This is a genomic window from Massilia arenae, assembly GCF_008014745.1.
Lineage (GTDB): Bacteria > Pseudomonadota > Gammaproteobacteria > Burkholderiales > Burkholderiaceae_D > Telluria > Telluria arenae.
In genome coordinates this window covers 226155-283604 of record NZ_VPFD01000001.1, presented here as the reverse complement: position 1 = coordinate 283604, position 57450 = coordinate 226155, and the positions used below count along the sequence as shown (strand labels likewise).

The 57450-nt window shown below is 66.6% G+C and carries 50 protein-coding genes (2 of these 50 running past the window's edge); 17 read left to right on the top strand and 33 right to left on the bottom strand.

Annotated elements, in window-relative coordinates; all coding sequences use genetic code 11:
- Positions 1-593, bottom strand: the 5' portion of a protein-coding gene (locus FVD38_RS01345) for an HDOD domain-containing protein (RefSeq protein WP_147933179.1). It extends 376 nt beyond the left edge of the window; only the first 593 of its 969 coding nucleotides appear in the window; it begins with the start codon at positions 591-593; the stop codon falls past the left edge of the window.
- Positions 594-824: 231 nt separating this feature from the next.
- Here FVD38_RS01345 and FVD38_RS01340 point away from each other — a divergent pair, with 231 nt between their 5' ends.
- The gene (locus FVD38_RS01340) at positions 825-1964 is read left to right on the top strand and encodes a hemin-degrading factor (RefSeq protein WP_147933178.1); all 1140 of its coding nucleotides are present in this window, start codon (positions 825-827) and stop codon (positions 1962-1964) included.
- Positions 1965-1967: 3 nt separating this feature from the next.
- Here the strand turns inward: FVD38_RS01340 and FVD38_RS01335 are convergent, their stop codons facing one another.
- From FVD38_RS01335 to FVD38_RS01325, 3 genes are all read right to left on the bottom strand, one after another.
- A complete protein-coding gene (locus tag FVD38_RS01335; protein ID WP_147933177.1) occupies positions 1968-2486 on the bottom strand; it encodes an AAA family ATPase in 519 nt (172 codons plus the stop codon).
- Entirely contained in the window at positions 2483-3076 is a 594-nt protein-coding gene (gene pnuC / locus FVD38_RS01330; RefSeq protein WP_147933176.1) for a nicotinamide riboside transporter PnuC, read from the bottom strand. Before pnuC ends, FVD38_RS01335 begins: the two co-directional genes overlap by 4 nt.
- Before the next feature lie 158 nt (positions 3077-3234).
- Positions 3235-5373 (bottom strand): S46 family peptidase, encoded by a 2139-nt coding sequence (locus tag FVD38_RS01325; RefSeq protein ID WP_147933175.1) that lies wholly within the window; start codon positions 5371-5373, stop codon positions 3235-3237.
- 157 nt (positions 5374-5530) lie between these two features.
- Here FVD38_RS01325 and FVD38_RS01320 point away from each other — a divergent pair, with 157 nt between their 5' ends.
- Positions 5531-6832 (top strand): GGDEF domain-containing protein, encoded by a 1302-nt coding sequence (locus FVD38_RS01320; protein ID WP_147933174.1) that lies wholly within the window; start codon positions 5531-5533, stop codon positions 6830-6832.
- Here FVD38_RS01320 and FVD38_RS01315 read toward each other — a convergent pair.
- The 11 genes from FVD38_RS01315 to FVD38_RS01265 form a co-directional block, all read right to left on the bottom strand.
- Positions 6825-7637 (bottom strand): EcsC family protein, encoded by an 813-nt coding sequence (locus tag FVD38_RS01315; protein WP_147933173.1) that lies wholly within the window; start codon positions 7635-7637, stop codon positions 6825-6827. The two genes, FVD38_RS01320 and FVD38_RS01315, sit on opposite strands and share 8 nt — an antisense overlap.
- A 39-nt stretch (positions 7638-7676) precedes the next feature.
- The gene (locus FVD38_RS01310; RefSeq protein WP_147933172.1) at positions 7677-8645 is read right to left on the bottom strand and encodes an HDOD domain-containing protein; all 969 of its coding nucleotides are present in this window, start codon (positions 8643-8645) and stop codon (positions 7677-7679) included.
- A gap of 209 nt (positions 8646-8854) precedes the next feature.
- Positions 8855-10306: an efflux transporter outer membrane subunit gene (locus FVD38_RS01305; protein ID WP_147933171.1), complete on the bottom strand. Its 1452-nt coding sequence runs from the start codon at positions 10304-10306 to the stop codon at positions 8855-8857.
- Complete coding sequence (locus FVD38_RS01300; RefSeq protein WP_147933170.1) at positions 10303-13569, bottom strand: efflux RND transporter permease subunit; 3267 nt, start codon at positions 13567-13569, stop codon at positions 10303-10305. The genes FVD38_RS01305 and FVD38_RS01300 overlap by 4 nt, the downstream gene beginning before the upstream one ends.
- Positions 13566-16661, bottom strand: coding sequence for an efflux RND transporter permease subunit (locus FVD38_RS01295; protein ID WP_147933169.1), 3096 nt, complete (start codon positions 16659-16661; stop codon positions 13566-13568). Before FVD38_RS01295 ends, FVD38_RS01300 begins: the two co-directional genes overlap by 4 nt.
- A gap of 148 nt (positions 16662-16809) precedes the next feature.
- Complete coding sequence (locus FVD38_RS01290; protein ID WP_147933168.1) at positions 16810-18138, bottom strand: efflux RND transporter periplasmic adaptor subunit; 1329 nt, start codon at positions 18136-18138, stop codon at positions 16810-16812.
- A gap of 250 nt (positions 18139-18388) precedes the next feature.
- On the bottom strand, positions 18389-20245 hold the full coding sequence (gene sppA, locus FVD38_RS01285) for a signal peptide peptidase SppA (RefSeq protein WP_147933167.1): 1857 nt from the start codon (positions 20243-20245) through the stop codon (positions 18389-18391).
- A gap of 34 nt (positions 20246-20279) precedes the next feature.
- Positions 20280-21752 carry a sodium:solute symporter gene (locus FVD38_RS01280; protein ID WP_147933166.1) on the bottom strand — a complete coding sequence of 491 codons (1473 nt, stop codon included), beginning with the start codon at positions 21750-21752 and terminating at the stop codon, positions 20280-20282.
- A gap of 80 nt (positions 21753-21832) precedes the next feature.
- Positions 21833-22264, bottom strand: a complete 432-nt coding sequence (locus FVD38_RS01275; protein ID WP_147933165.1) for a hypothetical protein — start codon at positions 22262-22264, stop codon at positions 21833-21835.
- Between the two features lie 99 nt (positions 22265-22363).
- Entirely contained in the window at positions 22364-23857 is a 1494-nt protein-coding gene (locus FVD38_RS01270) for an NYN domain-containing protein (RefSeq protein WP_147933164.1), read from the bottom strand.
- 32 nt (positions 23858-23889) lie between these two features.
- Positions 23890-24813 carry a LysR family transcriptional regulator gene (locus tag FVD38_RS01265; RefSeq protein ID WP_147933163.1) on the bottom strand — a complete coding sequence of 308 codons (924 nt, stop codon included), beginning with the start codon at positions 24811-24813 and terminating at the stop codon, positions 23890-23892.
- A gap of 108 nt (positions 24814-24921) precedes the next feature.
- Here FVD38_RS01265 and curA point away from each other — a divergent pair, with 108 nt between their 5' ends.
- A complete protein-coding gene (gene curA / locus FVD38_RS01260) occupies positions 24922-25935 on the top strand; it encodes an NADPH-dependent curcumin/dihydrocurcumin reductase (RefSeq protein WP_147933162.1) in 1014 nt (337 codons plus the stop codon).
- 17 nt (positions 25936-25952) lie between these two features.
- Here the strand turns inward: curA and FVD38_RS01255 are convergent, their stop codons facing one another.
- Entirely contained in the window at positions 25953-26792 is an 840-nt protein-coding gene (locus FVD38_RS01255) for a restriction endonuclease (RefSeq protein WP_187271446.1), read from the bottom strand.
- 202 nt (positions 26793-26994) lie between these two features.
- On the opposite strand from FVD38_RS01255, the gene FVD38_RS01250 reads away from it, so the two are divergent.
- Both FVD38_RS01250 and FVD38_RS01245 read left to right on the top strand, forming a co-directional pair.
- Complete coding sequence (locus tag FVD38_RS01250) at positions 26995-28938, top strand: PAS domain-containing hybrid sensor histidine kinase/response regulator (protein WP_147933160.1); 1944 nt, start codon at positions 26995-26997, stop codon at positions 28936-28938.
- Between the two features lie 61 nt (positions 28939-28999).
- Complete coding sequence (locus FVD38_RS01245; protein ID WP_147933159.1) at positions 29000-29425, top strand: DUF7684 family protein; 426 nt, start codon at positions 29000-29002, stop codon at positions 29423-29425.
- Positions 29426-29443: 18 nt separating this feature from the next.
- Here the strand turns inward: FVD38_RS01245 and FVD38_RS01240 are convergent, their stop codons facing one another.
- Positions 29444-29860 carry a DUF1810 domain-containing protein gene (locus tag FVD38_RS01240; RefSeq protein WP_147933158.1) on the bottom strand — a complete coding sequence of 139 codons (417 nt, stop codon included), beginning with the start codon at positions 29858-29860 and terminating at the stop codon, positions 29444-29446.
- 65 nt (positions 29861-29925) lie between these two features.
- On the opposite strand from FVD38_RS01240, the gene FVD38_RS01235 reads away from it, so the two are divergent.
- The 3 genes from FVD38_RS01235 (at position 29926) to FVD38_RS01225 (ending at position 31998) form a co-directional block, all read left to right on the top strand.
- Entirely contained in the window at positions 29926-30138 is a 213-nt protein-coding gene (locus tag FVD38_RS01235; RefSeq protein ID WP_147933157.1) for a DUF3820 family protein, read from the top strand.
- An 82-nt stretch (positions 30139-30220) separates the two neighbouring features.
- Complete coding sequence (locus FVD38_RS01230) at positions 30221-30619, top strand: response regulator transcription factor (RefSeq protein WP_123071992.1); 399 nt, start codon at positions 30221-30223, stop codon at positions 30617-30619.
- A 110-nt stretch (positions 30620-30729) separates the two neighbouring features.
- Positions 30730-31998 (top strand): hypothetical protein, encoded by a 1269-nt coding sequence (locus FVD38_RS01225; RefSeq protein WP_147933156.1) that lies wholly within the window; start codon positions 30730-30732, stop codon positions 31996-31998.
- A gap of 21 nt (positions 31999-32019) precedes the next feature.
- Here FVD38_RS01225 and FVD38_RS01220 read toward each other — a convergent pair whose 3' ends face one another.
- On the bottom strand, positions 32020-34302 hold the full coding sequence (locus FVD38_RS01220; protein ID WP_147933155.1) for an ATP-binding protein: 2283 nt from the start codon (positions 34300-34302) through the stop codon (positions 32020-32022).
- 237 nt (positions 34303-34539) lie between these two features.
- Between FVD38_RS01220 and ribA the strand changes: the two genes are divergently transcribed.
- The 3 genes from ribA to FVD38_RS01205 all read left to right on the top strand — a co-directional run bounded on the left by ribA (position 34540) and on the right by FVD38_RS01205 (position 37807).
- On the top strand, positions 34540-35229 hold the full coding sequence (gene ribA / locus FVD38_RS01215) for a GTP cyclohydrolase II (RefSeq protein ID WP_147933154.1): 690 nt from the start codon (positions 34540-34542) through the stop codon (positions 35227-35229).
- An 83-nt stretch (positions 35230-35312) separates the two neighbouring features.
- A complete protein-coding gene (locus tag FVD38_RS01210; protein WP_147933153.1) occupies positions 35313-36788 on the top strand; it encodes a S1 family peptidase in 1476 nt (491 codons plus the stop codon).
- Positions 36785-37807, top strand: coding sequence for an FHA domain-containing protein (locus FVD38_RS01205; protein WP_147933152.1), 1023 nt, complete (start codon positions 36785-36787; stop codon positions 37805-37807). The genes FVD38_RS01210 and FVD38_RS01205 overlap by 4 nt, the downstream gene beginning before the upstream one ends.
- 5 nt (positions 37808-37812) lie before the next feature.
- On the opposite strand, the gene FVD38_RS01200 is transcribed toward FVD38_RS01205, so the two are convergent.
- The gene (locus FVD38_RS01200) at positions 37813-40239 is read right to left on the bottom strand and encodes a hybrid sensor histidine kinase/response regulator (RefSeq protein ID WP_187271444.1); all 2427 of its coding nucleotides are present in this window, start codon (positions 40237-40239) and stop codon (positions 37813-37815) included.
- Between the two features lie 131 nt (positions 40240-40370).
- Here FVD38_RS01200 and FVD38_RS01195 point away from each other — a divergent pair, with 131 nt between their 5' ends.
- From FVD38_RS01195 to FVD38_RS01180, 4 genes are all read left to right on the top strand, one after another.
- Positions 40371-41441: a sensor histidine kinase gene (locus FVD38_RS01195; RefSeq protein ID WP_229493331.1), complete on the top strand. Its 1071-nt coding sequence runs from the start codon at positions 40371-40373 to the stop codon at positions 41439-41441.
- Complete coding sequence (locus FVD38_RS01190) at positions 41429-42154, top strand: LytR/AlgR family response regulator transcription factor (RefSeq protein WP_147933149.1); 726 nt, start codon at positions 41429-41431, stop codon at positions 42152-42154. Before FVD38_RS01195 ends, FVD38_RS01190 begins: the two co-directional genes overlap by 13 nt.
- Before the next feature lie 79 nt (positions 42155-42233).
- On the top strand, positions 42234-43496 hold the full coding sequence (locus FVD38_RS01185) for an acyltransferase family protein (protein ID WP_229493329.1): 1263 nt from the start codon (positions 42234-42236) through the stop codon (positions 43494-43496).
- A gap of 115 nt (positions 43497-43611) precedes the next feature.
- Positions 43612-44424 carry a hypothetical protein gene (locus tag FVD38_RS01180; RefSeq protein ID WP_147933148.1) on the top strand — a complete coding sequence of 271 codons (813 nt, stop codon included), beginning with the start codon at positions 43612-43614 and terminating at the stop codon, positions 44422-44424.
- Positions 44425-44476: 52 nt separating this feature from the next.
- Here the strand turns inward: FVD38_RS01180 and FVD38_RS01175 are convergent, their stop codons facing one another.
- Positions 44477-45388 carry an ion transporter gene (locus FVD38_RS01175; protein ID WP_147933147.1) on the bottom strand — a complete coding sequence of 304 codons (912 nt, stop codon included), beginning with the start codon at positions 45386-45388 and terminating at the stop codon, positions 44477-44479.
- A 33-nt stretch (positions 45389-45421) separates the two neighbouring features.
- Complete coding sequence (locus FVD38_RS01170) at positions 45422-45976, bottom strand: NADPH-dependent FMN reductase (protein ID WP_147933146.1); 555 nt, start codon at positions 45974-45976, stop codon at positions 45422-45424.
- A 237-nt stretch (positions 45977-46213) separates the two neighbouring features.
- Here FVD38_RS01170 and FVD38_RS01165 point away from each other — a divergent pair, with 237 nt between their 5' ends.
- Together FVD38_RS01165 and FVD38_RS01160 are read left to right on the top strand one after the other, a co-directional pair.
- Complete coding sequence (locus FVD38_RS01165) at positions 46214-46573, top strand: NADH-quinone oxidoreductase subunit A (protein ID WP_147933145.1); 360 nt, start codon at positions 46214-46216, stop codon at positions 46571-46573.
- 6 nt (positions 46574-46579) lie between these two features.
- Complete coding sequence (locus FVD38_RS01160; protein ID WP_123067889.1) at positions 46580-46765, top strand: hypothetical protein; 186 nt, start codon at positions 46580-46582, stop codon at positions 46763-46765.
- 42 nt (positions 46766-46807) lie between these two features.
- Here FVD38_RS01160 and FVD38_RS01155 read toward each other — a convergent pair whose 3' ends face one another.
- From FVD38_RS01155 to FVD38_RS01100, 12 genes are all read right to left on the bottom strand, one after another.
- Positions 46808-47116, bottom strand: coding sequence for a hypothetical protein (locus tag FVD38_RS01155; RefSeq protein WP_147933203.1), 309 nt, complete (start codon positions 47114-47116; stop codon positions 46808-46810).
- 2 nt (positions 47117-47118) lie between these two features.
- Positions 47119-48381 carry an MFS transporter gene (locus FVD38_RS01150; RefSeq protein WP_147933144.1) on the bottom strand — a complete coding sequence of 421 codons (1263 nt, stop codon included), beginning with the start codon at positions 48379-48381 and terminating at the stop codon, positions 47119-47121.
- A gap of 48 nt (positions 48382-48429) precedes the next feature.
- A complete protein-coding gene (gene ispF / locus FVD38_RS01145) occupies positions 48430-48945 on the bottom strand; it encodes a 2-C-methyl-D-erythritol 2,4-cyclodiphosphate synthase (protein ID WP_147933143.1) in 516 nt (171 codons plus the stop codon).
- Between the two features lie 19 nt (positions 48946-48964).
- Positions 48965-49702, bottom strand: a complete 738-nt coding sequence (gene ispD / locus FVD38_RS01140) for a 2-C-methyl-D-erythritol 4-phosphate cytidylyltransferase (protein ID WP_147933142.1) — start codon at positions 49700-49702, stop codon at positions 48965-48967.
- Entirely contained in the window at positions 49699-50412 is a 714-nt protein-coding gene (locus FVD38_RS01135; RefSeq protein WP_229493327.1) for a hypothetical protein, read from the bottom strand. Before FVD38_RS01135 ends, ispD begins: the two co-directional genes overlap by 4 nt.
- A gap of 5 nt (positions 50413-50417) precedes the next feature.
- On the bottom strand, positions 50418-50972 hold the full coding sequence (locus FVD38_RS01130) for an NUDIX domain-containing protein (RefSeq protein ID WP_147933141.1): 555 nt from the start codon (positions 50970-50972) through the stop codon (positions 50418-50420).
- Between the two features lie 213 nt (positions 50973-51185).
- On the bottom strand, positions 51186-51512 hold the full coding sequence (locus FVD38_RS01125) for a DUF2818 family protein (protein ID WP_147933140.1): 327 nt from the start codon (positions 51510-51512) through the stop codon (positions 51186-51188).
- A 3-nt stretch (positions 51513-51515) separates the two neighbouring features.
- The gene (gene nuoN, locus FVD38_RS01120; protein WP_187271443.1) at positions 51516-53030 is read right to left on the bottom strand and encodes an NADH-quinone oxidoreductase subunit NuoN; all 1515 of its coding nucleotides are present in this window, start codon (positions 53028-53030) and stop codon (positions 51516-51518) included.
- A 6-nt stretch (positions 53031-53036) separates the two neighbouring features.
- On the bottom strand, positions 53037-54539 hold the full coding sequence (locus FVD38_RS01115; RefSeq protein ID WP_147933139.1) for an NADH-quinone oxidoreductase subunit M: 1503 nt from the start codon (positions 54537-54539) through the stop codon (positions 53037-53039).
- Positions 54540-54561: 22 nt separating this feature from the next.
- A complete protein-coding gene (nuoL, locus tag FVD38_RS01110; RefSeq protein ID WP_147933138.1) occupies positions 54562-56670 on the bottom strand; it encodes an NADH-quinone oxidoreductase subunit L in 2109 nt (702 codons plus the stop codon).
- A gap of 39 nt (positions 56671-56709) precedes the next feature.
- Positions 56710-57018 carry an NADH-quinone oxidoreductase subunit NuoK gene (gene nuoK, locus FVD38_RS01105; protein WP_123067878.1) on the bottom strand — a complete coding sequence of 103 codons (309 nt, stop codon included), beginning with the start codon at positions 57016-57018 and terminating at the stop codon, positions 56710-56712.
- A protein-coding gene (locus FVD38_RS01100) for an NADH-quinone oxidoreductase subunit J (RefSeq protein ID WP_147933137.1) crosses the window boundary here: on the bottom strand, positions 57015-57450 show its 3' portion. The gene runs 245 nt beyond the window's last position; only the last 436 of its 681 coding nucleotides appear in the window; its start codon lies off the right edge, out of view; the stop codon is at positions 57015-57017. The genes nuoK and FVD38_RS01100 overlap by 4 nt, the downstream gene beginning before the upstream one ends.

The window sequence follows — 57450 nt, the reverse complement described above, 5'->3', positions numbered from 1 at the left end:
ACGCCGGCCGACAGGCCCGGCGCCATCACGCTGGCGGCAAACGCGCAGCGCTCGGAATGCTTCCATACATTGGGCGCCACCTGGCGCGCCACGCCCTGGACCTTGACCCGCACCAGCGGCCGGAACGCGATGCGCGCCAGCAGCATGCGCAAGCCGTTCAGGCCGAGCATCGTCACCGCGCCTTCCAGGGTTTCGATCGGGGTCACCGGCCGGTAATAGGCGCTATTGGCTTCGCGGATCACTTCGGCCACCAGCACCAGGTCGCGACCGACCTGGGCCGACAGCGCGCCGGTCGAGATGTTTTCGTCGGATAGCGCGGTGAGCAGTTGCGACACCAGCTCCGGGATGCGTGGCACCAGGCCGGACGCGCAGACCGGATCGGCCGCCAGCGAACGCACTTCGGCCAGGATCTGCGCTTCCTGCTCGGGCTGGGCGTTGAAGCCGCTGGACGCGGTAAGCCAGCGATAGAAAGTGGCATGGACGTCGTTCGCCATGTCCTCGTCGTGTTCGATCGTCGCCGTCGTGCCGACGCTGGCCGCGGCTTCTGTCTCTTTATCTGAACCGCCCAAAAAGCGTCCTATCCAGTTTTTCATAGCGTCCCGCCGTACGTTCGAAATCCGATGATTGTAATGCCTTCTAGAAACAAATGGTCATCAGGCTGTAAAGATTTATTGTTTGTAACGACATCCAACACCGATTCGCATCAGCGCCCTGTGCGCCCGGTCAAGAAATCCCTGTCAAAAAGTCGGACGAGCATGTTGCAAATGATAATGATTATCATTTAGTGTGCCTGATCGCATTCGCAAAACAAGGAACACACATCCATGAAACTCACCCGTCACCTCCTGGCCGCCGCCATCGCCCTGGCCCTGTTCCCCGCGCAGGCCGCCCCGCAACTGGCGCAGCAGTGGGCCGAACTGAAGGCCAAGGAGCCGCGCCTGCAGACACGCGACGCCGCGCGCCAGCTGAAGGTGTCCGAAGCCGAGCTGCTTGCCACCGGCATTGGCAGCACCGTGGTGCGCCTGAAGGAAACCGATCATGCGCCGCGCGAGATCATGCGCCGCGCCCTCGACCTGGGCAAGGTGATGGCGCTCACCCGCAATGAGAACGGCGTGATCGAGACCACCGGCACCGCCATGCGTATTCCGAAGCAGGCCGAGAAAGGCAGCGCCGACGAGGCCGAACGCGAAGCGCGCAACCTGAACATCGCCGGCGGCTATCTGGGCGGTCCGATCGACTTGCGCTTCCAGTTCACCAAGTGGAAATACGCCTTCGCCGTGACCCAGCCCGGCCGCGACGGCAAATTCAATCGCAGCCTGCAGTTCTTCGACGCCAGCGGCAACGCCGTGCATAAGCTCTACCTGCGCGACGATGCCAACATCCCGGTCTTCGACAAGCTGGTGGCCGACTTCCGCCATCCGAGCCAGAACGCGCAGCTGGATGTGGTGGCCGCCGCACCGAAGCCTGCCCAAAAGCCCGACAGCGCGGTCGACGTCAAGGAATTCCAGACCGCCTGGCAAGAGATGACCGACGTCCACCAGTTCAACCGCATCGTGTCGGAATTCGGCCTGACGCGTGAACAGGCCCTGCGCCTGGCCCCTGGCGGCGTGGTGCAGAAAGTCGCGCCGCAAGCGGTGCGCAAGCTGCTCGAGGACGCGGCGAAGGACGGGGTCGCGATCATGGCCTTCCTCGGCAACGGGGCGCTGACCCAGATCTACAGCGGCAAGGTGAACAAGGTGACGGCGGCCGATGGCTGGTTCAATGTACTCGATCCGGACTTCAACCTGCACCTGCGCGACAGCGCACTGCGCAGCGGCTATGTGGTGCGCCGCGCCGGCGTTACCTCGGTCGAGTTCTTCGACGACCAGGGCGAGCCGGTGGTGACCTTCTTCGGCGTGCGCGAGCGCGGCAAGCCGCAACCGCAGTCGTGGACCGACCTGGCGGCAGGACTGCCGAAGGCTTAGTTTTCAGCGCTGGCCGAGCAGCCCCTGGACCTGCCGCATCCGGTGCGGCAGGTCGCCGGCCAGCAAGGTGTAGGCGATGCCGCGCGCGGCCAGCGTCTCCACCAGCATCCGGTGCACCATCTGGCGCATCTCTTCCGATTCGCGCTGCAGGCCGTCCGGCTCCCACGGGGTGTCGGGCGCGGTGACGAAGGTCCAGGCGTAGTCGTGGCGCGCATCGAGCCGCGCCAGCTGCGCATCCACCCTGCCCCAGTACACGCGGCTGTACAGCGCCGTCATCAGGGGCGTGGTGTCGCAAAACAGGAAGCTGGCGGCTTTCGCCGCCGCGTCATCCTCCCGTGCGCGCTGGGTCAGCGCGATGCCGTACTGGTCTTCCTCGTGCGGCACCCTTCCCAGCGTATCGACGAACTCGCGCAGGTATTCGGGCACCCACACGGTGCCGTAATGGCGCGCCAGCGCTTCGGACAAGGTCGACTTGCCGGACGACTCGGCGCCGAGGATGGCGATTCTTTGCACGCCGCTCATGCTGCCTTGCGCGCCGCTGCCTGCCAGGTGCGCAGGCCGGCGATCGCCAGCAGCACGAATATGCCGTACAGCACGGCGGTCAGCACCAGCCCCTTGTACAGGTAGAGGCCGACGTACAGGATGTCGACCGCGATCCACACATGCCAGTTCTCGACCTTCTTCTTCGCCAGCAGCAGCTGGCCGACCAGGCTGCCGGCGGTCAGGAAGCCGTCCGCGTGCGGCACGTCGGTGTCGGTGAAGTTGTCGAGGAAGGTCGACAGCAGCACGAAGCCTGCCAGCCAGGCAGCCAGCGACCAGGCACGCCCGCTGGGCTTGAGGAAGCTGGGCACCAGCGGCGCATTGCCGCTGCCGTGCAGCCACTGGTACCAGCCCCAGACCGAGGCCGCGATGAACACGAACTGCAGCCCCATGTCGCCGTACAGGCGCGCATCGTAGAACACCACCGCGTAGGTCGCGGACGAGGCGATCGAGAACAGCCAGGCCCAGTGCTTCTGGCGGATGTTGAGCACCACGGTGGTAACGGCCAGCAGGAAGGAGATCAGTTCCAGCGGCGAGGTCGTGAGGCCGGCGAGGATAAGGGGTTCGTTCATTCGGTCGACAATGATGATGAAACGCGCGCGAATATTTTTTGCTCAAAACCGTCGTTCCCGCGAAGGCGGGAACCCAAGTGCTCTCGGCGCGATCGTAACGCTTGCAAACTTGGGTTCCCGCCTGCGCGGGAACGACGTGCGGAGGATTGTGGCCGAAATTACTTCTTCGGATACTTGATCGTCATTTCCTTGAGCAGGTTGTCGGCATGGTCGACTTCCTTCATCACCCACAGCATGTAGCGGATGTCGACGTGGATCGCGCGCGTGATGGCGGTGTCGAAATACCAGTCCTTGGTGATCGATTCATAAGTCGAATCGAAGTTCAGGCCGATCAATTCGCCACGCTTGTTCATCACGGCCGACCCCGAGTTGCCGCCGGTGGTGTCGGCGCTCGACAGGAAGTTGACCGGCACCGTACCCAGCGCCTGGTCCTTGAACACGCCGTAGCGCTTGGCCTCGATCGCCTGCTTGAGCGGGGCCGGCACGATGAACGGATCCTTGCCGGTCTCCTTCTCCAGGATGCCTTCGACCGTGGTGAACGGACCCTTGACCAGGCCATCGCGCGGCGAGAACGGCGACACGGTGCCGTAGGTCACGCGCAGGGTCGAGTTGGCGTCCGGGTAGACCGGCTTGCCCTGCGATTTCTTCCACGCGATCACGGCCGCCATGTATTGCGGGATCACGCGTTCCAGGTTGCCGTCGATCTCGTTGCGGCGCTCTTCCAACGCCATGCCGGAATCGTGCAGGCGCACCGCGAGCGCGATGAACGGATCGTTCGACTTGCGGAAAGCGTCGACGTCCTTGCCCATCCAGGCCAGGCGCGTGGCGGTGTCCGACAGCTGGCTGGCTTTATACATGCCTGCCAGCGCATCCTGCCCCGGCAGCAGCGCGTCCACACCTTGCGGACGCACCTTGGCGTCGATGCCGGCGTAGCGCGCCAGGGCCGCAGCGTAGCGCGCCTGGTCGACGCCCGGCACCAATGACTGCTCCAGGCGCGCCAGGCGCGCCTTGATGAAGCCGAGGTCGCGTTCCTGGTAGCCGCTCTCACGCTCGGCGTCCGGCTTCTGGCGTTCCAGCGCCAGTCGGTACAGGGTACGCGCGCTCTTGAGCAGGTCGCTGTGGGTGGCCTCGAGCCAGGCGGCTTCCTGGCGCTGCAGCGCCATGTCCTCGGCGATCACCGCGTCCAGTTCGGACAGCAGGCCCGCGTTTCCATCCGCATGCGCCTTCTGCCAGGCGCGGAACTCGGCATCCTGCACGTCCTTGATGGCCGCGATGTCCTTGCGCGCGAAGCCATCGAGCAGGCCCTTGGTCTTCTTGAGCACGTTGTTCAGGCCCTTGTCGACGCTCGCATAGGCTACGTTCCAGGCCGGATTGCCCTGGGTCGCGGCGGCGATCACCGACAGGTCGGCGGTGATGGTTGCGGCCTTGGCCGGCAGGTCGACGTCGCGCGCGAAGCGGATCTCGCTCGGCAGCTTGTAGCGGCTGGTGCGGCCCGGGTAGCCGGCCAGCAGGATCGGATCGCCGTTCTTCAGGCCCTCGGCCGAAACGACAAGGAAGTCCTTCGACTTGTAGGGCACGTTGTCTGGCGACGGATCGGCCGGACGGCCATCCTTGCCGACGTAGGCGCGGTAGAAGGCGTAGTCGCCCACGTGGCGCGGCCACTCGTAGTTGTCGATGTCGCCGCCGTAGTTGCCGATGCGGTCGGACGGCGCGTACACCAGGCGCACGTCGCGGATCATCAGCTGCTTGATGCGGTAGTACTCCAGGCCGCGGTGAAAGGCCGGCACCGAGCAGCGCGTCGACTTGTCGGTTTCGCACTCGGCCACCAGGGCCTTGATGCGCGACTGCACCAGCGCATGGCGCTCGCTGCCCGACATGGATGGCTTCAAGCCCTCGAGCACGCGCGCGGTCACGTTCTCGACCTTCTCGGTCACGTACACCAGCGTGTTCGGGCCGCCCGGCAATTCGGCGGCGCGGGTCTTGGCCAGGAAGCCGTCGACGATGTAGTTCTTTTCGGGCGTGGCGTTGCGCTGGATGGCGCCATAGGCGCAGTGGTGGTTGGTCACCACCAGGCCGTCGGGCGACACGAAGGACGCCGAGCAGCCGCCCAGCGAGACGATCGCGCTCATCGGATGCTTGCCCAGGTCGGCCAGCTTCTCGGCCGGCATGGTGATGCCGATGCGTTTCAGTTCGGATTTCAGTTGCGGCAGCTGGTGCGGTTGCCACTGGCCTTCGTCGGCGAAGGCGGCGCTCGCCGCGCCAAGAAGGGCGACGGGCAGGACGATCGATTTGAACAAGACAAGTCCCTGAGATGAAAAAAGCAATGCGCGAGTATATCTCCGTTGGGTGATGGCCGTGTGGTTTATAAGGGATCGACGGCGGTCCCGGTGGCGTCAACATCGCGTCATATTGGCGTGGCAAGATGTCACATTATGCAGAAAAAGGCAGGCAGACATGAGCACCGAGGCCCCCTTGTACCGACACCAGGTCCTCTTCCTCTCCCAGAGCTTCTTCATCAAGGACAACCGCGCCGAACTGCTGCTGCACGCGCACAAATACGATTTTGACATCCGTTTTTTCAGCGAGGTGGCCGAATTCACCGCCGCCGTCGCGGCCGACCGCGGCGCCAGCCTGTTCGTGATCGACCTCGACGCCCTGCACAATATGCAGGCCGACCTGCACGACAGCCGCAAGACCCTGATGCTGGGCGAGCTGCTCGAACGCCTGCCGCGCGAGCACGCGTATGTCTATCTGCAGTCGGGCCGCCAGGGCAGCCGCTTCCTGCTCCAACAGCGCCTGGTGGACAGCAACTGCCTGGCCTATGCCGAGAAGCCGATCGCCAACGACGTCCTGGTCGACAAGCTGTTCAACCTGTTCGTGCGCACCAAACGCGGCGACCTGGTGTCGGTGGTCCACCTCGGCCCGCCCGGGGATCTCGATACGGCGGCGCTGCTGGCGCAGCAGGTCGAAGTTGTCCACCACCCGGACCCGACCACCCTGCACCTGCGCGTAAAGGAGCTGCAACCCGATCTGGTCGTGATTGCCGACGACGAGTACCGGCGCCTGGACGCGCTAGCGCGGGTCATGAAGAAGAACATCGAGGCCGATCCGGTGCGCGAGATCGTGCTGCTCCAGCGCCGCCCCGACGAGGCGCTGGCGCGGCGCGCGCTCGGCGACGGCTTCGATACCGTCCTGCAGGCCACCGCCGGCCTGGTCGAGGCCCAACTGGCCAACCGCGCGGCCAGGATCCGCGTCAGCAAGGACCTGATCGGCAAAGACCGCGCCACTGGCCTCTTAAACAAGGTGGGCTTGCAGCGCAAGACGCAAGACCTGATCCGGCAAGCCACGCTCGAGGACAAGCCGCTCGCCTTCGGCGTGATCGACATCGACAAGTTCAAGACCATCAACGACACCTGGGGCCACCACTTCGGCGACATCGTCATCAAGCGCCTCTGCCTGTGCCTGGCGCCGCAGATGGGCGAACGCGACCTGCTGGCGCGTTTCGGCGGCGAGGAATTCGTGCTCGTGTTCTGGGATTGCACGCCCGATGAGGCGTGGCGCCGGCTCGATGCGCTGCGCCAGGCCTTCGGTGCGATCGAGTTCCAGGTCGCGCGCGGCGACCTGCGGCGTTTTTCGTTCAGCGGCGGCCTGGCCGCCTTCCCCGAGCATCGCAGCGAGAACGCGTTGTTCCTGCGGGCGGATGCGATGTTATATACCGCCAAGGAGAGCGGCCGCAACCGGATTTGCCCTACGTGAGCAACCCAGCCGGCTCGTCGGCCAGGACGATCGCCTCATACTGCTGGCGCACCGCGCCCTCGCCATACAGGCGCTCCAGCCGCCGCACCGCGAAGTGGCCGCGGCTCATGTTCTGGAAATGGTCGACGAACAGCAGGTTGATGGTCGCGCCTCCCACGGCGCCCAGGGCCGGCACCAGCATCGCGGCCGCCTTCTGGGTCACGTGCACCTGGAAGCGCGCCGCCACCGTGGCGATCAGGCGCAGCAAGGCCGGCGTCGTGGCGGCGTTCACCGACTTCGCTGCCAGCGCCTGGGCGGCTTCGCTCACCGCCCGCGCCAGCGCGATGCGCATCGCAAAATAGCCCGAGTCAGCAGCGTCGTCACCGCCGCTCGGCCCACCCATGGCAAGCACGCGCAGGCATTCCAGCCGTGTCTCCACATCCTGCGGACGTTCGCCATTGGCGCGCGCGATCTCGGCGATCGAACGCAGCATGATGACCGTGGACAGCGGCAGATCGACGAGGAGTCCGGGCAGACCGAAGACACCACCCACGCCGCCCGACAGGCTCGCCGCGAACTTGTGCAGGCGTGGGTACGACGCCTCCTTGCCGCCGTCCGGCAAGGTCGACAGCGCCCCCGTCAGCGCATACTGCAGCGCATGCTCGGTGGCGCCGCCCACCTTCTTTTGCCACGGCACCGGCAGGCGTTCGATGGCGGCCTCGATCGGCGAGCCGACCAGGTTGCTGATGCGTGCGGCCAGGCCGGGGTTCTCCAGCAGGCGCTTGGCCTCGTGCAGCTCGGCCAGGTGTTCGGCGTTCATCTTCATAGCAGTCTCCTCTTGAGAAAAGGTGACGCAATACGGCGGTCAGCCCGGCAAATCGGTCAGCTTGCCCAGGCAGCGGCGCTCGAAACTGTTCAGGCCTTCGGTCACGAGCGCATCGTCTTCAAGCAACACGTGGGCGTCGAGCAGCAGCCGCAGCTTGGCGATCCGGTCGCCGCGTTCGAGCGTCTGCGCCAGCGGCGATGCATCCGGCTGGCCGACGCCGGCGATCGCTTCCACCACGTCGGGCGGGAATTCCCAGTGGGCGGCGATGGTCGACGACAGGCCGCGGCTGACGTCGAACAGGCGCCGGCCGAATTCGCTGGAGCCGGGAATCTTGCCACTCTCGACCGCCCGCTCCGCCAGGCGGAAGGCCACGACCAGCCCCAGGTTCTGCATCAGGCCGGCCAGGTAGGCTTCGAACACGCCGGCACCCAGGCCCGGCGCCATCAGGCTCGAGGCCAGCGCGCACTTCTCGGACTGGTTCCAGACCAGCGGCGCCGCCTGGCGCGCGAAGCCCTGGTCGGCCATTTTGATCAGGGGCCGGAAGGCGATCCGGGCCAGCAGCATGCGCAGGCCATTCTGGCCGATCATCATCAGGGCGGAGTCGAGCGACTTCACCGCCTGCAGCGGCCGGTAATAGGCGCTGTTCGCCTCGCGGATCACCTCGGCCACCAGCACCAGGTCCTGCTCGACCTGGCGCGCGAGGTCGCCGGTCGAGACGTCGTCGTCGGCCAGGTCGCGCAGCAGCTTGGGGATCAGCTCGGGGATGCGCGGCACCAGGCCGCTGGCGGCCTGCGGGTCGGCCGCGAGCGTACGCACCAGGTCGAGGATGTGTTCCTCGACGTCCGCTCCCGCCTGGTAGCCGCCGGATGCGGTCAGCCAGCGGTAATAGGCGGCGTCGACCTGGACGCCGTGGTCGTCTCCCAGCTCGTCCGCCTGTGGGGTGGCGCCGGCGGCGGCGTCAGGCGCCTTGTCGGCGCTGCTCAACATGCGATTAATCCAGTTTTTCATGGCGTATGCCTGACTATCGATAATCGCAGCATTGTAATGCCTGACGCATGTTGGAACCTATTCCGGTAGGTGAGAGTCGTTCCTGCCGCGCCTGGCAAACGTGCGCTGCGTTGCTCGTCGTTGCATGGCGCGCCATGCGGCCTCCTCGCGCCTTGCTCACGCTCGCCATGCATCGGCATGAACTTCCCCTCACCTACCGGATTAGGTTCCTACTGCACCGCGTCCGCCAGCCTTTGTTCCTGCCAGCCACCTCCCAGCGCCTGGATCAGCGACACCGCCGCCGTCTGGCGGTCGGCCTGCACCTGCACCAGCGAGCGGCGCGCATTCAGGGCTGTCACCTGGGCCTGCACCACCTCGGTATAACTCACCTGCCCCGCCTTGTAGCGGTTCAGGATCTGCTCTTCGACCAGCCCGGCTGCCTCGGCCGCCTCGGCCCGCAACTGCTGCTGCTGTTCCAGCACGCGGGTGGCGGACAGGCCGTTCTCGACGGTGGCGAAGGCGTCCAGGGCCACCTGGCGGTAGCGCGCCACGGTCGCCTGGTGGCGTGCCTCGGCGCCTTCGACGCTGGCGCGGGTGGCGCCGGCGTTGAAGATGGTCTGGGCCGCCGACAGGCCGAATGACCAGGCCGCGGCGGACGCCGAGAACAGGTCGCCCACGCGGCTCGTATTGTTGCCGTACGAAGCGGACAGGCCGAAATTAGGGAAATAGGCCGAGCGCGCGATGCCGATGTCGGCATTGGCCGCCGCCACGTCGCGTTCGGCGGCGGCGATATCGGGACGGCGCTGCAGCAGGGTCGAAGGCACGCCGACCGGCACGTCCGGCACCGACACATGCCATGGCGCCGGCGGCAGGGAGAAGGCCGACGGGGTCTGGCCGACCAGCACCGCGATCGCGTGTTCGAGCTGGGCGCGCTGGTTCTGCAGGCCGAGCGCTTCGCTGCGCGCATTGGCCAGCTGGGTCTGGGCCTGCAGCACGTCGGAGCGCGCCGCGATGCCGGCCTCGAAACGGTTCGAGGTGATCTGCAGCACGCGCTGGTAGCCTTCGATGGTCGAGGCCAGCATTTCGCGCTGGGCGTCGGTCTGGCGCAGCGAGAAGTAGTTGATCGCCAGCTCGCCCTGGGCCGCGAGGACGGCGCTGGCCAGGTCGGCGGCGGTGGCCTGGGCGCTGGCCTCGGCGCCGGTCACGGCATTCTTCAGGCGGCCGAACACGTCCGGCTCCCAGCTGGCGCCGATCTGCAGGCGATAGGCATTGCTCGCGCCACGGTTGACGCTATCGTCTCCCCCGCCGGCGCGGTCGGCGCCGGCGCCCAGCGTCACCACCGGGAACAGCGAGGCGCGCTGCTGCGCGACCAGGGCGCGCGCCTGGGCATAGTTGGCGACCGCCACCGCCACGTTCTGGTTCGCAGCCTCCACCTGCTTGGCCAGGCGATCGAGCTCGGGGTCTTCGAACAGGGTCCACCAGGGTCCGCGCTCGAGCGCATCGGCCGGCGCGGCCGGGACCCAACCTTCGGCCTCCTTATAGGTTCCCGGCAGCGCCGCACCAGCGGCAAGCGGATCCGGTCGTTCATAAGCGGGGCCGACGGCGCAGCCGGCCAGGGCCAGGGCAAGGGCAAGGGCGAGCAGGGAGATACGGAATGGAAGCTGTTGTCGCATAGTGGTCATGGTTTGGCCAGGGACGGGCCGCCCTCGTCGTGAGGATGGCGGGTCAGATTGTGTTCATCGGGTTTGCGCGTGCGCAGCTTGTCGAGCAGGACGTAGACCACCGGCGTGGTGAGCAGGGTCAGGAGCTGGCTCGCGACCAGGCCGCCGATGATGGCGATGCCAAGCGGGCGGCGCAACTCCGAGCCTTCGCCGAAGCCGATCGCCAGCGGCAGCGCGCCCAGGGCCGCGGCCAGGGTCGTCATCAGGATCGGGCGGAAGCGCAGCATGCAGGCCTCGCGCACCGCCTCCATCGCGGTGAGCCCACGTGCACGCTCGGCCTCCAGTGCGAAGTCGATGATCAGGATCGCATTCTTCTTGACGATGCCGATCAGGAGGAAGACCCCGATCAGGGCGATAATCGAGAACTCCATCTTGAACAGCAGCAGCGCCAGCACCGCGCCGACGCCGGCCGACGGCAGCGTCGACAGCACGGTCACCGGGTGGATCAGGCTTTCGTACAAGATGCCCAGCACGATGTAGATCACGACGATCGCGGCCAGGATCAGCAGCGGCTGCTCCTTGCTCGACTCTTGCGCCGCGGCGGCCGTGCCCTGGAAGCTGCCACGCACATTGCTCGGCATGCCGATGTCGGCCTCGGCCTGGCGCACCGCGGCCTGGCCATCGTCCAGGGTAAAGCCCTGGTTCAGGTTGTAAGACACCGTGGTCGCCAGTTCCCCGTCCTGATGGCTGACCGAGGTCGGCGTGGCGCTTTCGGCAAAACGCGCGATCGCCGACAGCGGCACCATGGTGGCGGCGGCGCTGGCCAGGGCCTGGCCGCCGGACGGGTCGCGCGCCGCGGTCAGGTTCGCGGTGGTCGAGGTCGAGGCCCCGGCGGCGCCCGTGGCGGCGGCCGTGCCGGTGCCGGTGGACGCCGCGCTGGACGCTCCGCCGGTCGGCCGCGCCGGCACATAGACGTCCTTCAGCGCTTCGGGCGACTGCGCGTACTTCTGGGCCACGCCCATCACCACGTGGTACTGGTTCAGCTCATCGTAGATGTTCGCCACCTGGCGCTGGCCGAAGGCGTTGTACAGCGCATTGGTGACGTCGCGCGTGCTGATGCCCATGCGCGCCGCCGACTCCTTGTCGATGGTGACATAGGTCTCGACGCCATTCTCGGCCTGGTCGGTGTCGACGTCGACCAGGGCCGGCTGCGCCTTCATGGACTCGGCCAGGCGCGTGGCCCATACCTTGAGGTCTTCGGCGTTGTCGCTCTTGAGCGTGTACTGGTAGGTCGAGTTGCTGGAGCGCCCGCCCATGCGCAAGTCCTGCACGGGATTGAGGAAGATCGTGATGCCGGTGACCTTCGCCATCTGCGGGCGCAGGCGCGCGATCACGGCCTGGGCCGCGACATCGCGCTCGCCCACCGGTTTCAGGTTGACGAACATGAAGCCGCCGCCGGCGCGCCCGCCGCCGGTGAAGGCAACCACCGTATCGACCGCGGGATCCTTGCGGATGATCTCCACCAGCTGGTAGATCTTCTGCTGCATGGCCTGCGACGAGATGCTCTGGTCGGCGCGGATGCCGCCATTCATCTGGCCCGAGTCCTGCTGCGGGAAGAAGCCCTTCGGGGCGCTGGAGAACAGGTAGACGTTCAGCGCCACCGTGAACAGCAGGATGATCATCACCAGCAGCTTGCTGTCCAGCGCCCAGTCGAGCGCGTGTTCATAGACGCGCAGCACGCGCGCGAAGCCGTTCTCGGACCAGCGCGCGAGGCGCCCCGGCTTCTTGTCCGGGTCTTCCTTGCGCAGCAGCCAGGCGCACATCATCGGCGTCGTGGTCAGCGAGATCACCAGCGAGATCAGCACCGCCGCCGAGAGCGTCACCGCGAATTCGCGGAACAGGCGTCCCACCTGCCCGCCCATGAACAGCAGCGGGATGAACACCGCCACCAGCGACAGCGAAATCGACAGCACGGTGAAGCCGACCTCGCGCGCGCCCAGCAGCGCGGCCTCCATGCGGTCCATGCCGTTCTCGATATGGCGCGCGGTATTTTCCAGCACCACGATGGCGTCGTCGACGACGAAGCCGGCGGCCACCGTCAAGGCCATCAAGGACAGGTTGTTGAGCGAAAAACCGAGCGCGTACATCACGCCGAAAGTGCCCAGCAGCGAGACCACGGTGGCCACCGCCGGCACCACGGTGGCGCGCAAGGACCGCAGGAACACGCTGACCACCCCCACCACCAGCACGATCGACAACACCAGGGTGAACTCGATCTCGTGCAGCGAGGCGCGGATCGAGTTGGTGCGGTCCGAGGCTACCGCCAGGCTGATGTCGCCCGGCAGCTGGGCCTGCAGCGACGGCAGCAGGTCGCGGATGCCGTCCACGGTCTCGATCACATTGGCCTCGGGCTGGCGTGTGACCAGCACAATCACCGCCGGCTGGCCGTTGAACAGGCCCAGCGTGTACACGTTCTCGGGGCCATCGAACACGGTGGCCACGTCCGACAGGCGCACGGCGGCGCCGTCGCGCCAGGCGACGATCAGGTCCTTGTAGTCGCTGGCGCTGCGGCCGTCGCCGCCGGCCGGCTGCGAATAGATCTGAAGGCGATTGCCATTGCCCTCGATCTCGCCCTTGGGGCGGTTCGGATTGCTGGCCTGGATCGCGGCGCGCACGTCCTCGCTCGAGACGCCATAGCGGTTCATCGCATACGGCACCAACTCGACCCGCACCGCCGGCAGCGAGCCGCCGCCGATTTCCACTTCGCCCACGCCCTTTACCTGGGCCAGGCGTTGCTGGACCAGGTTCGACACCGAATCATAGATCTGGGCCGGGGATTTGGTTTTCGAGGTCAGCGCCAGGATGATCACCGGCGCATCCGAAGGATTGGCCTTGCGATAGGTCGGGTTGCTGCGCAGGGTCGCCGGCAGGTCGGCGCGCGAGGCGCTGATCGCGGCCTGCACTTCGCGTGCGGCGGCGTCGATCTGGCGATTCAGCTCGAACTGCAGGTTGATGCGGGTCGAGCCGGTGCTGCTGCTCGAGGTCATCTCGTTGACGCCGGCGATCACGCCCAGCCGCCGCTCCAAAGGCGTGGCCACGCTCGAGGCCATGGTTTCGGGGCTTGCGCCCGGCAGCGAGGCCGACACAGACACGGTCGGATAGTCGACCTGGGGCAGCGGCGCCACCGGCAGCACGAAATAGGCGCCGATGCCGGCCAGCGCCAGGCCGATCGTCAGCAGGACCGTGGCGATCGGGCGTTCGACGAAGGGGCGCGACAGATTCATGCGCCCGCCCCTTCCGTCTTATGGGGGGCCTTGCCGGTCCAGCGCCGCGCGGTGCGGTCGAAGGCCAGGTAGATCACCGGGGTGGTAAAGAGGGTCAGCAGCTGGCTCAGGATCAGGCCGCCGAAGATGGCCAGGCCCAGCGGCCGGCGCAGCTCGGCGCCTTCGCCGGTACCCAGCATCAGCGGGACCGCCGCGAACAGCGCCGCCAGGGTCGTCATCAGGATCGGGCGGAAGCGCAAGAGCGCGGCCTGCCTGATTGCCACCAGCGGAGATTTACCCTCCTCGCGCTCGGCCTCGATCGCGAAGTCGATCATCATGATCGCGTTCTTCTTGACGATGCCGATCAGGAGGATGATGCCGATGATGCCGATCACGCCCAGACCTTGCCCGCTGACCCACAGCGCCAGCAGCGCGCCGACGCCGGCCGACGGCAGGGTCGACAGGATCGTCAACGGGTGGATGTAGCTCTCGTAGAGCACACCCAGCACAATGTAGACGCAGACCACGGCGGCCAGGATCAGCCACAGCTGGTTCGACAGCGAGGCCTCGTAGGCGCCGGATGCGCCGAGGAAGGTCATGCTGACCGAGGCCGGCATGCCGATCTCCTCGGCGGCGGCGCGGATCGCGCTCACCGCCTGGCCGAGCGAAGCGCCGGACGCGGTGTCGAAGCCGACCGTCGCCGCCGGGTATTGGGCCACGTGGATCACCTGCAGCGGCGCCTGGCGCTCGCTGATGGTGGCGATCGCCGACAAGGGCGTCGGCTGGCCGGAACCGGTGCGCAGCTGCAGGCGGCCGAGCGCGGCGATCGACATCGCCTCGTCCTGCTGCGCCTCCAGGATCACGCGGTACTGGTTGGTCTCGGTGAAGATGGTGGACACGATGCGCTGGCCGAAGGCGCTGTACAGCGCGTCGTCGATCGAGGCCGCCGTGATCGAGAGGCGCGATGCGGTGTCGCGGTCGATGTCGATGAAGGCGGCCGCGCCGGTGGCGCCGGCATCGGTGATCGCCGTGCGCAGTTCGGGCAGGCTGCCGATCTTTTGCGTCAGCCGGCGCGCCCACTCGTTGACCGTTTCTTCATCGGAGCCTTCGAGCGACAACCGGTACTGGGTCGGGCCGCTCTCGGCGTCGATGGTGAGATCCTGGGTCGGCTGCAGGAACAGCTGCAGGCCCGCCACATTGGCCACGCGCTGGCGCAGGCGCTGCATGGTCTCAAGCTGGTTGCCGCGATCGGCCTTCAGGTTGATCAGCATGGTCCCGGTATGCAGCATGGTGTTGTTGGCCGCGTCGACGCCGACGTAGGACGCCACCGAGGCGACCTCGGGATCGGCCATGATCTGGCGCGCCGCTTCCTGCTGCAGCTTGGCCATGTCGGCGTACGAGATCGACTGGCGCGCCTGCACCCGGGCCTGCAGCTGGCCGGTGTCCTGGGTCGGGAACAGGCCTTTCGGGATGATCATCCACATCAGCGCCGTCAGCACCAGGGTGCCCAGCGCCACCAGCAGGGTCAGGCCCTGGCGTTTCAGCACCCAACCGAGCATCACGTCGTAGCGCTCGATCACGCGGTCAAAGAAAGCCTGGAATTTGATGGCGAATTTGCTCGGCTTTTCTTCCTCGTGGCTGCGCAGCCAGCGCGCCGACATCATCGGCACCAGCGTCAGGGATACCACGCCCGAGATCAGGATCGTGATCGCCAGCGTCACGGCGAATTCGCGGAACAGGCGGCCGACCACGTCGCCCATGAACAGCAGCGGGATCAGCACCGCGATCAGGGACACGGTGAGCGAGATGATGGTGAAGCCGATCTGGGAAGCACCCTTCAAGGCAGCCGCCATCGGCTTCTCGCCTTTTTCGATATAGCGCGCGATGTTCTCGATCATGACGATCGCATCGTCGACCACGAAGCCGGTGGCGATCGTCAGCGCCATCAGCGAGAGGTTATTGAGGCTGTAGCCGAGCAGGTACATCACGCCGAAGCTGCCGATCAGCGAGATCGGCACGGCGAGACTGGCGATGATCGTCGCGCGCAGGCTGTGGAGGAAGGCGAAGATCACCAGCACCACCAGCACCACGGCCAGCAGCAGCTCGATCTGCACGTGCTTGACCGAGGAGCGGATGCCGGTGGTGCGGTCGCTCAGCACGTCCATGCGCAGGGCCGTCGGCAGGCCGGCCTGCAGCTCGGGCAGGCGCGCCTTGATCGCATCGACGGTGGCGATCACGTTGGCGCCCGGCTGGCGCTGGACGTTGAGGATGATCGCCGGCTTCATATTGGCCCAGGCGCCAAGGCGCACGTTCTCGGCGCTGTCGACCACCTTGGCCACGTCGAGCAATTTGACAGGGGCGCCGTTGCGGTAGGCGACGATCAGGTCCTGGTAATCGGGGACGGTGACCAGCTGGTCGTTGGCATTGATCGCATACGAGCGGGTCGGGCCGTCGAAGCTGCCCTTGGCGCTGTTGGCGTTGGCGGAGGTGATCGCGGTGCGCAGCGTGTCCAGGCCCAGGCCATACGACGCGAGCGCCTCGGTATCGGCCTGGATCCGCACCGCGGGCCGCTGGCCGCCCGACAGCGAAACCTGGCCCACGCCCGAGACCTGACTGATCTTGAGCGCCAGGCGCGTGTTGACCAGGTTCTGCACCTCGGTCAGCGGCATCGTATCCGAGGTGATGGCCAGGGTCAGCACCGGCGCATCGGCCGGGTTGACCTTGGCGTAGACCGGCGGCGCCGGCAAGTCGGTCGGCAGCAGCGAGCCGCCGGCATTGATCGCGGCCTGCACTTCCTGCTCGGCCACGTCGAGCGTCTCGCCCAGCGCGAACTGCAGGGTGACGATCGAGACCCCGGCGGCGCTGGTGGAACTCATGCGGGTCAGGCCGGCCATCTGGCCGAACTGGCGCTCCAGCGGCGCGGTGACGGTGCGCGCCATGACCTCGGGACTGGCGCCCGGGTACAGGGTCTGCACCTGGATCGTCGGGAAGTCGACCTGCGGCAGCGCCGACAGCGGCAGGAAGCGGTAGCCGACCAGGCCCGAGAGCACGATCGCCAGCATCAGCAAGGCGGTGGCGACCGGGCGGTTGATAAAGGGGGTGGAGGGACTCATGCCTTGCCTCCGTCGTCCGCACAGCCACCCCGTCGTTCCCGCGCAGGCGGGAACCCAAGTGCTGCGTGCATCGCGATAGCGCTTGCAAACTTGGGTTCCCGCCTACGCGGGAACGACGTGCGTGGGACGCAGGCCGCCGAAGCCACCATCATTGCTGCGCTCCCTGGGCCGGACGGCCTGCGCCCTGTCCACGTCCCTGCCCCTGGCCTTGTCCCTGGCCGCGCGCGCCCGCCGGGCGATCGCCCGGCAACACCACGCTGGCGCCATCGCGCAGTCGGTCGGCGCCTTCGGTGATCACCTGCTCGCCCACCTTCAGGCCGCTGGCGATCTGCACCTTGTCGACGGTGGCCTGGCCGCGCTTGACGGTGCGCAGCGCCACGGTGCGCGCCTCGGGATCGAGCACGTAGACGAAGTCGCCGTTGGCGCCATGGCGCAGCGCCGTCACCGGCACCACCACCGCGTCCTTCAAGGTATTGACGGTCAGGCGCAGGTTGACGAATTGGCTGGGGAACAGCTTGTTGTCGGTATTGGCGAAGCGGGCCTTGGCGCGCACGGTGCCGGTCTGGGTGTCGACCTGGTTGTCGAGCGCGATGAAGCTGCCGGTGGCCAGCGCCTCGGTGCGGGTGCGGTCCAGCGCGGTGGCCGGCAGCTTGGTCTCTTGCGCGATACGGCCCTGCAGCGCCGGCAGGTGATCTTGCGGTACGGCGAATTCGACGTCGATCGGCGACAGCTGGGTGATGACGGCGATGCCGGCCGCGTCGCCGCTGCCCACCAGGTTGCCGACGTCCACCGTGCGCAGGCCCACCCGGCCGCCGATCGGCGCGCGCACCGTCGCGTAATCCAGGTTGAGCTGGGCCGTGCCTTCGGCCGCCTTGTTCGTCATGCCGGTGCCTTCGAGCTGCTTGACAAGCGCGGCCTGGGTATCGACTTCCTGGCGCGCGATCGAATCCTGCTCGAGCAGGGTGCGGTAGCGCGACAGGATCAGGCGCGCGCTTTCGAGCTGGGCTTCGTCGCGCTGGCGCTGGCCGCGCGCCTGCAGCAGGGCCATCTCGAAGGGGCGCGGGTCGATCGTCGCCAGCACCTGGCCCGGCTTGACCAGCTGGCCCTCGGTGAAGTGGATTTTCTGGACCACACCCGACACTTGCGGACGCACGGTGACGGTGGCCGCGGCGACCACGGTGCCGAGCGCCTCCAGGGTCACCGGGATGTCGGCCTGCTCGGCGCGCGCAACGCCGACCGTGGTGGCAGGGCCTCGTCCACCCGGACCGCGTGCGCCACCGGGTCCACCTGGGCCGCCGGCCGCCATCCCCGGCCCACCCGCCCCACCTGGGCCGCCCGCCGGCTGATGGGTGAGCCACCAGGCGAGGCCGCCCAGCGCCACCATCGACAGCACGGCGATCACGCCGCCGATGAGGCGGGCGCGCCGGGTGCGGGCGGGACGGTCGGTGGTTGAATGGGGCGGGAGGTGCTGGTCCATGCTTGTCCTTGTTCTATATAGTTTTGCTACTTGCAATACGGGTCACAATGACTTTAGCATGGTCGTTTCACTCACAATGTTTCGTAACGTACATTGCTCTACCGTAGATTCGACGCCTGCGCGCCCGCCTTAACGCCGATTTACACAGTTCACCCCTATTTAGGCGACGTAAACGAAAAACGGGCGCGAAATTCCTCTCGCGCCCGTCAATACTCTGTATTAATCAGTTACAAACTGCTTACAAGAGCGATCACCAATTGCCGCAGAAGCAATGGGCCACCGCCGCGAACGGCTTGCGCTCTTGCGTCAGCTCGGACAGGAAGGCCATGTCTTCCGCCACCTGGCCGATCGGGCCGGCCGGAATCGCCTGCTCGACCAGGCCCAGCTTGACCTGGATCGTCATCGCCTGCGCCGCCGAGGCGCCAGCCATCTGCAGGAAGCGCTCCACGCGCGTGACCGGACGCTCGACGTAGACCACGCGGTAATCCTTGGCCAGCTTGGCGCGGCCGGCGGCCGAGGCCAGTGCATCGTTGTAGCTGCCCAGGCGATCGACCAGGCCGCGCTCCTTGGCCTGGGCGCCGGTCCAGACGCGGCCCTGCCCCACTTCGTCGATCTTCGCCTGGGTAGTCTTGCGCGCTGCCGCCGCCTTGCTGGTGAAGTCGGCATACACATTGTTGATGCTTTGCTGGACCAGTTTCTCGAAGCGCGGGTCGAGCGGGCGCAGCGGATTGTAGGCATCGGCCAGCCAGGTGGTGGTCACGCCCTCGGTATGCACACCCAGCTTGCTGGCCACCTTGTCGGCGGTCGGCAGTAGCGCGAACACGCCGATCGAACCGGTGATGGTGGCCGGGTCGGCGATGACTTCGTCGGACGCCATCGAGATCCAGTAGCCGCCCGACGCCGCCACGCTGCCCATCGACACCACCACCGGCTTGCCGGCGGCGCGCGTCAGTTCCAGTTCGCGCCGGATCAACTCGGAACCATAGGCGCTGCCGCCGGGCGAATCGACGCGCAGCACCAGGGCCTTGATCGAATCGTCCTCGCGCGCCTGGCGGATCAGGTTGGCCGTGCTGCGGCCGCCGATCACGCCGGGGCCGCCCGCGCCGTCGGTGATGGTGCCGGAGGCGACGATCACGCCGACCGCGTCGCCAAAGGCTTTCTGCGGATGACGCGCCAGGTATTCATGCAAGCCGATCTGGCGGAACGACTTGATGTCTTCCTCGTAGACGCCGCGCTTGGTCATCAGCGCGCGCAACTCGTCGCGGGTCTTGAGGCCGTCGACCAGTTTCGCCTCCAGGGCGACCTTGGCGGCGCTGCCGCCGGCCGCTTCCATGCGCTCGGGCAGCGTGTCGATCATGCTGGCCAGCGAACCGTCAGGCAGCTTGCGGTTCTTTTCCACCAGGCCGGTGTAGCCGGACCACATCGCGTTGTACAGGAAGGCGTCGGCCTCGCGCGCGGCGTCCGACGGGCCGTTGGCGATATACGGCTCGGCCGCGCTCTTGTAGGTGCCGACCTTGACCAGGTTGACCGTCACGCCGACCTTGTCGAGCGCGTCGCGGTAGTAGTTGCGGCGTCCGCCGAAGCCTTCGATGAGCACCATGCCCATCGGATGCACATAGACCTCGTTGGCATGCGAGGCGACCAGGTAGCGTTTCTGGTCGTATTGGCCGCTCCAGGCCACGACCGTCTTGCCGGCCTTCTTGACGCGGTCCACCGCGGCGCCGAACTCGCGCAGCATGGCCATGCCGCCGCCGTTCATCTCGTCCAGCAGCAGCACGACGCTCGTGATGTCGGGATCGCGCGCGGCATTGTCCAGCACCTGGATCACGTCGCGCAGGCGTACGGTGCGCTTGCTATCGCCGCCCACGTTGTCGAGCACCGTGTCGCGCAAGGTGGTCTCGTACTGCTCGACCAGGTCGCCCTTGACCTCGACCACCAAGGCCGTTTTCTCGGACAACGGCTTGACGCCGCCGCCGAAGAACATCGCGATGATCAGGACGAGGATCAGCAGGAACAGCAGGTTGAAGAAGGTGCGGCGGGTCACGTCGAGCGCGGTCCAGAGGAACACGAAGCCGCGCCGCAAGGCATAGAGGGGCTTGAAGGCCATCGAAACTCCAGTCAAGGTCAATGAAACGTAGCGGTCAGGCGAGCTGCCCGGCCCCGGCAACGCCAGGGGCTCGGCGCGAGATCGCATACAAACCGGCAAACACCAGTATGCCGTTAATCAACAGCAATTCCAGCCCGAGGCGGTAAGCGCCGAGCAGGTAAGCCTGATTGTACTCAAGGATCGCGCACAGGACGGGGGCGCCGATCGTCACCAGCGGGACAAGCCTGTCGTTCGGCGTGCGCGCGGTCAGCATGCCGAAGGCGAACAGGCCGAGCAAGGGGCCGTAGGTGTACGCCGCCAGCTTGAGGATCACGCCGATCATGCTCGGATTGTCGGCCGCCTTGAAGCCCAGTACCAGCAGCAGGAACAGGAAGGCGAAGCCCAGGTGCACGCGGCGGCGCAGGCTTTCGGCCTGGGCCTGGGTCAGGTCGGTGCGGCGCTTGATGCCCAGCAGGTCGATGCAGGTCGACGAGGTCAGCGCCGTGATCGCCCCGTCGGCGCTGGGGAACAGGGCCGAGATCAGGGCGATCAGGAAGATGATCTGCAAGGCCGCCGGCAGGTGGCCCATCACCACCGCCGGAAAGATCTTGTCGCCCGTGGCCGTCACGCCCACCGTCGGCGCATACAGGTACAGCAGCCCGCCCAGGAACACGAAGGACAGCAGCACCACGACCAGCACCGCGGTCAGGGTCAGCATATTCTTTTGCGAATCCTTCAGGGTCTTGACCGAGATGGTCTTCTGCATCATTTCCTGGTCCATGCCGGTCATGGTGATCGTGATCAGCGCGCCGGCGACGATCTGCTTGAGCCAGAAATTGGGGCTGTCGACATCAATCGTGAAAATGGTGGCCAGGCCCTGCGCCTGCATCTGGTTCAGGCTTTCCGGGATCGACATGTTCAACTCGCCCAGCAGGATCCAGACGCAGGCGAACAGGCCGAACAGCATGCAGCTGGTCTGCAGGGTGTCGGTCCAGACGATGGTCTTGACGCCGCCCTGGTAGGTGTAGAGCAGGATCATGCCCAGCACGACCAGGGTGCTGAGCCAGAACGGCACGCCCAGGCTGTCGAGGATGATGGCTTGCAGGATGTTCACCACCAGGTAAAGGCGCGCGGTGGCGCCGAGCAGGCGCGAAATAATGAAAAAGCCCGCGCCGCTCTGGTAGGCGCGGCGACCCAGGCGCACGTCGAGATAGTGGTAGATCGAGGTCAGCTGCAGGCGGTAGTACAGCGGCAGCAGCACATAGGTCACGGCGATATAGCCGATCACGTAGCCGATCACGATCTGGGCATAGCCGAAGCCGTCGACGCCGACCGCGCCCGGCACGCTGACAAACGTCACGCCGGACAGGGTGGTGCCTACCATGCCGAAGGCGACCAGCATCCAGTTGCTGCTCTTGTTACCGATGAAGAAGCTGTCGTTGTTGGCGCCTTTCGAGGTGGCCCAGGCGACGCCGAGCAGCAGTGCGAAATACGCGATGAGGATGCAGAAGAGGAGTAGCGGGGACATGAGGTGCCGAGGTTGATGTTTCGCTCAGCAATATACACCTAACGCCACGCCGGCCCAAGGGCCGGCGCCCCGGCTCGCGTTCAGATTTCTTCGCCGCGCACCCGCGTGAAGGGACCGATGCAGGCCTCGATCGAGGCTTCGGCGCACAGCAGGAACAGCTTGCCGGACGGATGGAAGCGCACGAAATGGGTGACATTGGCGCCCGGCTTCATGACGTTGCCGGAGCAATCGGGCTTGCCGTTGTCCTTGGTGATGCGGTCGGTCAGGCGGTAGAAACCCTCGGCGTCGGGCTCGTTGGGGATCGTGTAGACACTCTCCGAAATCTCGGCGGCGCTGGTGACCAGCGTGGTGCCGTCGGCGCGGAAGCGGTAGGTCTCCGAGCAGTTGGTATCTGGCACCTCGAGGCGCCAGATACCCAGGATCGGGTGATCGGACGCCGGGGCATTCTGCGCCAGCGCCGGCATGACGGCGCCCAGGAGGGACAACAGCAACAGGCTGATCATGGCGTGCATGGCGGGCTCCTTGGTCGCAACAGGACGGTGCCTGCACGGAATCGGACAGGCGATGCCATTATTGCATCGCCTGTCGCGGGCAGGCGCACGCGCTACGACTCAGCCCTTCTCGCTACCTGCTTTCGGCTTGGCCGGGCGGCGGCTGCGGGGTGCAGCCTTGCGCGCCGGCGCCTTGGCGGCTGGACGAGCGGGATTGTAACGCGCCAGCTTGGCCGCGGCAGCAGCGTCGATCGCCTCGTCCGACTCTTCGTCGTCGTGAAGCTGCGGCTCATCGGGCGTCTCGACCACGGCCGGCGCTGCTGCCTGCTCAGCAGCGGCGGCGGCTTCCAGCGCTGCCTGCTCGGCGAGCTTCTTGGCCGATGGTTTGCGTGGGGCGCGGCGGCGCTCTTTCGGTGCCGGCGTCTCGGCCTGTGCCTCCACTTGCGTGGCATCCGCCTCGACCGCGAACAGCGTCGGCTGCGATGCCGGCTGCTCGATGGCCTGAAGCTCGGCCTGCTGTTCGACCTGCTGTTCGACTACCTCGTCGACCTGCGATTCGGTGTCGGTGACGACAGGTTCCAGCAGGGCTGGAATCTGCGCCGTCTCGCCACGAGCACCGCCCTTGCGGCCACCGCGGCCACGCCCACGGCGGGTGTCGGGCTTGGCCTGCTCGTCCGGCGCGCCTTCGACCGGCGCGGCGGCATCGAGCATGTCCTGGACCACAGCCTCGGATGCCTGGGCGCCATCCTGGGTCACGGACTCGATGCCGGCCGGCGTGGCGGGCGCATTCGCGCTGCGGTACACAAAGGTGCCCGACTTCTCGTCACGGCCGAACTCGAACAGGCCGCGGGTCTGGGCTTCTTCGAGCAGGTTGCCAAAGGTGCGGAAGCCATAATAGGTTTCGGAGAAATCCGGACGGCGGCGCTTGAGCGTATCTTTCAGCAGCGAGGCCCAGATCTTGCCGGTATCGCCGCGCTCGGACACCAGTGCGTCGAAGGTCTCGACCACCATGTCGAGTGCCTGCAGTTTGCGCGTCTCGAGTTCTTCCTTGCGCTTGTCGTCGCCCGCGTTCGCATTCGAGCGGCGCGACTGCGGCTGGGCCTTGCGCTCGTCGCGCTTGGCCGCGGTGCGGCGCTGTTCGCGGACCAGATCGTCGTAGAAGATGAATTCGTCGCAGTTGGCCACCAGGAGGTCGGAGGTCGATTGCTTGACGCCCACGCCGATCACCTGCTTGTTGTTCTCGCGCAGCTTGGAGACCAGCGGCGAAAAGTCGGAATCGCCGCTGATGATGACGAAGGTATTGACGTGCGACTTGGTGTAGCACAGGTCGAGGGCGTCGACCACCAGGCGGATGTCGGCCGAATTCTTGCCTGACTGACGCACATGCGGGATCTCGATCAGCTCGAAGTTCGCCTCATGCATCGGCGCCTTGAAGGCCTTGTAGCGGTCCCAGTCGCAGTACGACTTCTTGACCACGATGCTGCCTTTGAGCAGCAGGCGTTCCAGCACCGGCCGGATGTCGAATTTCTCGTAGTTGGCGTCGCGCACGCCCAATGCGACGTTTTCGAAGTCGCAGAACACCGCCATGCTGATGTTGTCGGAAGATGAGGCCATGAGTTTTTGTTTTCTGGTAATAAGTGGACAAGCTAACGGCGATTATACGCAACCGGACCGGATTCGCGCCGTCCCGATCGGGCAGCCTCGGGATACGCCAGATTCTGCAGGCTCTGCTGCAGCAAGTCGATGGTCTTGAGCAGCGGTTCGCTCTGGCGCCGGAGCGCGAACAGGCCGAAGCGCGCCATGATCGGCGGATCGCCTTCGTCCGCCAGCGCCAGGATGCGCATCGTGTCGGGATTGATGCATTCGGGCGGCAGCAGCGCCACGCCCAGGCCGCTTTCGACGGCGGCCACGACGGCGCTGATGTTCTGGCTGCTGAGCGAGATGCGAAAGTCGCGGCCGGCCCGCGCCAGCGCATCGAACATGGTCCGGCGCCACGAGCACGGTTCGGCGAACACGACCAGGTCGAGCGGCGCCTGCGGATCCGGCGCCTCGTCGATCGCGCAAGCCCAGCGCAGTTCGACCGCCCACGACTGGAGCGGCTCGGCATCGAAGGCCGAACACGCCCCGACCGCGATATCGAGCCCGCCTTCGCGCCAGCGCGTGGCCAGCGCCTCGCCGTGGTCGACGAAGATTTCCAGCTGCAGTTGCGGGCAGGCGCGGCGCAGGCGCCCGAGCGCGGCAGGCAGCGCAGCCACCGCGATGTCGTCGGACAGGCCTACCCGCACTGTGCCGCTCAGCGCGCGCTCGCCCAGGCGGGCGGCGACGGTCTCGCCCAGCGCCAGGATGCGGGTCGCGTAGCTGAGGAACAGTTCGCCATCGGTGGTGGGCACCACGCCGCGCCCGGTGCGGTGCAGCAGGCGCTTGCCCAGCAATTGCTCGAGACGGCGGATCTGCGTACTGAGGGCGGACTGCGCCCTGCCTGCCTGCTCGGCCGCGCGGCTCAGGCTGCCGTATTGACAGACCGAGACGAAGGCGCGCAGCAATAAAGGATCGAATGCGTCGGATATCATGTGAGGATTAAGTCTGAATGCTGGATTGCAGTCTAGCGATATACCCGAGGCCTGTCTATCCTGTTGCCATCCGATCGATTCCCGATCGCCTCATGGAGAACGACCATCATGCATGCACCGCTCAACCACCGCATTGTCCTCGCCTCGCATCCCGATGGACGGCCAGTTCCCGCGAACTTCCGTCTCGAGACCGCCCCGATTCCCGAACCGCAAGAAGGCGAACTGCTGCTCGAGATCCTGTACCTGTCGCTCGACCCGTATATGCGTACCCGGATGAATGCCGAAGGCACGTATGCAGACGCGGTCCCGCTCGGCACGGTCATGCTGGGCGGCACGGTGGCGCGGGTGAAACAATCGCGCAATCCCGCCTGGCAAGAGGGTGAGATCGTCCTGTCCTTCTCCGGCTGGCAGCGGTATGCGATCTCGGATGGCAGCCAGCTGCGCCGCATCGATCCCGCGATCGCACCGATCTCGACCGCGCTCGGCGTCCTCGGGATGCCCGGCTTCACCGCCTACGTAGGCCTGCTGGACATCGGCCGTCCCGCGCCGGGCGAAACCGTGGTGGTCGCCGCAGCCAGCGGCGCGGTCGGATCGGCCGTCGGCCAGATCGCCCGCATCAAGGGTGCGCGCGCGGTCGGCATTGCCGGCGGCCCGGACAAATGCGCCTTCGCCAGGGACGTACTCGGCTTCGATGCGGTCGTCGATCATCACGCACCGGATTTCGCCAAGCAGCTGGCGCGGGCTTGCCCGGACGGGATCGACGTCTATTTCGAGAACGTGGGCGGCAAGGTGCTGGAGGCGGTCAAGCCCCTGCTCAACGACTTCGCCCGCATCCCCGTGTGCGGCCTGATCGCCGAGTACAGCGACGCCGGCGCGGCCGCATCGATCAGCCTCGGCGACACCTTGTTCAAGAGCCTGACCGTGCGCGGCTTCATCCAGACCGAATTCGTGGAACGGCGCGAGGCGGCTTTCCTGCAAGAGGCCTCGCAATGGATCAGGGACGGCCTGCTGCGCTATCGCGAAGACGTGGTCGATGGCCTGGAACAGGCGCCGCAAGCCCTGATTGGGATGCTGGACGGGAAAAACTTCGGCAAGCTGGTCGTGCGTGTCAGCGGCGACTGAGCAGCACGCGATACGGCTCAGGCGCGCATCGGCAGCGTGCTCTTGCAGGCCGGGTAGTGGCGGCACCCCCAGAACCGCCCGCGCTGGCTGTCGCGCGCCAGCATTTTGACGCCGCACGAGGGGCAGCTCGGCGTCAGGTAGTCGCCGTCAAAAGCGAATGCCAGCAGCGCATCCTGCTGGTCCTGCGGCAGGGCCAGGATTTTCTTCTCGAACGCGGCGCCGTCGAGCAGCTGGATCGGATTGGCCGCGCCGAACGCGAGCGCATCCTTGCTGTAGGTCGCTGTGGTGATGAAGATGCCCCGCCCTACACCGGCATGCACCATGCTGCCCAGCAGCTCGCGGATTTCCTTCACGCCGACCTGCCGCCCCTGCCACGCCTTGCACTGGACGACCGCCAGCGGCCGCGCCGGATCGTTCTTGAACAGCTTGACGTCGATGCCGCCATCCGGGCCGGCGGCCAGCGTCTCGGTCGCGAATCCCTGCGCCGCGTAATACCTGGCGCACAGCAACTCGAAACGCTTCCATTCCAGCGTACGCAGCGCCTCCAGCGACCACGCAGCCGGGACGGCCCTGGCCTGCGCCGACGCCGAGGCCGAACTTGCGGGCATGCGCGCGCGGCCCTTGCGCCAGCGCGCTCGCAGGGCGGACAGCAGAGCCAACGCACCGAAGCCAGACAAGGCGATCCAGGACAGCGGCCCCACCAGCGTCTTTACATCCGCGAACGGGGAGCCATCACGGATGAACGCCGGCAGCGCCCAACGGATGGCGACGAATGCCACCAGCGCCAGCACGGCGCTGACCTGCCACGGCAGCATGACCAGATCGCCGGCCAGCGTTTGTTTCCTGCGCCTTCCCATGCCTGCCTCATCGATACGAACAATATTCGATGATAGCGGAGAAGCCGCAGGCAATTGCGCGACTATTGAGCGATTACCAGCCATGCATACAAGGACTGTGACGGCGTCAATTGTCCTTCTCAGTTGCCCACTTCAATTGTCCGTTTAGCACGCCCGCTTCTGCCCTATAATTCCGGCTCCTTCCACCGGTTTTCGGGCGACGATGCTCTCTGCTACCCTGTTCGAATCAGCCTTCAACAGCTCGCCCTTCGGGCACTACCTGCTGTCGCCTACGCCTGACGCGATGATCCTTGCCGTCAACGATGCCTTTCTCAAGGCCTCGTCGCGCACCCGCGAGGAGCTGGTCGGGGTCAGCCTGTTCAAGGCCTTTCCGGGCAACCCCGACGATCCGGACGATACCGGCGAAGCGGACCTGCGCGCCTCGCTCGACAAGGTGCGCGCGACCGGCCTGCCGGACACCCTGCCGGCGGTGCGCTATCCGATTCCCGTATTGCTGCCCAACGGCCAGACGGTGTTCGAGGAGCGCTTCTGGACCTCGACCAGCACCCCGATCTTCGGCCCCGGCGGGGAGCTGGTCTGCATCTCGCACAGCAATAGCGACGTCACCGCCCAGGTACGCTCGGAGGCCGCCGTGCGCGAAAGCGAGAAGCGCTTCCGCGCGCTGACCAATGCGACGGCCGAAGTCATCTATCGCATGAGCCCCGACTGGACCCAGCTGCGCCATCTCGAAGGGCGCGGCTTCCTGAAGGACACGGCCGACACCAACCGCTTCTGGCTCGAAGAGTACATCCCGCCCGAGGACCAGGGCCGGCTGCACCAGGCGATCGCGCGCGCCATCCGCGACGGCTCGGTATTCGAACTCGAGCACCGGGTGCGGCGCGCCGACGGCAGCTTTGGCTGGACCCAGTCGCGCGCGGTGCCGATGGTCGACGCCAGCGGGGCGATCTATGAATGGATCGGCGCCGCCAGCGACATCACCGAGCGCAAGGCGGCGGAAGAAAAGCTGCGCGAGGCCGACCGCCGCAAGGACGAATTCCTGGCCATGCTGGCGCACGAGTTGCGCAATCCCCTGGCGCCGATCGGCGCCGCGGCCGAGCTGCTGCAGCGCATGAAGCTGGACGAGACGATCATCAAGCGCACCAGCCAGATCATCGGGCGCCAGGTCGGCCACATGACGGGGCTGATCGACGACCTGCTGGACGTCTCGCGCGTCACGCGCGGCCTGGTCGAACTGGATACCGAACCGCTCGACGTCGGCGCCGTGCTGCACGAGGCGGTGGAGCAGGTCATGCCGCTGATCCAGGCGCGCCGCCACGACCTGGCGCTGCGCCTGCCGCCGGCGGGCACGCTGGTGGCAGGCGACCGCAAGCGCCTGGTGCAGGTGATCGCCAACCTGCTCAACAACGCCGCCAAGTACACGCCGGAAGACGGGCGTCTCGAGGTCGCATCGGTCGTCGACGCCGAACGGCGCCTGTGCATCGACGTGCTCGACAACGGCATCGGCATGGCGCCCGGGCTGGCGGCGCGCGCCTTCGAGCTGTTCGCCCAGGCCGAGCGCTCGTCGGACCGCTCCTCGGGCGGCCTGGGGCTGGGCCTGGCGCTGGTGAAAAGCCTGGTCGAGCTGCATGGCGGCACGGTGTCCTGCGACAGCGCCGGCCAGGGCCGCGGCAGCCGTTTCTCGGTCTGCCTGCCGTTGCCGGAGCCGCAGACCGACGCCGCCGCCCCGCCCCGCGCGCAGCTGCATAGCCCCGCGCAGCCGGAACCGCTGCGCGTGATGGTCGTGGACGACAACGTCGACGCGGCCGTCACCCTGTCGATGCTGCTCGAGTCGGGCGGCCACCGGCTCGCGGTGGAGCACGACGCGCTGCGGGCGCTGGACTGCGCGCGCCAGTTCAGGCCCCAGGCCTGCCTGCTCGACATCGGCCTGCCCGGGATCGACGGGCTGGAGCTCGCACGCCGCCTGCGCGCGCTGCCGGAAACGGCGGAGGCGATGCTGGTCGCCGTCACCGGCTACGGCCAGGCGCGCGACCGCGACCAGATCCTCGCGGCCGGCTTCGACCATCACCTGGTCAAGCCGATCGATACCGGGCGGCTGTACGCGCTGCTCGGCGCCTGCTGTCACACGCCGGCAGCCTCAGTCAGCTAGACCCTGGCACGATCGGCGCCGGGCGGCGATAATGCCGCCAACCTTTTCCGGCATCGACACCATGCAAGCACACAAAGCCCATTACCTGCAGCTGCGTCCCCATGACGCCCTGCCCGACCTCACGCACCTGGCGCCGTTCATGGCCGTGGTCGTGATCGACGACGACAGCGACGAGATGTGGCGCTGGGACGTCGCGCGCTGGCTGGTCGATTCCGGCTGCCGCTACATGCTGGCCTGGGGCAAGGAGTGCGCGAGCTGGAACGAGGCGGTCGAGGATGCCGCCCTGGAAGCGTTCGACTACGAAGACGTCGCGCCGGAACAGACGGTGCTGACGACGGCGCACGAGGACGACGACCTCGACGAAGTGTTCTGGTACGCCCGCCACCGCGCCAGTCACCCGGCACTGCGCTTTTCCACCGCGGTGATCCTGCACGTGGCCATGCGCGGCCGGCCCGACGAATTGCTGGCGCAGTTCGCCGACGCCTGAACGCCGTTCCGCGCGAATTTATACCCGCGCCAGCGTCTCCGGATCGGCCTCGCCGTCGAAATACTTGTCGATGCAGGCCTGGAACACGGCCTCGTCCGGCGCCACGTCGGCGAACAGGGTCATCGACGAGCGGAATTTCAGCTCGTCCGGATAGCCGAAGATCTCGTGCGCGGACGGCCCGTCGAGCGCGGCGACGATGCCGGCGCATTCGCGCAGGCGCCGGCCCAGCACCGGATGGGCCAGGTAGGCGGCGGCCTCGTCCTCGGAACCGATGGCATAGCGTTGCGCCATCTCGCTGCTGCCCAGCCCCTTAAACTGCGGAAAGACGAACCACATCCAGTGGCGGCGCTTGTGCCCGGCCCGCAATTCGGCCAGCACACCGGCGTAGACCGGCTCCTGCGCCTCGATGAAGCGCGTCAGGTTGAAGTCATCCATGACGTTTCCCTCCCCTTGTCATCGAAATGCTACAACGCCGTCGTTGTTTGCTAAAGTGCCGCACGATGAACGCCGAACACCTCTCCCTCCTCCTCGTCCGCGAAATGCCCTACGGTAAATATAAAGGGCGCAAGCTTGCCGACCTGCCGGGCCACTACCTTGGCTGGTTTGCGCGCGAAGGCTTCCCACGCGGAGAACTGGGCCAGTTACTGGCCCTGATGTACGAACTCGACCATAATGATTTGCGCGGCCTGCTCGATCCGCTGCGCAGGACATAGACTAGGCGATTCCTTCTAGCAATACACCCGCCAAAATCCTGCTGGGCATCGGTATAATCGAACATTCAACGAAGAATCCACCATGCTCAACGAACACGCTCCCGCGCCCCTGGTACTGGTGGTCGAGGATGACGACCACATTGCCCAGGTATTGCGTTTCATGCTCGAACGCCAGGGCTATCGCGTCACGCACCTGGCCGACGGACGCGCCGCGGGCGAGTACGTCGCCGCCAGTCCCGAGATTCCCGACCTGGTGCTGCTGGACGTGATGCTGCCCCATCTCGACGGCTTCGAAATCGTCGCCCTGGCCCGCGCGCGCGCCGGATGGGCGGCGGTGCCGATCCTCATGCTCACCGCCAAGAACACCGAGCGCGACACCGTGCGCGCGCTCGACGCCGGCGCCACCGACTTCGTCAGCAAGCCTTTCCAGCCGAACGAATTGCTGGCGCGCGTGCGGCGCCTGCTGCTGCCGGCCGACTGAAGCGATCCCGAGGCGTCCCGAAACGGGCGCTGCGAATCGCCCGGCTCGCTTACACTCGGGGCATGTCGCGCTCTAATTTTCTGCTTCCGCTTCTGCTGTCATCGCTGTCCTTGCCGGCCCAGGCAGCCACCTTGCTGCTGTGCCCCGGCGCCCCGCTCGCCTCGCCCGGCGCAGTAACCGAGGACTACACCACCGCCATGGGCGTGCGCATGCGCGCCATCGTCACCGAGGCGCCGGGCAAGCCCGATCCCGGCTGCCGCGCCATGCCGCTCAGGGTGGCCGCCAGCGGCGTCCAGGCCCTGCACTTCCTGCCACGGGACGCGGCGCCGGGCGACACGATCCTGCTGCGCGGCGAACAACGGGACAAGGTATTCACCGTCACCGGCCACACCCTGGGCGCGGAGCAGCCGCCGCCTGCTCCGGAACCGGGCCTGGCCACGCAAGGCCTCGAGGACGCGTCCGAGGTGCGCCGGCGCGCGCCGCGCGCCACCTGGGCCTGGAGCCCGAACGCCTGGCGCGAACGCGCCGACGACATGCTCGACTGGGCCGCCGGCGAGGGTCTGGGCGAGTTGTTCATCAATGTGCCGGTACGCGCCGGCGAAGTCGCCGAGCCGCGGGCATTGGCGGCCTTCGTGCGCCAGGCGGACAGCCGCGGCATCGCGGTGACCGCATTCGAGGAGGGGCCGGACCTGATCCTGCCGACCGTGCGCGCCGACGCCGTCGGCCGCATGCGCGCCTACGCCGCCTACAACGCACAGGCCGGCGCACAAGAGCGCCTGAAAGGCGTCCAGTTCGACGTCCAGCCCCAGCTGCTCGATCCCGACAAGCTGCCGGTGGCGGCGCGCGACGGCCACTACCTCGACCTGCTTGCCGCGCTGCGCAAGGCGGCCGGCAAGATGCGGCTCGAAGCCGTGGCGCCGGCTGCCTGGAGCGAAGAGGACACGCTGCTGCGCGGCCTGGCGCGCCATGTGGACGCGCTAACGGTGCGCAACTACCGCACCGACCCCGATGAAATCCGGCTTCACGCGGCGCCCTTCCTGGACTGGGGCGTCAGGCACGGCAAGCGGGTGCGCATCGCGCTCGAGGCCGGACCGGCCGGCACCGGCGTGGAACGCCACTACCGGCGCGTGGGGCCTGGCGACAAGGGCGACCTGCTGATGTTCGACCTGGGCGGGCAAAAGGTGCTGATGCTGCTGAAGGTGCCCGCGGCCCAGGACGAGGCGCAAGCCTATGCGCTGGCCGACCGCCGCGGCATCGCCGGCTCGGCCACCACCTTTCACTTCGACAAGCCCGCGCTGATGCGCCTGCTGCCGCAGCTGGAGCAATCCTTTGGCGCGTGGAAGAGCTTTGGCGGGATGGCGGTGCACGAGTTGCGCTAGTTCACAGGCGCCTGATCCCGCTTACCCCAGCGGCAACTCCACCGTAAACCGCGTCCCCATCCCGGCCCGGGTCTCGAAGCCGATCGTGCCGCCATGCTCCTCGACGATCGCCTTGCTGATGCTCAGTCCCAGCCCCGTGCCGCTGCGGCGGCGCGAGTCGGCGCCGTCGGCCTGGGCGAAGCGTTCGAACACGCGGCCCTGGAATGCAGGTGGGATGCCCGGCCCCTCGTCGGTTACACTCACGCGCGCCCAGCCTGGCCGCTGCGCCAGGCCCACCGTCACTGTCTTGCCGGACGGCGTGAACTTGATCGCGTTCGACAGCAGGTTGCTCAGCACCTGTACCAGGCGGTCGTGGTCGATCGCGGCCTGCACCCCTTCGGCGCCAGGTGGCAGATCGAGGCGCAGCGCGATGCCGGCCTGGCGCGCCTGGCCCTCCATCGTCTCGGCCGCGTGCCGCAGCACCGGCGCCAGCGGCTGCACGCTGCGCTGGTATTCCATCTGGCCCGCCTCGATCTTCTGGATGTCGAGCAGGTCGTTCACCATCCGCATCAGCCGCTCGCAGCTCTGGCTGGCGATGTGGATCAGCTTGGCCACGTCCGGCGGCAGCTCGCCGGCCATGCCGGTGTCGAGCAGCGACAGCGAGGCGTGGATCGAGGTGAGCGGCGTGCGCAGCTCGTGCGAGACGGTGGATACGAATTCGCTCTTCATGCGGTCGACCTTCTTGCGCTCGGAGATATCGTGCAGGAAGATACTGAAGAAGGCGTCGACGCCCTCGCCCGCCAGCGCCACCGTGGTCTCGACCGTGAATTCCGTGCCCTGGCGGTTGACCACGATCCGCTCCAGGCGCCGGTCATACGAAAACTCGACGCCCTGGTGGAAGCCCCGCAGCGCCTTGGCGATGCTGGCGCGGTAGCGCTCCGGCAGGATCATCTCGGCCAGTGGCCAGCCCACCGCGTCGTGACGGCTCCAGCCGAACATGCGTTCGGCGGCCGGATTCCAGTCGAGGATCATGCCGCGCTGGTCGGCCGCGATAAAGGCGTCCTGCGCCGCCCCGACAATGGTGGCCATGCGCTGCTCGCTGGCGCGCACCGAGGCCAGCGCGCGCTCCAGTTCCAGGGTGCGCTGCGCGACCCGCTGTTCGAGGGTGTCGTTCAGCGTCTGCAGTTCGGCGCGCCGGTCCACCAGGGCCGTCACCAGCGCATTGAGCGCGCCCGACAGCTGGCGCACCTCGGTGTAGCCGCGCCGCGCTGGCACCAGTTCCTGGCTGTCGCCGCGGCGCAGGCGGTCGGCCGACGCGGCCAGGGCCTGCAGGGGGCGCGTGATGCGGCGCGCCAGCAGCAGGCCGGCCAGCGAGAACAGCAGCGCCAGCGCGGCGCCGCTCCATAGCGCGCGTGCGCGCAGCTCGCGCACCGGGCGATAGGCGTCCTCGAGGTCCTGGCGCACCAGCACGTGCCAGCCCAGGCCCGGATAGTCGCCCACCGCGCGCGTGGCGGCGTAGCCGACCAGGTAGTCGCGTCCGTCGGGCCAACGCTCAACGGAGTAGCCGGTGCGCCCCTGCCGCGCCTGGCCCAGGCTGGCCAGGTCGACCTTGCTGTCCTGCAGGTCCTCGGGTCCCAGCAGCACCACGCCCTCGGCGCTGACGATCAGGGCCTGCACCCGGTTGCGCGCCTGCACCGGCACGATGATCGAGCGCTCGACGTCGCGCGCCCATTCCCACGACAGGTGGGTGCCCAGCACCCCGGCCGGCTTGCCGTCCGCGTCCAGCCAGGGAAAGGCGACGTCGACGAAGCGGCGCGGCTCTCCTTCCTGCACCGGCAGCAGCTTGGCCAGCAGCACCGCCTCGTGCACGTCGCCGACATAGGTGCCCTCGAGGGCGTTGATGAACCACGGCCGCTTGGCGACGTTCTTCCCTTCCAGCAGGCCGCGCGCCTCGACCAGCACCGTGCCGTCGAGGGCCGCCATGCCGATCCACTCATAGTAGCCGTAGGTCGACTGCATGTCGCCCAGGATGCGGCGCCGTTCGGCATGCGAGGTGCCGGGGGCCACCAGGTCGCCCCGGCGCGCCATCAGCCGCACCTCGCGATAGCGCTCGTACATGCCGCGATCGAGCTTGTCGGCGGTCTGCATCGCCATCTCGCCCAACCCGGCGCCGATGGTGCTCTTGACCTGGGCGGTCGCGAAGCGCTCGACCACCTCGACCAGCAGCAGGGTCAGGACCACGGTCAACAGCGAAAATGCGAGCGCCAGCCAGGCGCCGAGGCCGCGCGGGGTCAGGCTGGTGGGGAAGCGGGGGAGAATCGGCATGCGTCACCTGGAATTATTTTTTTGCCAGCGTATCACGGGCATCCCGGCCTCCTGCAAGAAGAGACTTGGTCAATCGTGTGTCACGACCGGATTCCATTCACCGCGCATAGGCAGTGTTGGTTCCTGCTTACGGTAGAGTGCCCGGCGGCGGCGGCCGAAAAGCGGGTGATTCCGCACGGCCATGCCCGATTTCCGGTAAACTTGAAGGCTATAAGTACATCGATTGGAAACACCGTCATGCAAGCCACCGCCGCCGCACTCACCCCGCCTTCCCTGCTGGACTATGCCACCTCGTGCGCGCTGCCGACGCCGTGGGCCCAGTTCACGCTGCACGCCTGGGTCGAGCCGGCCACCGGCAAGGAACACCTGGCGATGGCCCTGGGCGACCTGTCGACCGGCGAGCCAGTGCTGGCACGGGTGCATTCCGAATGCCTCACCGGCGACGTGATGTTCTCGCAGCGCTGCGACTGCGGCGCCCAGCTCGAAGGCGCGCTGCAGCGCATCGCCGAGGAAGGCCGCGGCATCCTGCTCTACCTGCGCCAGGAGGGCCGCGGCATCGGCCTGGTCAACAAGATCCGCGCCTACCGCCTGCAGGAAGCCGGCGCCGACACGGTCGAGGCCAACCTGCAGCTGGGCTTTCATGCCGATGCCCGCAACTACGAGCTGTGCCGGCCGATGCTGGAGCAGTTCGGCATCAAGTCGGTGCGCCTGATGACCAATAACCCACGCAAGATCGACGCCCTGAACCGCATCGGCGTCACCGTCGCCGAGCGCGTGCCGCTGCTGGTCAACCGCAATGCCTACAACAACAGCTACCTGAATACCAAGCAGGCCAAGCTGGGCCACATGATGGCGCCGCTGACCGCCGTCGAACAGGGCGAGCAGGCCTTGGTCGAACCCGCCAAAGCGCCGTCATCGGCATCGTAATTGCGTGCAAACGTGCGCTAACGCGCGCAACGCTCGTTGATCCGGTGGCAAGATAGCATCTCATACTGCCATCAAACTATTGCATGAAACGAGCTGTCCTGGCATTCCTGCTGACCTGCACCGCCATCGGCGCCGCCCTCGAGGCGACGTCGCCGCCGGCCGCTGCCCAGCCCCAGCCGCAGAACCTGGCCCAGAATCTTACGCAACCCGCCCCGCGCGCGTCTCAGAACACGGCCGGCGCCGGGGCCGCCGTCGGCGCGCCGCAGATGCCGGTCGATACCGCGCCGGCGGCCACGCCGAACGCGCCGCTGCCGGGCGAGACCGAGACCCAGGACGCCCTGCCCGAACCGTCGCTGGCGGCCCAGGACCTGTACGACTCCGCGCGCGGCGACCTGCTTCAAATCCGCATGCTGCTCAAGAACGGCCGCACCCAGTCGACGGTCGGCTCGGGCTTCCTGGTCGGCACCAGCAATCTGGCGCTGACCAATTACCACGTGGTGTCGCAGATGGCGCTCGACCCTGGCATCTATACGGCCGAATACATCGATACCGACGGCAATACCGGCCCGGTCGAGCTGATGGCGGTCGACGTGCTGCACGACCTGGCCGTGGTGCGCATCAACCGCAACGGCAGCGGCTTCTTCAAGGTGCCCGAGCAGCCGGTGCGGCTGCGCCAGGGGCAGCGCCTGTACTCGCTCGGCAATCCTCTCGACCTGGGCTTCGCGATCTCGGAAGGCGCCTATAACGGCGTGCTCACGCGCAGCTTCTACGACCGCCTGATCTTTTCCGGCCCGATCAACTCGGGCATGAGCGGCGGGCCGAGCGTGACCGCCAGCGGCACGGTGGCCGGCATCAACGTCTCGCGCCGGCGCGACGGCGAATCGGTCAGCTTCCTGGTGCCGGTCAAGCATGCGCAGGAACTGCTGCGCAAGGTGGCCGAGCAGGCCGCCCCGCCGGCCGACTTCAATCCCCTGATCGGCAAGCAGCTGCTGGCGCACCAGGGCAGCATGGTCGACAAGCTGCTCGAGGAACCCCTCACGCTCAAGGGCATGGGCCAGTACCTGGTGCCGGTGCGCGAATCGGGCGAGGTGCGCTGCTGGGGACGATCGAATGCCCGCGGCGCGGTCTACAGCACCGACTCGATGAGCTGCGTGATGCAGTCGGCGGTGTTCGTGTCGGACGTGCAGCAGACCGGCAACGTGGCCATGACCCACCAGTACATCCGCAGCGGCACCATGGATCCGATGCGCTTCGCGACGCTCGCCAGCGACACCTTCCAGGTCAACAACCTGGGCAGCACTGGCGATCCGCGCCTGACCAAGCCGTTCTGCACCGAGCGCTTCGTGCACACCCGCAGCCTGCCGATGCGGGCAGTCACCTGCGTGCGCGCCTACCGCAAGTTCGAGGGCCTGTACAACTTCACCCTGCTCACGGCCAGCACGGACGCCTCGCAATCGAGCCTGCAGAGCCGCCTGGACGTGTCCGGCGTCTCCTACGAAAACGGCCTGCGCGTCACGCGCGCCTACCTGGGCGCCTTCGGGCGTAGCGGACGGCGATGAGCGAACACACCAGCCAGCCATTGGACAAGGCGACGAGCACGCCGGCCGGCGCACCGGCGCGCACCGAGTCGCTGCGCGGTCCGTGGACCATCGAGACGCTGGCCCGCAACGGCGAGGTGCTGCACCGCCATCGCGTGGCGGCGCTGCCGATCCGCATGGGCCGCGCCTACGACAACGACTTCATCGTCGACGACGATTATGCGGCCGGCCACCACGCCGTGGTCGAGGCCGGGCCGGACGGACGGCTGCGGCTGCGCGACCTGGGCAGCCGCAACGGCATCGTGCACAAGAGCCGGCGCATCAAGGACGAACTGGCGATCGACGGCGACACCGTGGTGCGCATGGGCCACACCTCGCTGCGCATCCGCGGCGCCGCGCACCGGGTCGCGCCGGAGCTGGTCGACCGCACCATGCACGGCTGGGAGGGCATGCTGCCGGGCGGCGCCGGCATCGTGCTGGCCGTCCTGGCGGCGCTGCTGGTGGCCTGGCTGACCGACGACAGCAACGACCTTGAACGCTACGCCCTGTTCCCGGCCGCGGCCGGCGGCATCGGCCTGGCATGGGCCGGCCTGTGGGCCTTCGGCAACCGCCTGTTCGGGCGCCGCGCGCGCCTCGGACGCCACCTGTTCATCTATGGCTGCGCGCTGGCGGCGCTGGTGGGCGTGCGCCTGCTGGCCAGCGTGGTGGCCTATGCCTGGTCGCTCGAGTGGCTGACCGCCTACGCCTCGCACGCCGCGGTGGCGACGGTGGCGGTGGCGGTCTACTTCCACCTCGCCACCGTGACGCCGCAGTACCGGCGCCGCCTGCGCCTGGCCTGCGGCGCGCTGGCGCTCCTGGTGTCGGGTCTGATCCTGGCCGGGAATATGCAGCGCCACGGCCGCACCGCCGACGAGCTGTACATGCCGGTGCTGCTGCCGCCCGAGCTGCGCGCCAGCCCGGACGTGCCGGTAGCCGATTACATCGACCAGGTCGGGGCGATGAAGAAAGAGATCGACGCCGAGCGCAATAGCGGCAACTGAGCGCGCTAGCCTAGCTGGCGCATAAGGCGGCTCACCGACTCGGCCGCAATCGGCTTGGTGAAGTGGTGGTCGAAACCGGCTTCGCGCGCGCGCGCCTGGTCTTCTTCCGAACCCCAGCCGGTGACGGCAACGAGAGTCGTGTGCGCCAGCGCCGGCATGGCGCGCAGCCGGGTCGCCAGCTCGTAGCCGGTCATGCCCGGCATGCCGATGTCGAGGAAGGCGATGTCGGGCGTGAACTCGCTTACCAGCGCCAGCGCGTCGCGGCCATTGGTCGCGGTACGGATCTCGTGGGCGTTCATCTGCAGCAGCAGCGACAGGCTCTCGGCGGCATCGGTATTGTCATCCACCACCAGGATGCGGAAGCTGCGGCGCGGGACCGCACGCTGCTCTTGCCGCAGTTCCTGCACGGCCTCGTCCGGCCCGGCATCGGGACGCGCGCCGAGCGGCAGGCGCACGGTGAAGGTGCTGCCCTGGCCGGCGCCGGCGCTGTGCACCGCGATGGCGCCGCCGTGCAGGGCCACCAGCTGGCGCACCAGCGACAGGCCGATGCCCAGCCCGCCCTGGGCCAGGCCGCCATGGTCGCCGACCTGGCTGAACATCTCGAAGATCGCCTCCTGGTGCTCGGGCAGGATGCCGACGCCGCTGTCGCTCACGCCAATCACCGCCTCGCCCGCATCCTTGCGCACTTCCAGGCGGATGTCGCCGCCGGGCGCAGTGTACTTGGCGGCATTGGTCAAGAGGTTGCTCACCACCTGGGCGATGCGGGTCGGATCGACGTCCAGCAGCAGCGCTTCCGGCCACAGGATGACCTCGAGCCGGTGGCGCGCGCCCTGGATGACCGCCGTGCTGGTCTCCACCGCGCTCGTCACTACCCGGTTGAGGTCGACCAGCTGCTTGCGGATCTCGATCTTGCCGCTGCTGACGCGGGCGACGTCGAGCAGGTCGTCGACCAGGTGCGACAGCTGGTGGGTCTGGCGTTCGAGCATTTCGCGCACGCGCGCCATGGTGTCGGGACTGTCGGCGCGCAGGCGCATGATCTCGAGGCCGGTGCGGATGGTCGCCATCGGATTGCGCAGCTCGTGCGCCAGCACCGCCAGGAATTCGCTCTTGCGCCGGCTCGCTTCCGAGGCCTCGCGGGCCAGGCGTCGCATGTCTTCCTCGATGCGCTTGCGTTCGCTGGTGTCGCGGAACACCAGCGCCACCTGGCGCGCCTCGGGCGCGCCGATGCGCGAGGCATTGACCTCGAACCAGCGTTCGAGCTTCGGCGAGTATTCCTCGAACAGGATCGACTCGCCGGTGCGCGCCACCGCGCCGTAGCGCTCCAGCCAGACCGATTCGAGACCGGGCGCCAGCTCGTGCACCGAGCGTCCCCTGGCGTCGGGAATGCCGCTCTGGATCGCGAACATCGGGTTCACTTCGAGGAACACCAGGTCGATGGGCGCGCCGCCGGCATCGAACGTCACCTCCAGGATGCAGAAGGCTTCGTCGACTTCCTCGAACAGCTTGCGGTATTTTTCCTCGGATTCGCGCAAGGCCGCCTCGGTGCGCTTGACGCGGTCGATGTCGGTGACCACCGAGACCTGGCCGTCGATCTTGCCGTCGGCATCGACGATCGGCACCGAGCTGATATGAGTCCAGATTTCGCGGCCGTCATCGGCGCGATACAAGGCTTCCATCCCCGGCACCACGCGCTCGCCGCGCAGGGCGCGCGCACCAGGGAAGTCCCCGGCCGCCACCGGCTTGCCGGCGCCATCGAGCACCGTCCAGCGCGCGAGGCGCTGCGCGTCGCGCGAGGGCATGAAGCGGGTCGGCACGTAGCGCCGCATCTCATCGTTGGCCAGCACGACCGCACCAATGGTATCGGTCACGGCCACGCCGACCGGCAGGCTGTCGAACACCGCCGACAGGCGCGCATCGCTCGCCCGCCGCGCCGCCTCGGCGCGCTGCGCCTCGAGCACGCGGCCGGTGGTCTCGACGGCGGTATGCACGAAGCCCTTGACCTCGCCGGCCAGGCTGCGCAAGGGAATATACGATGCGGTGAACCAGCGCTGGCACTCGTCGTCGCCCGGCGGAAGCACGACGCACAAGTCCTCGACCTGGCCGGAACGGCCCGCCATGGCGGCGTCGGCCAGCGGCGCGACGTCCGGCCACAGGGTGGGCATCACCTCGCTCAGCGGCTTGCCCAGCGCGGCGGGATGGGCCGCGCCCAGCAACTGCGCATAGGCGTCGTTGTAGAGCATCAGGTATTGGCCGGTCCAGCACACCAGCGTAGGATAAGGCGCATCGAGCATCAGGTCGAGCGCCACCCGCAGCTCGACTGGCCAGGCGTCCGGCTCGCCCATGGGAGTGGCAGACCAGTCGTGGGCGGTGAGCAGTGTCCGCATCCGCTGCCGCTTGTCGGAATCGTCGCTGTGATGGCCAGGAATGTTCATGGCCCATTGTCGCATGATGGACTTGCACAGACGGCAATCGTCACGAATTGTCACATTTGCCACGATTTGGCGTTTTGACAATCGCCGGCCGATGCACGATGATCGAATCTTTCTCAGACAGAACGCCATCCGTGCCCACTTCTTCACAGCGCGCAAACCGAAGCCTCGTCGTCGCCGGCATCGCCTGGGTCTTGTTCTGGTCCTTGATGGTGCTGGTCGCGATGGAAGATTATCGGCGCGACGGCGGCGCCGCGCTCTGGCAGCCGATGTTGTGGGAGACCTCGTCGGCGGTGGTGGCGACCATCCTGTTCCTGATCCAGCGCCGCTTCAGCCGTGGCGACGATGCGCTGGTTGCCACTCCCCGGCGCTGGTTCGGTCGGCAACTGCGCTGGCTGCCGCTGTACTGGTTCGGCTTCACGCCGATCGTGTTCGCGATCCGCCACGGCATCTATGCGCTGGCCGGCGCCCGCTACGAGCACCAACCCTGGTCCGACGTATTCGTCTACGAGGCGCTCAAGATCTCGGTGTTCTTCGGCCTGTTCACGACGATCGGATTCGGTCTCTTGTCCTACCGCGAGATGATGAAGGAAAGGGTGCGCGCCGAGCAGGCCGGCGCCCTGCTGCGAGAAGCCCAGCTCGAACGCCTGACGCGCCAGATGCAACCGCACTTCCTGTTCAATGCGCTGAACACGATTTCCTCCCTGATGCATACCGACGTAGCGCGCGCCGACGCCACGCTGGTGCGGCTGGCCGACGTGCTGCGCGCCACCCTTGCCTTGGGCGAGCGGCCGCAGGCGCGCCTGCGCGATGAGTTGCGCCTGGCCCAGGGCTATGCGGCGGCAATGGCCGAGCGCTTCGAGGGACGCGTGACGCTGGCCTGGGACGTCGACCCGGCCGCGCTGGACGTCATGCTGCCCGCCATCAGCCTGCAACCGCTGCTCGAGAACGTGTTCAAGCACACGGTCGGACGGCGTCGCGAGGCGACCGCGATCCGGGTCGCGGCTACAGTCGACGGTGACGCCCTGGTGGTGCGGGTCGACGACGACGGCGGCGTGCTGGACGAGTCAGGCACGCCCGGCATCACGGTGACGAACCTGCGCACGCGGCTGACGGCCCTGCACGGAGAAAGCGCGGGCCTGGCCTTGATCGCCCTGAAGCCCGCCGGCGTGCGCGCGGAAATGAGGCTGCCATGCACCTGCTGATCGTCGACGACGAACGCCCGGCGCGCGAGCGGCTGCGCCGCATGCTGGCGCTTGAAGCTGGCATCGGCCCGGTGCGCGAAGCGGCCGATGGCGTCGAGGCCTTGCGCATGGTCGAGAGCGAGCGACCGGATGCGCTGCTGCTCGATATCGAGATGCCGGAACTGTCGGGCATCGACCTGGCCGCCTCGCTGCCGGCGCCGGCGCCGCTGGTGGTGTTCGTCACCGCCCACGAGGATTATGCGCTGCGCGCCTTCGACAGCGAAGCGGTCGACTATCTGCTCAAGCCCTTCGACCAGGCCCGCCTGCAGCGGGCGCTCGAACGGCTGCGCGCGCGCCTGGCGGCGCCGATGCAGGCGGCGGCGCCGCTAGCCAGTGCGCCGCGCCAGCTGCTGGTGAGCGAACGCGGGGCGACCCGCGTGGTGCAGGTGGCCGATATCGAGTGGCTCGAGACGGCCGATAACTATGTGGCGCTGCACACCTCCGCCGGCGCCCCGCTGCTGCGCCAGACCCTCGGCGCCCTGCTCGGCCAGCTCGGTCCCGCCTTCGTGCGCTGCCACCGGCGCGCGGCAGTAAGCCTGTCGGCCGTCGCGCGCCTCGAGCCGCTCGACAAGGGCGATTGCGAGCTGGTGCTGCGCAGCGGCGCGCGGGTGCCATGCAGCCGCCAGTACCGTCCCGCCCTGCTGGAGCGCCTGGGCCCTGCTCGCCCCATGTAAGACCCGGTTCGCCCCCTGGCGCTGGCCTCTTGCCCTCATGCGCGCGATGCTGGCGCCTCCATCATGACAAGAGCGCGCCATGCAGCCAACCACTTCCGCGGACAATCAACGCCTGTATTTCCTCGACTGGGTCCGTATCCTGGCCTTCTTCGTGCTGATCGCCTATCACGTGGGCATGTACTACGTGAGCTGGGGCTGGCATGTGAAAAGCCCGCATGCCGGGACCGGCCCGGAACCGTTCATGCTGCTGTCCTCTCCGTGGCGTCTGAGCCTGCTGTTCTTCGTGGCCGGCGCGGCCTCGCATTTCATGCTGCACAAGACCGCTCCCGGCGCCTTCGTGCGCCGGCGCAGCCTGCGCCTGCTGCTGCCGCTGCTGTTCGGCATGCTGGTCATCGTGCCGCCCCAGCCCTGGCTGGAGGTGGTCGAGAAGCTCGGCTATGCCGACGGCTTCGTGGCGTTCATGCGCCTGTATCTCGTCGGCTACGGCGGCTTCTGCCAGGACGGCTGCCTGGTCCTGCCGACCTGGAACCACCTGTGGTTCGTTGCCTACCTGTGGGTCTACACGCTGGTGCTGGCCGCCTGCGCGGCGCTGCTGGGCAATGCCCGCATCGAGGCGCTGGCCGGGCGCACCGCCGCCATATTGAAAGGCTGGAAGCTGCTGGTGCTGCCGGCGCTGTTCCTCGCCGTGGTGCGCATCCTGCTGGCCGACCGCTTCCCGAGCAGCCACGCGCTGGTCGACGACTGGTTCAACCATGCCACCTACCTGCCGATGTTCCTGCTGGGCGCCCTGGTGGCAGGCAGCCGCCCCGTGTGGGAACGCATGGAGGGCGTGCGCTGGATCGCGCTCGGCATCGCGCTGGCCGGCTGGGCCGCCATCGTGGCCTGGTACGCCGCGCCCCACCATGAGCACAGCGCGCAGATGATGGCGATCTGGGTTCCCATCATGCGCTGCGTGTACACGCTGTGCGCCTGGAGCGCCATCGTCGCGGCCTGCGGTTTCGCGCGCCGCCACCTGGACCGCGACGGGCCGGCGCGCCGCTACCTCACCGATGCGGTATTCCCGGTCTATATCGCGCACCAGACCCTGATCGTGGTCATGGCGCACGCCTTCAAGCCGCTGAACCTGGCGCCCGGCGTCGAGGCGCTGCTGGTGATGGTTTTGACCGCGACCGGCAGCTTTGCGCTGTACGAAGCCGTGCGCCGCCTGCGCTGGGCACGCCCGCTGTTCGGCCTGGCGCCCCGGGCGGGCGCGGCTTCCAGCGCGGCCAACGTGGTTTTCCGGCCTGGGCCAGGTGGATGTCGAACTCACACATCTGCTGGCAAGAGCGGAACCGGGATATGACACTCGTGCACAGTTGAGGTGCATAGAACATCCCCGCCTCCCCGGTACGCGAGCTGGCCCGATCCTTGCATGTAAGAAAGCACCCTGGATTCCAAGGGCTTTGTGGGAGGTAAAGATGATTGGACAGAACGATGTAGTCGAACTCGCGGGCATGCCGGGCTGCACGGTCCGCGTGCTGTGGATCGACCAGCCGCAGGCGCTGGCCTGGACCTATCAACTGGGCAGCCATGCCGCCATGCCCGAGCCGACGCCGGTGGCGGCGCTGGAAGAAGCGCTGGCATCCGGCCGTGCGCGGCGCCTGCTGGTCGACCCGTTCGCCGCGGCGCCGCCGCGCGAACCGGTGCCGCAGGGCTATTTGAACTTGCAGGCCAAGGCCTGGTCGGCCGTGCGCGCCCTGCACGCCGACCGCCACGCGCTGTACGATCCGCGCCAGCGCGCCACGCTGATGGCCGGCTACGCCGCCGCCCACGGCATGTCGAAATCGAGCATCCTGCGCTACCTGCGCCGTTACTGGGAGCGCGGCCAGACGCCCGACGCCCTGCTGCCGGACTACGGCAACTCGGGCGCCCCCGGCCGCACCCGCGCGGTCACGGCCGGCATCAAGCGCGGCCGTCCGCGCAAGGGCGCGGGCACCGGCACCAATACCGATGAACGGATGCGTGCGATCTTCCGCGCCGCCGCCGCGCGCTATGCGGCCAGCAACGACGGCTTCTCGCGCCGCGCCGCCTATCGCCAGATGCTCGAGGATTTCTTCCAGGATGTCGACGCAGGCGCGCAGCCCAGCTTCGGCCAGTTCAACTACTGGCTCGAGCGCGATGCGGCCGCGCCGCCGACGGTCACGCTGGCGCGCCCTGCGCCGCCGCGCGCGCCGGTGCATGCACCAATACATGCACCTTCGCGGTACACGATGCACGCTGCAATGGCCTGAGCGATCGCGGTGCACCGCTCGCCATCATGGTGCGCGGTGCAAGCCCCTCGCGTTACTCCGTGGCCGGCGCCAGCGGCGCGCCGCAATCCTTGCAGAAGTGGGCGCGCGGGTCGTGGTCGCCGCTGCCGCAGGCGCCGCACTGGCGCGGCGTGCCGCGTGGGGCGTGGCGCGACATCTTCTGCGACGTCATCTCGGCCGACACGATCCCGGTCGGCACCGCCAGGATGCCCCAGCCCAGCAGCACCATGAACGAGGCGATCGCCTTGCCCACCGGCGTGTGCGGCACCATGTCGCCATAGCCCACCGTGGTGATGGTCACCGTGGCCCAGTACATCGACATCGGGATGCTGGTGAAGCCGTTGTCCGGCCCCTCGATCACGTACATCACGGTGCCAAGGATCAGGATCAGCATCAGCACCACCGACAGGAACACCATGATCTTGCGCCGGCTGGCGACCAGGGCTTCGCCCAGGCGCGTGTATTCCTCGATGTACAAGGTCAGCTTGAAGATGCGGAAGACACGCAGCAGGCGCAGGATGCGCACGTCCAGGAACACCTGGCTGCCGGGCAGCAGCAGCGACAGGTAGGTCGGCAGCACCGACACCAGGTCGATGATCCCGTAGAAGCTGCGCGCATAGCGCACCGGGCGTTGGATGCACACCAGGCGCGCGATGTATTCGATCGTGAACAGGATCGTGAAGCCCCATTCGAGCACCGAGGTCACGCCGGAATACTCGCTGTAGATCGAGGGCACGCTGTCGAGGATCACCACCAGGATGCTGAGCAGGATCAGGACCACCAGCACGATATCGAAGCGGCGCCCGGCCGGCGTGTCGTTGCCGAAGATGACGTCGAACATGCGCGCGCGCCAGCCGTCCGGCGGACGGCCCAGCAGCGTGGGCAGGTCGCGCGGCGGGGTTGGCACGAATTTGCTATCGATCTTGCTGTCGCTCGCGCGAATCATCTGTAGTAGTTTCCCGCCGGCGCAGCCTGGCCATTATTTGGCATGCTGCTCCACCCAGGCGCCAAAGGCGGCCATGAATTTCTGGAAGAAGGCGCGCGACGATTCGTCGACCAGCTTGTCTCCCTCGTACTTGCCGGCGACGCCGCCGACATAGGCTTCCGGCGCCGGCATGGTCGGCATGTTCAGGAACGGCAGCATCTGGCGCAGGTGGTGGTTGGCGCCGAAGCCGCCCAGCGCGCCCGGCGAGACGCTGACGATGGCGCAGGGCTTGTCGGCGAAAGCCGCCTTGCCGTAGGGGCGCGAGCCGACGTCGATCGCATTCTTGAGCGCGCCCGGCACCGAGCGGTTGTATTCCGGGGTGCAGAACAGGATGCCGTCGGCCTGGCGGATGGCATCGCGAAAGGCCGCGAACACGCTCGGGGGCGGATCGGTCTCGTCGTCCTCGTTATACAGCGGCAGGTCGCGCAGTTCGACGATCGTCAGTTCGAGCCCTTCCGGCGCCGACTCGATCAGGCTGTGGGCGACGCGGCGGGTGTACGAATCCTTGCGCAGGCTGCCGACGAGGACGGCGATTTTTTTCGAGGCCATGGTGCTCCTTTGGGTTTGAATGAGGTCGATTTGCCAACCCCTGATGATAACCAGTTTGCGTCGCGCACGGAGCGGATCGATGGCAGTTACGCGTAAATACCGACGTAAACACAGTAATTGCACGCAAAATGCTTGGTTGGCAACAGGGTTATATGCGGTTAGAATCGAGCCCAACTTTGCCTGTCGAGGCCGCATCATTCCTTTATCAACCCACGCGCATCATCGCGCAGCAGAACCATGAATCTCGAAGAATACTTCCCCGTACTCATGTTCATCATCATCGGCATCCTGGTCGGCGTCGCGCCCCAGGTGCTGGGCCGCGTACTGGGCCCGCACCGTCCCGATCCCGAGAAGCTGTCGCAGTACGAGTGCGGTTTCGAAGCCTTCGGCGATGCGCGCATGCAGTTCGACGTGCGCTTCTACCTGGTCGCGATCCTGTTCATCCTGTTCGACCTGGAAGTCGCCTTCCTGGTGCCTTGGGCGGTCGTCATGACCGACATCGGCTCGACCGGTTTCTGGGCCATGATGGTGTTCCTGGGCCTGCTGACCATCGGCCTGGCCTACGAATGGAAAAAAGGCGCGCTGGACTGGGATTAAGCCGCGATGGACGCCATGCTGTTCGTGAACCTGGTAATCGGCATCGGCCTGCTCGATGCCGCCTGGCGCTCACACAAGAACGCCAAGCCGCGCACCGCGGCGCTGCTGGCGACCATCGCCGGCACGGGGATTGCCCTGAGCCTGTTCGTGTTGGCCACCGGGGTCGGCGTCCCTCCTCCCACCATCGACTAGAACTCTATAGCCGCGAATCTCGCGGCTTTTTTTTCGTCCCGTTTACAACCGCAAACGCCGGTACATCTGCAGGAAGCGCGCCACCTTTGCCTTGCTCATGACTGTCACCGGATCGCCATGCCAGGCGTACAGGAATGGCTCGCCACCCTGACGGTCGCTGATCCGTACGGACAGCAGGAATCGCGTGCCCACGGGATAGCGCGACGTGTCGATCAGGCTGCGCGAACACTGCACCCGCATATCGGTCGCAAAGGCCTGCCCCGACACCGGTCGGATGCGCGGCTTGCCGCTGCGCGGGTCGAGCACCGATTCGACCGCCACCTCGCGGTAGGCCCAGGCGTCGCGCGTCATCGTCAAGCCCCCGCCAGCTTGGGCGCGCGCACCACCGCCGCTTCGCGGATCGGCAGGTTCACCAGCGCCGCCGCCAGCGCGAGCACCATGTCGGCATACCACATCCAGCTATAGTCCCCGGTGTGCACCACGGCCAGTCCGCCCAGCCAGGCGCCGAAGAAGCCGCCGATCTGGTGCGACAGCAGGGTCATGCCGAACAGCGTGGCCAGGTAGCGCACGCCGAACAGTTTGCCGACCAGGCCGGCCGTCGGGGGGACGGTAGCCAGCCAGGTGGCGCCGAGCGCGGCGGCGAACAGGTAGAAGGTCCACTCGGTCTTCGGCGCCAGCAGGTAGATGCCCACCAACACGGCGCGGCTGGCATAGATCCAGAACAGCAGCGACTTCATGCGATAACGCGAGGCCAGCATCCCGGCGCCCAGGCTGCCAGCGATGTTGAACAGGCCGATCAGGGCCAGGGCCGTGGCCGAGACGCTGGCCGGCAGGCCGCACATCGCGACCTCGCCCGGCAGGTGGGTAACCAGGAAGGCGATGTGGAAGCCGCAGGTGAAAAAGCCAAGGTGCAGGCAGATATAGCTACGGTCGCGCATGGCCTCGCGCAGTTGCTGGCTGAGCGAGACCGATGGAAGAGCCGGCTGGGACGCAGCAGGTGCAGCAGGAGTAGTGACAGAAGCGGCAGCGACTTTCCTGCCACGCAGCGGCCAGGCCAGCGGAATGGTCAGCAAGGTAGCGGCGGCCATGGTGAGCATCGCCCAGATCCAACCGGCGCCGGCGATGATGGCGCCCATCAGCGGCGCGAACACGAACTGGCCGAAGGAGCCGCCGGCGTTGATGAAGCCCGAAGCAAAGGCGCGCCGCTCGGCGGGCAGACGCTGGGCGGTGGCGCCGATCAGGATCGAGAAGCTGCCGGCCCCGGCCCCGGCCGCCGACAGAAAGCCCATCGTGAGCAGCAGCGCCCACTGCGAATCGACGAAGGGCGTAGCGGCGGTACCCGCCGCCAGCATCACCCCGCCGAGGGCGATCACCCTGCCCGGCCCGTATTTGTCGGCGACGGCGCCGAAGACCGGCTGGGCCGCGCCCCACATCAGCTGGGCCACTGCCATCACGAAGCTGATGCTGGCCACGCCCAGCCCGGTCGCGGTGTTCAGCGGCGACAGGAACAGGCCGCTCGTCAGCCGCGCGCCCATCGTGATCATCATGATGGCGCTGGCGATCAGGATCAGGGTCCAGGCCGCGCGCGGCGAAAGTGCTGGGTTGGCGTTGGTCATCAGGCAATTATAGATTGCCTTTTCGACCTTTGCCGAAGCCCGTCAATACTATTCCGTGGCGGCCCGGATCAAGAGCGCCGTCGAATGCGCCGCCATGCCCTCTTCGCGGCCCAGGTAGCCCAGCTTTTCGTTGGTCTTGGCCTTGATGTTCACCTGCTGCGGCGACACGCCCAGGTCTTCGGCGATGCGCGAGACCATCAGCGGGATGTGCGGCGCCATCTTCGGCTGCTGGGCGATGACGGTGGCGTCGATATTGCCGATGGTGTAGCCCGAGTTCAGCACGCGGTGCGCGACTTCGCGCAGCAGGGTGCGCGAATCGGCGCCGGCGAACATCGGGTCGGTGTCCGGGAAATGCTTGCCGATATCGCCCAGCGCGGCCGCGCCCAGCAGCGAATCGATGATCGCATGCAGCAGCACGTCGGCGTCGGAATGGCCCAGGAGGCCCAGGCGATGCGGGATAGTGACGCCGCCGACGATCAGCTTGCGGCCTTCGACCAGCGCGTGGTTGTCGTAGCCGGTGCCGATGCGAAACGGTGGATTGGGGTTGTAGGATGCGAGTGCCATGGTGTGTGGTTCGTGTCGGTCAAATGGTGGAATCGAGCGCCAGGTACATCTCGGCGATGCGGATGTCGGATGGCAGCGTGACTTTCAGGTTGCGCGGATGGCCTTCGACCAGTCTCGGGGCCAGGCCCAGCGCCTCGATGGCGCTGGCGTCGTCGGTGATCGCGGCCGGATCCGTGGCCGCGTCGAGCGCGCGGCATAGCAGCGCGTAGGAAAACATCTGCGGGGTCTGGGCCAGCCACAGGCCGTCGCGCGGGACGGTGGCGACATGATCGCCGTCCCGGCGCTTGACGGTATCGACCACGGGCAGGGCCAGCAGGCCGCCGGCTGCGTGGTCGCCCGTTTCAACGATCAGGCGTTCGATCAGCGCGGCGTTCAGGCCCGGCCGGGCGGCGTCGTGGACCAGCACGCGGTCTTGTGCGCCGATCACGTCGCGCAGCGCATGCAGGCCGTTGCGGATCGACTCCATGCGGGTGGCGCCGCCGCAGCGCAGCACGGTGACGCGGCTGCCCTGTTCCTTTGCGTCGGGCAGTACGCCGTCGATGAAGGGATCGTCCGCGCTCACCACCACATAGGTGTGGGCGATCAGCGGGCTGGATAGAAAGGCATCGACCGTGTGGCGCAGCATGGGCTTGGCGCCGATGGCCAGGTATTGCTTGGGGCTGCCGGCCGCCATGCGGGCGCCGACGCCGGCCGCCGGAATGAGGGCGACATGCTGCCGCGCTGCCGTGTTCGTTTCGTTTGCTTGCTCGGTCGTCATGAACTGCTTCGTGTTGCCTGTCTAAGCAAAGACTGTACCTCACCTGCGCAAACCTTGCCCAGGCGGGCGTATTCCTGCGGCGTATCAATGGCCGCCTGCAATACTTCGACCTTTTCCATCTCACGCTTAATGTAGGGCATCCAGCTGCGGTCGACTTCGCGCTGGAGCAGGGATCGCGCTTGTCCGATTGGCGCATACAGCGGCTTGCCGGCGAAGCGCGCCGCCAGCCGGGCGCGAACGATGGCTTCGGCCTTGGGCAAAAAATCCTGGTAGGTCTGCAGGTGGCGCATCTCGTGGGCCAGCACTTCGCGGTAGGAACACGATCCCGGCGGGAATTCGCGGCTGACGTAGATCACGATGGGGGCGTAATACAGGTTGACGTCGATACGCGGCGCCACGCATTCATGACCGCTGGCGCGATCCGTCAACATGCGCCCGCCGACCTTGATGCTCACCCGCGCCTCGGTATGCGTCAGGCCCAGCACCCAGGAACCGCGGCGCACGCTGCCCTTCAGGCGCGTCAGGTCATGGTAGGAACGCGTATTGTCGATGCGGTAGCCTTCGCCACGGCTGGACAGCACCGAGATCGTCTCGCCGATGGTGTCCTCGCATTGCACCTGGAACGGGGTGCGGGCCTGGGCTGCGGCCGGGGCGGCGGCTAGAATCGCCAATGCGGCCGACAGCACGGTCAGGCTCCGACACGGCCGCATGATCGTCAGCCAGGCGTCCAGTCGCCAGCCAGGATCTTCTCAAGCCAGAAGGTGCCGATGATGGTCTTGACGTCGGTGATCTCGCCCTTGCGCACCATCTCGAGCAGCTCGGGCACGGTGGCGCTGAATATCTCCAGGAATTCGCCGGCGTCGAGCTGCTGCTCGCCCGCGGTCATGTCTTCGGCCAGGAAGATCTCGAGGTGCTCGTCCGAATAGGCGATCGCGTTATGGATGGTGCAGACGAAGCGCCAGCGTCCCGCCGTGTAGCCGGTTTCTTCCTTGAGCTCGCGCTTGGCGCATTCGAGATGGTCTTCGCCCGGATCGATCTTCCCGGCAGGGAATTCGATGAAGACCTGCCCGTTCGGGTAACGGAACTGGCGCTCGAGCAGCACGCGGCCATCGGGCAACAGCGGCAGGATCACGACGGCGCCGGGATGGCGGAAGAACTCGCGCTGACTCTCCGAGCCGTCCGGCAGGCGGATGCGGTCTTTCTCGACTTTCAAAAAATGGCCGTCGTAGACGACGCCGCCGTCGATGCGGGTTTCTTTCAGATCCGGCACTTTTCACTCCAGTTAGTTGAGACTGCAATGGTAAGAATCATAAGCGAAACCCGCGCCGCACGAGATATTGTTGGCCCAAAAACGTCTTTTTTGGCATTGCCAAAAAAGACTTCCCGCGGAGGCGGGAACCCAAGTCTGCTCGCGTTATCGATACGCTGACAAACTTGGGTTCCCGCCTGCGCGGGAACGACGTGCTTGTTTTAACTGATTAACTTAGCGCCGCTTGTGCATATACCGCATCACAAACCCCGGAAACGCCAGCACCAGGAACATGCAGCCGGTGACCGCATAAAACTCCCAGGTCTGCACGAACACCGAACCGATACGCGATTCCAGCAGCTTCGCAACCAGTCCGACGACAAAGTACAAGACCACCAGCTCGAGCAGGCGCAGCGCGAAAGCCTTGTTGCGGGGCTCCCCCGCTGCCGCCTTGCCGGCCGGGACCGGCACGAACCCGAACAGGCGCTCGTTCACGAACGGCAGATTGGCCCCCGCCAGCGCGAGGGCAATCACCAGCAATGCAGCCAGCGAGCTATCCATGGCTTAATTCGCCAGGGTCGCCTGCATGGCGCTGTAGCAGATCGCCAGCAGGCCGCCCGGGACCACGCCCAGCACGACGATGGCGACGCCGTTGAGCGACATGATGACGCGCATATCGGTCGGGGTCGAAATCGCTGCAGTGTCCACCGCTTCGTCGAACCAGATGGTCTTGACGATGCGCAGGTAGTAGAACGCGCCGATCAGCGAGAACATCACGGCCACGACGGCCAGCCACACCATGCCTGCCTGGGCGACGGCCTGGATCACGGCGTACTTGGCGATGAAGCCCACCATCGGCGGCACGCCGGCCAGCGAGAACATAAGGATCGTGGCGACGATCGCGAACCATGGGCTGCGCTTGCCGAGACCCTTGAAGTCGCTGATCAGCTCCGATTCATGGCCAGCGCGCGCCAGCATCATGATCAGGCCGAAGGTCCCCACCGTGGTCAGCACGTAGATGATGGTGTAGTACATCGCGGCGCTGTAGGCAGCGGCGGCATTGGTCGTGTCGCCATCGACGTTGCCGACCACCAGGGCCAGCACCACGAAGCCCATTTGCGCGATCGTCGAGTAAGCCAGCATGCGCTTGATATTGGTCTGCGCGATCGCGGTGACGTTACCGAAGGCCAGCGACAGCACGGCGACCACCAGCAGCATCTGCTGCCAGTCGAAGGCCATCGACGGCAGCGCTTCGGCCAGCAGGCGGATCACGATGGCGAAGGTGGCGATCTTCGGCGCGCCGCCCAGCAGCAGGGTCACTGCGGTCGGGGCGCCCTGCACCACGTCCGGCACCCACATGTGGAACGGCACCACGCCCAGCTTGAAGGCCAGGCCGGCCACGACGAACACCAGGCCGAACACCAGGATGGTGCGGTTGGCGCCTTCGGCGGCAGTGACTTGCGCGATGGTGGTGATGTCGAGCGAACCGGTCGCGCCGTAGATCATCGAGATGCCGTACAGCAGGAAGCCCGATGCCAGGGCGCCCAGGATGAAGTACTTCATCGCGGCTTCGGTCGAGATCGCGTGGTCACGGCGCAGAGCCACCAGCGCATACAGCGACAGCGACATCAGTTCCAGGCCCAGGTAGATCGACAGCATGCTGTTACCCGAGATCATGATCATCTGGCCCAGCATCGAGAACAGCGCGAGCGTGTAGAACTCACCGCCCAGGTTGCCCGACATCATGCCGCGCTCGCCGGCGTACTGGCGCGAGTAGACGATGGTCATGGCCGTGGCCAGGTAGGTGAACATCTTGAGCAGGTTCGACATCGGATCCGACACGTACATGCCACTGAAGGTGTACACGGTCGCGCCCGAGTCGAAGTCCATGAAGGAGAAGATCGCGCAGCCGCCGATCGCCAGCAGCGACAGGCCATAGGTCAGGTTGCGCTTGCCCTCTTTCAGGAACAGGTCGATCAGCAGGATCGCCGACGTCGCGATCAGCAGGAAGATTTCGGCATAGACCGGCGCCAGATTGGTGTCGGCAGCCGATAACAGGGTCGAGTTCATTTCATTCATGGCGTTTTATTGAGGCACTTTGCTGACTGCGACGTGCTGAAGCAGGTCGGTGACCGAGACTTGCAGCGTCTCGGCGATCGGCGCCGGGTACAGGCCCATCGCCAGGGTGGCGATTGCCAGCACCGACAGGATGGCGAACTCACGGCCGTTCAGGTCGGTCAACGCGGCGACTTTCTTGTTGGCCACTGGCCCGAAGATGACGCGCTTGACCATCCACAGCGAGTAGGCCGCGCCCAGGATCAGGGCGGTACCCGATGCGACACCGGTCCAGAAGTTGAACTCGACCGCGCCCAGGATCACCATGAACTCACCGATGAAGCCCGAGGTCGCCGGCAGGCCGGCATTGGCCATCGAGAACAGCACCACGAAGGCGGCGAACTTCGGCATCGTGTTCACGACGCCACCGTAGTCGGCGATTTCACGCGAGTGCACACGGTCGTACAGCACGCCGATACACAGGAACATCGCGCCCGACACGAAGCCGTGCGAGATCGCCTGCATCAGGCCGCCCTGCACGCCCAGGTCGTTGAACATGAAGAAGCCCAGGGTCACGAAGCCCATGTGCGCGATCGACGAATAGGCGACCAGTTTCTTCATGTCTTTCTGCACCAAAGCCACCAGGCCGATGTAGATCACGGCCACGAGCGACAGGCCGATGACGACCGGCGCCAGGTACTGGCTCGCGTCCGGGGTGATCGGCAGCGAGAAGCGCAGGAAACCGTAGGCACCGAGCTTGAGCATGATCGCGGCCAGCACGACCGAACCGCCGGTAGGCGCTTCGACGTGGGCATCCGGCAGCCAGGTGTGCACCGGCCACATCGGCACCTTCACGGCGAAGGCCATGAAGAAGGCGATGAAGATCAGGATCTGTTCTTTCATCGTCAGCGGCAGGTCATGCCAGGCCAGGATGTCGAACGAACCCGACTTGTTGTACAGGTAGACGATCGCGACCAGGGTCAGCAGCGAACCGAAGAAGGTGTACAGGAAGAACTTGAATGCTGCGTACACGCGGTTCGGGCCGCCGAACACGCCGATGATGATGAACATCGGGATCAGCGTGGCTTCGAAGAAGAAGTAGAACAGCAGGCCGTCCAGCGCGCAGAACACGCCGATCATCAGGCCCGACAGGATCAGGAACGAGCCCATGTACTGGGCCACGCGCTCTTCGATCACTTCCCACGCCGCCAGCACCACGATGATGGTGATGAAGGCGGTCAGCGGCACGAACCACAGCGACAGGCCGTCCACGCCGAGGCGGTAGAAGATGTTGAAGCGCTCGATCCAGGCTGCCTGTTCATAGAACTGCATGCCGACCGTGGTGTTATCAAAATTGGCGATCAGCGGGATCGTCGGCAGCAGGCTGACGACGGCGCCGGCGAGCGACATCAAGCGCACCATCCCGGCGTTCTTGTCGCGGCCAATGGCCAGGACCAGCACGCCGAACAGGATCGGGAGCCAGATTGCCAGGCTCAGGTACGGTGGAAACGTAGAAATTGTTGACTGCATCATTTTTCTTTATCTCTGCCTGTGATTAACCGCGCCAGAACGGGAAGAAGTACAGCATCGCTGCCAGTACGCCGACGATCATCACGAACGCATAGTGATAGATGTAACCGGTCTGCGCGCGCTTGGTGACGGTCGAGAACCAGGCCACCAGCTTGGCGCTGCCATTGACGACCAGGCCGTCGATCAGGCTGCGGTCGCCGACATTCCACAGGCCCTTGCCCACGCCGAGTGCGCCGCCAGCGAAGAACTTCTGGTTGAACGCATCCATGTAGTACTTGTTGTCCAGCAGGGTGTGCAGCGGCTTGAACTTGGCGTAGAACCAGGCCGGCACGCGCGGATTGACCATATAGCAGTAGTAGGCGGCAACGACGCCTGCCAGTGCCAGCCAGAACGGTGCGGTCTGCAGGCCGTGCAGGGCCATCGCGCCGGCGCCATGGAACATCTCGCCCAGTTCTGCCATCGCAGGGTGAGCAGGATTGACCGTGATCACGCCATCGAAGAAATCACCGTGCAACATAGGACCGATCGCCAGGTAGCCGATGACGACCGACGGGATTGCCAGCAGGATCAGCGGCAGGGTCACGACCCATGGCGACTCGTGCGGCTTCTGGCCTGGGGCCAGGCCGTGGTGGCCGTGGTCATCGTGTTCTTCTTCATGGTGCGCGTCCGAATCGTGCTTGGCGTGCGGATCCGAGTGATCGTGCGCGGCAGCAGGTGCGTGGTGCGCATCATGATGATCGTGCGCATGTGCTTTACCAAAACGCTCTTCGCCATGGAACACCAGGAAATACATACGGAACGAATAGAACGCCGTGACGAACACGCCGGCCAGCACCGCGAAGTTGGCGAAGCCCGAACCCGGCAGCGTGCTTGCGTGCACTGCTTCGATGATCGAATCCTTCGAGTAGAAGCCCGAGAACAATGGGGTACCGATCAGGGCCAGCGAACCGATCAGCGAGGTGATCCAGGTGATCGGCATGTACTTGCGCAGGCCGCCCATGTTGCGCATGTCCTGGTCGTGGTGCATGCCGATGATGACGGAACCCGCGCCAAGGAACAGCAGCGCCTTGAAGAAGGCGTGGGTCATCAGGTGGAAGGCAGCGACCGAGTAGGCCGACACGCCCAGTGCCACGGTCATGTAACCGAGCTGCGACAAGGTCGAGTAAGCAACCACGCGCTTGATGTCGTTCTGGATGATGCCCAGGAAGCCCATGAACAGCGCGGTGATCGAACCGATGACGATGATGAAGCTCAAGGCGCCATCCGACAGCTCGAACAGCGGCGACATGCGCGACACCATGAAGATGCCGGCGGTAACCATCGTCGCGGCGTGGATCAGTGCCGAGATCGGGGTTGGGCCTTCCATCGAGTCAGGCAGCCAGACGTGCAGCGGGAACTGCGCCGACTTGCCCATCGCGCCGATGAAGAGGCAGATGCAGGCGGCGGTCAGCAGTGGCCAGTCGGTGCCCGGCACGGTCATCAGGGCCAGCTGGTCGGCCTTTTCGAACACTTCGGCGTAGTTCATCGTGCCGGCACTGGCCAGGATCAGGCCGATACCGAGGATGAAGCCGAAGTCGCCCACGCGGTTGACCAGGAAGGCCTTCATGTTCGCGAAGATCGCGGTCGGACGGGTGTACCAGAAACCGATCAGCAGATACGAGACCAGGCCCACCGCTTCCCAGCCGAAGAACAGCTGCAGGAAGTTGTTGGACATGACCAGCATCAGCATCGCGAAGGTGAACAGCGAGATGTACGAGAAGAAGCGGTTGTAGCCGTCATCCTCGGCCATGTAGCCGATCGTGTAGATGTGGACCATCAGCGACACCGAGGTAACCACGCACATCATCATCGCGGTCAAGGTATCGATCTGGAAGCCGACCGCCAGCTTGAGCGTGCCGACCGTCATCCAGGTGTAGAGATCTTCATTCAGCTTGAAGCCGTCGAGCGTGGCCATCAGGGTTTGTACCGAGATGATCAGCGCGATCAGCACGCCCAGGATGGTCGCCGTATGCGACACCTTGCGACCGACCACATTGCCGAGGAACTTGGTACCGAGCAGGCCGGCGATCGCCGAGCCTGCCAACGGCGCCAGAGGCACCGCCAGTAAGAGTGAGGTTGAAATTTGCCCCGCCATGTTGAACCTTATTCGTTATTAGTTATCGAGCCGAGCTCATCAGCCTTTGAGGCTGTCGAGGTCTTCCACGTTGATCGTGTCCAGGTTACGGAACAGGACCACCAGGATCGCCAGGCCGATTGCAGATTCGGCGGCCGCGACGGTCAAAATGAAGAACACGAAGATTTGCCCCGCCGCGTCGCCCAGGTAATGCGAGAACGCGATGAAGTTCAGGTTCACTGCCAGCAGCATCAATTCGATGGCCATCAGCAGGATGATGATGTTCTTCCGGTTCAGGAAGATACCGACCACCGAGATCGCGAACAGGATCGCGCCCAGGATCAGGTAGTGTGCGAGCGTCAACGTCATTTTGGCTCCTTCGGTTCGGCGGCGGCTGCTGCAGCGGCTGCGGCCGCGGCGGCCTTCTCGACGTTCGCTGCGTCGATGGCGCGCTGGTTGACCGTCTCGACCTTGACGATCTTCAGACGGTCGTTACGCTTGACGCGAACCGCTTGGCCCGGGTCGATGGCTTTGGTGTCCTTGCGCTTGCGCAAAGTCAGGGCGACGGCGGCGATGATCGCCACCAGCAGCACCACGGCGGCGATCTCGAAGCCGTAGATATAGCGGGTATAGATCTGCAGGCCCAGTTCCTTGGTGCCGCCGATGTTCAGCGCGGCAGCTTCCGGCGTTTGCTGGAAGTCGCTGTAGCCATGCCACAGGACAGCACCCATCTCGAGCACGATCAGGCCGCCGACGCCGGCCGCCACGGGCAGGTAGCCCCAGAAGCCTTCGCGCATGCGG

Bases quoted from the DNA above. Each gene is read 5' to 3' on its own strand.
- ispF (WP_147933143.1), bottom strand. From the start codon at position 48,945: ATGGCACTCGCATCCTACAACCCCAATCCACCGTTTCGCATCGGCACC.
- FVD38_RS01335 (WP_147933177.1), bottom strand. From the start codon at position 2,486: ATGAGCGGCGTGCAAAGAATCGCCATCCTCGGCGCCGAGTCGTCCGGC.
- FVD38_RS01230 (WP_123071992.1), top strand. From the start codon at position 30,221: ATGCTCAACGAACACGCTCCCGCGCCCCTGGTACTGGTGGTCGAGGAT.
- FVD38_RS01245 (WP_147933159.1), top strand. From the start codon at position 29,000: ATGCAAGCACACAAAGCCCATTACCTGCAGCTGCGTCCCCATGACGCC.
- FVD38_RS01280 (WP_147933166.1), bottom strand. From the start codon at position 21,752: ATGTCCCCGCTACTCCTCTTCTGCATCCTCATCGCGTATTTCGCACTG.
- ispD (WP_147933142.1), bottom strand. From the start codon at position 49,702: ATGACGACCGAGCAAGCAAACGAAACGAACACGGCAGCGCGGCAGCAT.
- FVD38_RS01170 (WP_147933146.1), bottom strand. From the start codon at position 45,976: ATGGCCTCGAAAAAAATCGCCGTCCTCGTCGGCAGCCTGCGCAAGGAT.
- FVD38_RS01270 (WP_147933164.1), bottom strand. From the start codon at position 23,857: ATGGCCTCATCTTCCGACAACATCAGCATGGCGGTGTTCTGCGACTTC.
- curA (WP_147933162.1), top strand. From the start codon at position 24,922: ATGCATGCACCGCTCAACCACCGCATTGTCCTCGCCTCGCATCCCGAT.
- FVD38_RS01240 (WP_147933158.1), bottom strand. From the start codon at position 29,860: ATGGATGACTTCAACCTGACGCGCTTCATCGAGGCGCAGGAGCCGGTC.
- FVD38_RS01310 (WP_147933172.1), bottom strand. From the start codon at position 8,645: ATGAAAAACTGGATTAATCGCATGTTGAGCAGCGCCGACAAGGCGCCT.
- FVD38_RS01185 (WP_229493329.1), top strand. From the start codon at position 42,234: ATGCAGCCAACCACTTCCGCGGACAATCAACGCCTGTATTTCCTCGAC.
- FVD38_RS01180 (WP_147933148.1), top strand. From the start codon at position 43,612: ATGATTGGACAGAACGATGTAGTCGAACTCGCGGGCATGCCGGGCTGC.
- FVD38_RS01220 (WP_147933155.1), bottom strand. From the start codon at position 34,302: ATGCCGATTCTCCCCCGCTTCCCCACCAGCCTGACCCCGCGCGGCCTC.
- FVD38_RS01160 (WP_123067889.1), top strand. From the start codon at position 46,580: ATGGACGCCATGCTGTTCGTGAACCTGGTAATCGGCATCGGCCTGCTC.
- FVD38_RS01210 (WP_147933153.1), top strand. From the start codon at position 35,313: ATGAAACGAGCTGTCCTGGCATTCCTGCTGACCTGCACCGCCATCGGC.
- FVD38_RS01295 (WP_147933169.1), bottom strand. From the start codon at position 16,661: ATGAGTCCCTCCACCCCCTTTATCAACCGCCCGGTCGCCACCGCCTTG.
- FVD38_RS01275 (WP_147933165.1), bottom strand. From the start codon at position 22,264: ATGCACGCCATGATCAGCCTGTTGCTGTTGTCCCTCCTGGGCGCCGTC.
- FVD38_RS01235 (WP_147933157.1), top strand. From the start codon at position 29,926: ATGAACGCCGAACACCTCTCCCTCCTCCTCGTCCGCGAAATGCCCTAC.
- FVD38_RS01250 (WP_147933160.1), top strand. From the start codon at position 26,995: ATGCTCTCTGCTACCCTGTTCGAATCAGCCTTCAACAGCTCGCCCTTC.
- FVD38_RS01135 (WP_229493327.1), bottom strand. From the start codon at position 50,412: ATGCGGCCGTGTCGGAGCCTGACCGTGCTGTCGGCCGCATTGGCGATT.
- FVD38_RS01125 (WP_147933140.1), bottom strand. From the start codon at position 51,512: ATGGATAGCTCGCTGGCTGCATTGCTGGTGATTGCCCTCGCGCTGGCG.
- FVD38_RS01290 (WP_147933168.1), bottom strand. From the start codon at position 18,138: ATGGACCAGCACCTCCCGCCCCATTCAACCACCGACCGTCCCGCCCGC.
- FVD38_RS01315 (WP_147933173.1), bottom strand. From the start codon at position 7,637: ATGAAGATGAACGCCGAACACCTGGCCGAGCTGCACGAGGCCAAGCGC.
- FVD38_RS01115 (WP_147933139.1), bottom strand. From the start codon at position 54,539: ATGATGCAGTCAACAATTTCTACGTTTCCACCGTACCTGAGCCTGGCA.
- FVD38_RS01305 (WP_147933171.1), bottom strand. From the start codon at position 10,306: ATGACCACTATGCGACAACAGCTTCCATTCCGTATCTCCCTGCTCGCC.
- nuoN (WP_187271443.1), bottom strand. From the start codon at position 53,030: ATGAATGAAATGAACTCGACCCTGTTATCGGCTGCCGACACCAATCTG.
- FVD38_RS01155 (WP_147933203.1), bottom strand. From the start codon at position 47,116: ATGACGCGCGACGCCTGGGCCTACCGCGAGGTGGCGGTCGAATCGGTG.
- FVD38_RS01265 (WP_147933163.1), bottom strand. From the start codon at position 24,813: ATGATATCCGACGCATTCGATCCTTTATTGCTGCGCGCCTTCGTCTCG.
- FVD38_RS01200 (WP_187271444.1), bottom strand. From the start codon at position 40,239: ATGAACATTCCTGGCCATCACAGCGACGATTCCGACAAGCGGCAGCGG.
- FVD38_RS01175 (WP_147933147.1), bottom strand. From the start codon at position 45,388: ATGATTCGCGCGAGCGACAGCAAGATCGATAGCAAATTCGTGCCAACC.
- FVD38_RS01320 (WP_147933174.1), top strand. From the start codon at position 5,531: ATGAGCACCGAGGCCCCCTTGTACCGACACCAGGTCCTCTTCCTCTCC.
- nuoL (WP_147933138.1), bottom strand. From the start codon at position 56,670: ATGGCGGGGCAAATTTCAACCTCACTCTTACTGGCGGTGCCTCTGGCG.
- pnuC (WP_147933176.1), bottom strand. From the start codon at position 3,076: ATGAACGAACCCCTTATCCTCGCCGGCCTCACGACCTCGCCGCTGGAA.
- FVD38_RS01205 (WP_147933152.1), top strand. From the start codon at position 36,785: ATGAGCGAACACACCAGCCAGCCATTGGACAAGGCGACGAGCACGCCG.
- FVD38_RS01150 (WP_147933144.1), bottom strand. From the start codon at position 48,381: ATGACCAACGCCAACCCAGCACTTTCGCCGCGCGCGGCCTGGACCCTG.
- FVD38_RS01340 (WP_147933178.1), top strand. From the start codon at position 825: ATGAAACTCACCCGTCACCTCCTGGCCGCCGCCATCGCCCTGGCCCTG.
- nuoK (WP_123067878.1), bottom strand. From the start codon at position 57,018: ATGACGTTGACGCTCGCACACTACCTGATCCTGGGCGCGATCCTGTTC.
- ribA (WP_147933154.1), top strand. From the start codon at position 34,540: ATGCAAGCCACCGCCGCCGCACTCACCCCGCCTTCCCTGCTGGACTAT.
- FVD38_RS01255 (WP_187271446.1), bottom strand. From the start codon at position 26,792: ATGGGAAGGCGCAGGAAACAAACGCTGGCCGGCGATCTGGTCATGCTG.
- FVD38_RS01165 (WP_147933145.1), top strand. From the start codon at position 46,214: ATGAATCTCGAAGAATACTTCCCCGTACTCATGTTCATCATCATCGGC.
- FVD38_RS01300 (WP_147933170.1), bottom strand. From the start codon at position 13,569: ATGAATCTGTCGCGCCCCTTCGTCGAACGCCCGATCGCCACGGTCCTG.
- FVD38_RS01190 (WP_147933149.1), top strand. From the start codon at position 41,429: ATGCACCTGCTGATCGTCGACGACGAACGCCCGGCGCGCGAGCGGCTG.
- sppA (WP_147933167.1), bottom strand. From the start codon at position 20,245: ATGGCCTTCAAGCCCCTCTATGCCTTGCGGCGCGGCTTCGTGTTCCTC.